Below are 56652 nucleotides of genomic sequence, written 5' to 3'. Positions count from 1 at the left end.
TAGGTTTGCTTTCAAGCACAGCGGGTGGGGTAAGCGCAGCCAAGGTGATGGCGGCAACAACAATGCTCATGACAAGCGATCCTCCGATTTTCCAGGCGAAGCGCATCCCCGCCTTCGGTGCGCCGCTTGCTGAATGATTCGGCGTGGCTTCGGCTCTCCCCAAATCCTTGGGCACAAAGGAATTGGGGCAGGCGCGCTCATGCTCCCGCAACTGGCGCGCGGCTTCCTTGCTACTGGTCACCTCCAGTTTGCGCCGGGCGCCGCGCAAATGATCGTTTATGGTGTGAACCGATAGGCCGAGCGCCTGTGCCATCGATTTTGCATCATGCCCCTGCAGGATCAGACGCAAAGTCTGCTTTTCCCGCTCCGTCAGCGAAGGGCAATTTTTCGTCATACACCCGTCTAGATCGCCGCCTCGAATCGAGGCCACCCCAAAAAAATCGTGGGTTGTTCACGCCAGCGGGTTAAATGAGGGCGATCATGGCCACACCATATCACCCGCCAGTCAAACATTCGGTCGAGATTGCAGGTCACAAGACCTCGATCAGTCTTGAACCGCTCTTCTGGGAAATGCTGGAGGAGGCGGCCCGGGCCGAGGGCGTTCCGATCAATAGTATTGTTGCGCGCATCGATGCGGAGCGTATCGCGGCTGAAACGCCCCCGGGGCTGGCGGGCGCCATTCGCCTGTGGCTGGTGGCGCGCCGGGCCGGGCTTGCACCGGATCAGTAAGTGGCCGGCGGGTCGCTTGCGGGGAAGCTTTCGTCGCTGGCTTCGTCGGTTTCGCTCCATTTTCGCGCTGGCTTGTCGGCCATCGCTTCGGGGCCTGCGTCGCGAACCGTACCCGACTGCCCTTCAGCAAAGGCAGCATGACGTTCAGACTTCGATTTCTCGTAATATTTGTACCCGACAAATGCGAGTGTTCCGATTGCGGCGAGTTTCAACAGTGCCATTCAGCAACCTTCCTTTCTCGTTTCGTCGACTCAATGCTTGGCACGGCGGTTTGTTCTCACGTACCGCAACGGAACAGGGGCTTTTCCGCGCTTCGAGCCATGTTGACGCTGAAGCGCCGCAATTTCTAAGGCTGACTTCATGAGCACGAACCGCAAACCGATCCGCAAGGCAGTCTTCCCCGTGGCGGGGCTGGGCACACGCTTTCTTCCCGCCACCAAGGCCATCCCCAAGGAGCTGCTGCCCGTGGTGGACCGGCCGCTGATCCAATATGCGGTCGATGAAGCACGCGAAGCGGGGATCGAACAGATGATCTTCGTCACCGGACGCGGCAAGACGGCGATCGTCGAACATTTCGATATCGCCTTTGAACTCGAAACCACGATGAAGGAACGCGGCAAGGATCTGTCCGTGCTGGATCCTACCCGCGCGACGCCGGGCGACATCATCACCGTGCGCCAACAGGTGCCGATGGGCCTTGGCCATGCGATCTGGTGCGCCCGTGCAATCGTGGGGGACGAACCCTTCGCCATTCTCCTGCCGGACGAACTGATGGTCGGCCAGCCGGGCTGCATGGCACAGATGGTTGAAGCCTATAATGAAGTCGGCGGAAATCTGGTTTCCGTGCTCGAAGTCCCGCATGAAGAAGTATCGAGCTATGGAGTGATCGATCCAGGCGCGGTCGATGGTGCGCTGACCGAAGTGAAAGGCCTGGTCGAAAAGCCGCCGGTGGACAAGGCGCCGTCCAACAAGATCGTTTCGGGCCGCTATATCCTGCAACCGGAAGTGATGCGCACTCTCGAAACTCAGGAAAAGGGGGCGGGCGGCGAAATCCAGCTGACCGACGCCATGGCGAAGATGATTGGCGACCAGCCTTTCCACGCCGTGACCTTCGAAGGCCGACGCTTCGATTGCGGCAGCAAGACCGGCTTTGTGGAAGCGACCCTGGCCCTGGCGCTGGAGCGGGAAGATATGGGCGCCGAAGTGCGCGAAATCGCCCGGCGCCTGCTCGGCTGATCAAACCCCAAGGATTGAACACGGCGCCCGCCGGCAGTCAGCCTGCCGCGCGGGCGCTTTCTTTTGGAGCGCCATCCATTCGGACAATGCGGGCTGTATGTGCCCCAGACGCAATTCGGGCGCCGGATCGCTCCGGCGCCCGATAATCTCCCGTCCAGGGGAAACTGGTGCTTATTCGTCGCCGCCGCCTTTGCCGCCGGCACTTTCGTCCAGCGCGAGCTGCGTAACCATGTAGGGGCGCGGATCGACCGGTTCGCCCGCCAGGCGGACTTCGTAATGCAGATGCGGCCCGGTGGAACGGCCGGTGGAGCCGACATAACCGATCAACTGGCCCTTATGGACGCGGTCGCCGGCAGAAACTTCATAGCCTGACAGATGGGCATAGCGGGTTTCCAGTTCGCCACCATGTTCGATCTGGATGTAATTGCCATAGGAACCGAAGCGCGAAGCGCGCGAAACCATGCCATCAGCGGTTGCATAGACCGGCGTGCCGGAAGGCCCTGCCAGGTCGACACCGTTATGCTGGCGGCGCTTGCGCAGGATCGGGTGGTTGCGCATCCCGTAATCGCTGGTCAGCGCCACGCCCTGCACCGGCATACCGGCGGGAACCATGATACGTGCCCGTGGAGTGGCCGCGAGCTGGCCGTTCGTGTCCATGTCCTTCCAGCTGGCGAACAATTCCTGGAATTCGGCATCGCCAGTGGCGCCGCCTGCTGCGTCAGGATTGATTGCACCGGTGATCTGGGTGGCGGTCGTCGTCTCGTTGGCCTGGGCCGGCACTGCCGTAATCGAAAGAGCGGCGCTGGCGAAGGAGCCAAGTGCGAGTTTTGCGATCATGCGACACGTATCCCGTCTTCTTTATGGGCGACCCGACCGCCCATTTTTGCTTCATGCGGTTGGCGCAAAGGGCACCTGCGGCAAAAAGCCGCCCGCTTCGGCTGTTTAATTCTGAGATCGTCGGAACCCCCCGCGGTCTCGTTGATTGTTACGTAAGCGGGTGAAGGTTAATTAGACAACCGGGCTGTAGTAATCCCGCGATAGACCGGCAGCGAGGCGCGCCGAGTCGTTGAATGGTGGTTTGAGAGCCCCCCGAAAGTGTTCCTGAACCAGCATTTTCCAGTGATTCTTCGGTTCCAAACCGGCTTTTGCGCAAAATCTCGCGAAATGGCTTGCGCCCGTGCGGACGTGCCGGATCTCGTCGTCAAGGATTCGTTCGAGAATTTTCGCCCCGTTTTCATCGCCCTGCGCGCGTATGCGTTCGAGCGTTCCCGGCGTCACATCCAGCCCGCGCGCTTCCAGAACCATCGGCACAACGGCCAGCCGGGCGGCAACGTCATGGCGCGTTTCCATTGCCGCTTCCCACAGCCCGTCATGCGCCGGCAAGGCTGCATAATGTGATCCGAGCTGCCGCAATTTGCGGTCGATCAGCGCGAAATGCATCGCTTCATCGGCTGCCACGGCCAGGAAATCACCGACGAATTCCTCACCCATTTCCGCGCCGAACCGGCCCGCCATGTCCAGGGCCAGGTCAATCGCGACGAATTCGATATGGGCCAGCGAATGCCACAGGGCGATCTGGCCGCGCAGAGATCCGCCGCGCCCGCGCTTGGGCATCCGGTTGGGCGGCAGCAGTTCCAGTTCTGCCGGCCAGGCCGGACGGTCGGGCATTTCGGCATTGGGGGCGAAACCCAGATCACCCTTGCGCCACTGGCGCACCAGTCTGCGCGTCGCCATGACCTTGTCGCGCGGATCGCCCGTCAGCAGGGCGCCGCGAATCGCTTCGAATACCGAGATCACGCCCTTGTTCTCAGAGCGCTTTTGCCGCGTCGAGAACTTCGGCGGCGTGGCCCTTCACCTTAACCTTGCGCCAGACACGGGCGATCTTCCCTTCGGCGTCGACCAGATAGGTCGTCCGTTCCATGCCCATATAGGTCCGGCCATACATGTTCTTTTCGACCCAGATGCCCAGCGCATCGGCCAGCCCGTTTTCCACCGGATCGGATGCGAGCGGTGCCGCCAGTCCGTGCTTGGCGATGAATTTGCCGTGCTTTGCCGGCGGATCCTTGCTGACGCCCAGCAGCGCAATGCCGGCGGCGTCGAATTCCGCCTTCAGTTCGGTGAAATCCTTGTTCTCCGTGGTGCAGCCCGGCGTGTCATCCTTGGGGTAGAAGAACAGGACCAGCGGCTTGCCCCTGAATTCCGACAGGCGGAGTTCCTTTTCATCCGGTGTTTCCAGCGCGATGTCGGGTAAAGTGTCGCCAATATCGGGGCGGTCGCTCATCAGTCGATCTCCAGTTTTTCGCCGAACAGCGTGTTCCATGTCGCGGCGACGCCATGCCGCGCTTCGGAAAAGTCTTTCAAGAGGCTGTCGAAATCATCGCAATGGCACGCACGGGCCAGCGCCGCGCAGGATGGCGGCGGCGGTTCGGTGCATTCGGGCGCGAACAACCGCGCCGAAATCAGCATCCGGGCAATCAGCGAGAAATGCCCGGCGAAGCTTTCCGGCAGGAAGCCCGCCCCGGTCAGTTCGTCGATCGCCTTTTCCAGTGCCGGCTGAAAGGCCATCCGTTCCCGCAATTGCAGATAGTGGATGATGAATTCGCAATCGACGAGGCCGCCCCGCAGCAATTTTGCATCCAGCAACCCCTTGGGCGGTTTGTGGGTGGCGATATCGCCGCGCATTTTCAGCACATCGGCCCGCAATTTCTCTGCATCGCGCGGCTCTGCCAGAACATTGCGGATGATGGCGGCGAGATCCGCCTTCCCCTGTTCCGGCCCGAACACGGGCCGTGCGCGGCACAGGGCCATATGTTCCCAGGTCCAGGCATCTTCCGCCTGATACCGGGCGAAGCTGTCCAGGCTGACGGCGATTGGCCCTTGCGCGCCCTGTGGGCGGAGCCGCGTATCCACCTCGTACAGGGCACCTTCGGCGGTCGGAACACTCAACGCCGCCGTCACGCGCTGGGCAAGGCGATTGAAATAGAGCGATGCGGTGAGCGGACGCGGCCCGTCCGATTCCACGCCGATCTGTCCGGTGAAGAGATATACGAGATCGAGATCGGAGGCATGGGTCAACGCGCCGCCGCCCAGCCTGCCGAGGCCGAGGACCAGCAATTCGCTGCCTTCCACCCGGCCATGGGCCTTTTCGAATTCGGCACAGGCGGCGCGGGCGGCCGTGTCCAGCGCGGCCTCCGCCACGCGGGCCAGGCCGGATCCGATATCCAGCGGATCGTGCCGCCCTTCGGTGAGCTGCACGCCCAGGGCGAAGCGTTCTTCCCCCACCACCTGCCGCACCCGGTCCAGCTTGCGTTCGTAATCGTCATCCGGTTCGTGGCGCTGCATCCGGGCGGCCAGTTCTTCCACCGATCCGGGCAGGTCCAGCGCGCTGTAATCGATCATCCGGTCCAGCAATTCGGGGCGCCGCGCCAGTTCATCGGCCAGCGGCTGCGCCAGGGTGAGCACGCGCAACACCTGCTGTAACAATCCCGGACGCTGTTCGAACAGGCGGAACAGATTGACGGCCGTGGGCAGCCTGGCGAGGAATGTTTCCCATCTCGCCATGGCCCGTTCCGGTTCCGATGCTTCGGCCAGATCGTCGATCAGGGTCGGCAGGATCGCATCGAAGGCCTTGCGCGCTTCGGCGCTGCGCAGGCTGCGGATAGTATCCTTCCACTTGTCCGACCTGTCGGCAAAGCGCTGGCGCTGTTCCGGGCTTATGCCGCTGTGCCTTTCCGGTTCATCCTTCCCCAGAAGGTCGGAATAGAGATCCGCCACTTTTGCGGAAATGGCGCGCAATTCTTCCAGCAGGGTTTCGCCATCCGCCAGCCCGTCCAGCCGGGCGACATTGTCCAGCGCGGCCGCATTGGCAGGCAGGCTGTGGGTCTGCCGGTCCTCCACCATCTGCAGCCGATGTTCGATCACGCGCAGCCGGTCATAGGATTTGCCGAGCAGTTGGGCATCTTCGGCCGCGATGATCCCTTCCGCCGCCAATGCGTCCAACGCGGCGCGCGTGCCGCGCAGGCGCAGCGCGGGGTTGCGCCCGCCATGAACCAGCTGATGCGTCTGGGCGAAGAATTCGATCTCCCGAATGCCGCCACGCCCGCGCTTGATATCGAAGCCGGGGCCGGGTTCGCGCAGCCCGTCATAGGTCTGGCGGATGCGCGCGGTCAGCCGGCGAATATCCTCGATCGCGGTGAAATCCAGGCTGCGGCGCCACACGAAGGGGCGGATTGCAGCCAGGAAGTCTTCCCCCTTGCCGATATCGCCGGAACATGCGCGTGCGCGGATGAAGGCGGCGCGTTCCCATGCCAGGGCGGAACTTTCATAATGGGTCAGCGCGGCATCCACCGGAATGGCGAGCGGGGTTATTTCCGATGCCGGGCGCAATCGCAGATCGACCCGGAAGACATAGCCTTCCGCCGTCTGGTGGGACATCAGTTCCATGATCGTGCGGGCATATCTCTGCGCCGCTTCGCCCGGTTCGTCCCTTTCGCGCCGGGGCAGCGTTTGCGGGTCGAACAACAGGATCGGATCGATATCGGAACTGTAATTGAGTTCCTGCGCGCCATGTTTTCCCAGTGCCAGCGCAAAGAAACCGGCGGGTTCTTCATCCGGGACACGGCGCAGAATCGCTTCCCGGATCGCAGCATCCAGCGCGCGATCGGCAAAAGCGCTGAGTTCGGACATGACCCGTTCGAGCGGGAATGCCCCGGCCAGATCCCCGATGGCCAGTGTCAGCGCGAGAGAGAGCCTTTCCCGCCGCAGGGCCACATCCACGCTTTCCGCATCGTCCCCCGCATGGCGGGAGGCGGCCAGCGCCGCTTCCCCTTCGCCGCGGGCGAGCATTTCGGCAAGTTCGGGCCGGCGTTGCAACGCCAGCGCAAGAAAGGGCGCATGTGCCTGCGCGCGTTCGATCGCTCCCTGCCAATCAGCCGACATGGGATGCAGCCCTGCATGGTCGGAGAGGGAAGGGCAAGACCCCGCAATCGGGCCGAGCTTGCGGTGCGGGCCGTGCTTTGCCAAACGGCGATCAAACCAGAGCCTTGAAGGTGGTTTCCAGATGATCCGCAATTCTTTGACCATCGCGGCCGCGGCCGCCATTGCCGCTGTCGGTGCACGGGCGGAAACGCCTGTTTTCGCCGATGTGGAACCGGGCGCGATTTCCGAAGCGACGATGAAGGAGGTGACGAAAACCCTCTCTTCCGATGAATTCGAAGGGCGCGAACCGGGCACTGCCGGTGAAGAAAAGACGCTGGATTATCTGGTGGAGAAACTGCGCGATGCGGGCCTGCAGCCGGGCAATGACGGCAGTTGGTTCCAGGACGTGCCGCTGGTGGAAATCACCGCCGACAATTTCGAGGAATTGCGGATTGGCGGCCCGGCGGCGGATCTGCGTTACCGGCCGAGGGCGGACTGGGTCGGCGTAACCTATCGCGAAGACCGGCGGATCGATCTGGACGATAGCGAGATCGTCTTTGTCGGCTTTGGCATCAATGCCCCCGAAAAAGGCTGGAACGATTATGCCGGCGTGGACATGCGCGGCAAGACGGCGCTGATCCTGGTGAACGATCCGGATTATGACAGTGAAGAGCTGCAGGGCACGTTCAACGGCAAGGCGATGACCTATTACGGCCGCTGGACCTATAAATATGAAGAGGCGGCCCGGCAGGGCGCCGCAGCCGCGCTGATCGTGCATGAGGATTACCCGGCCGCCTATGGCTGGAACGTGGTCGAAAGCAGCTGGACCGGGCCGCAAGCCTATGCCGAACGCGGCAATGGCGGGGCGGATCAGACCATGGTCAATGGCTGGGTGCAGAAGGAAGTGGCAGAAGCGATATTGCAGGCCGCCGGTCAGGATTTTCTCGCCCTGTCGGCAGCGGCGAAACGGCCGGGCTTCAAGCCTGTTGCCTTGGGGCTGACGGCTTCGACCGGGTTCGATAATTCGGTCCGCAAATTCGCTTCGAAGAATGTGATCGGCATTCTGCCGGGCAGCGAACGGCCTGATGAATATGTCCTCCATTCCGCCCATTGGGACCATCTCGGCCATTGCACGCCGAATGCGGAAGGGGACGATATCTGCAATGGTGCGATCGACAATGCGACCGGAACCGCCGCGCTGGTCGCCCTGGGCGAAGCGCATGTGAAAGCCGGCCCCACCGCAAGAACGCAAGTGTTCCTTGCCGTGACGGCGGAGGAATCGGGCCTGCTCGGTTCTGAATATTACGGGGCCACCCCTGTCTTCCCGCTGGACCGCACGGTTGGCGGGCTGAACATGGATGCCTTGTTCCTGGCCGGGCCGGCGCATGACGTGACAGTGGTCGGCGGCGGGAAAAGCACGCTGGATGCCTATCTCGATCATGCCCTGTCCGATCTCGGCCGCGTTGCCACGCCCGACAGTGCACCGCAGGCCGGCTATTATTACCGTTCCGACCATTTCAGCTTCGCCAAGCGCGGCGTGCCGATGTTCTATATCGATGGCGGGGAAGACCTGCTGGATGGTGGCCGCGCAGCGGGGGAGGCATATTCCGCCGCTTATCGCGAAAACGCCTATCACGGGCCGGATGACGAATATGATCCCGCCTGGGACTGGAGCGGGGTGATGCAGGACCTGCAGCTATATTACCGGCTTGGCCGGATGCTGGGCGAAACGACGGATTGGCCCAATTGGTACGAGGGTGATGAATTCCGCGCCATTCGGGATGAAAGCTGTGCGGCGGAAGGAGGGTGCTGATCCCATGACATTGCATATGCCGGCGGAATTCGCCCCGCAGGACTGGATCTGGATCGGCTTCCCGCATGACGAGCGGGAATGGCCGGGCGTGCTGCACCGCGCGCAGGAACAGATTGCCGCTTTTGCCAATGCCGTCGCCGAAACCGGGCAGGAAGTGCGGCTGGTTGTTCGCGATGCCGCAAACGAGATGCGCGCGCGCGATCTGGTCAGCGGCGCGGTGACATGTGAACGCCACGTCTATGGCGATATCTGGTTGCGCGATACCGGGCCGCTGGTCCTGCCCGATGGCAAGGGCGGGCGCATTGCCCGTCGTTTCGGCTTCAACGGCTGGGGCGGCAAGTTCGAGATGGAGGGCGATCACACGGTTGGCGCCGCGCTGGCAGCATCTGCCGGTCTGCCATGCGACAGCACCGACTGGGTGCTGGAAGGCGGCGCGATTGACACGGACGGCACCGGCCTTGCCGTCACCACCGAACAATGCCTGCTCAACCCGAACCGCAATCCCGGCCTCAGCAAGGACGAGATTGCCGCCAACCTGGCGCGGGATCTGGGGTTCGAACGGATATTGTGGCTGGGCGATGGATTGCTGAACGATCACACGGATGGCCATGTCGATAATCTGGCGCGTTTCGTGGCGCCCGGCCGGCTCGCCCTGCCGCTGCCCAGCGGGCCGGATGATCCCAATGCCGCGATCTATGCCGATGCGCGGGCCCGCGCCCTGGATTTCGGCCTGGATGTTGCGGATGTCCCCTCTCCCGGCATGATGGGTGAAGGCGATCATGTGGAACCGGCCAGTTACATGAATTTCGCCATCTGCAGCGATATCGTGATCGTGCCGATCTACGGTTCGGTTCATGACGAGGATGGCGTGGCTGCCGTGCGCGAACTGTTTCCGCACCGGGCGGTAATCGGCCTTATGGCCGATGCCGTGCTGGCCGGCGGGGGCAGTTTCCATTGCGCCAGCCAGCATGTCCCCTCTCTCGCCTAGGCGGGCGGTAATATTTCGTTAGGGATTGCGCGCGAAAATGCCCGCATGGGCACTGCAATCGCAATCCGGGCCGGACTTGCCGCACGCGGCATGGAATTCCTGCGTCTTGCGACCGTGCTGGCATGTGCCTGCGTGTTGATCGCCGCCGGCCGCGCACTGCCTTTCTGATCCCTCTGCCTCGCGGCGTCATCCCGACATCTTGATGCGACGAGCGGGCCGGTTGTGCCCGCCCTGAGTCTTGTCTTGCGACGGCATGACCTACTAGAAGGCGCCAAAATCCAATTCTTCCGGAGATGGAACGCCTGATGTCTACTCAGCCCACAGCAACCGACCTGTCACAGGAAATCGCCCGTGTCTTCGCCCTGCAGCAGGCGCACCAGTGGGACGTCAAAGCCTCCGGCGCGGAAGAGCGGAAGGCGAAGCTGCAGCGACTGAAGGATTCGGTTGAAGCCCATGCGGACGATATCGTCGCCGCCGTGCTGGAAGATACACGCAAGCCGGAAGGCGAAATCCGCGTGACCGAGGTGATGAACATTGTCGGCAATATCCAGCGCAATATCGACAATCTCGATGAATGGATGAAGCCTACCGAAGTCACGCCGTCCAACAATCCGGATGACCGGGCGCAGATCATCTATGAAGCGCGCGGCGTGTGCCTGGTGCTGGGTCCCTGGAACTTCCCGCTGGGCCTGACGCTGGGGCCGGTGGCCGCGGCGATTGCAGCGGGCAATTGCTGCATGATCAAGCTGACCGATCTGTGCCCGGCCACGGCGCGTATCGCCAAGGTCATCATCGAGGAATGTTTCGAAGAGAATGAAATCGCCCTGTTTGAAGGCGATGTCAGCGTGGCGGAGGCCCTGCTGGACCTGCCCTTCAACCACATCTTCTTCACCGGCAGCACGCGCGTGGGCAAGATCGTGATGGCCGCCGCGGCCAAACACCTTGCCACCGTCACGCTGGAACTGGGCGGCAAGAGCCCGGTCATCATCGACGATGGCGCGAATATCGAAGGTATCGGTGCCGCGCTGGCTGCCGCCAAGCAGTTCAATGGCGGCCAGGCCTGTATTTCGCCCGATTATGTCTTCGTGAAGGAAGACAAGCAGGCGCAACTGGTCGAATCCTTCAAGGCCAATGTGCAGAAGAACCTCTATAACGAGGACGGATCGCTCAAGAAGGAAAGTATCGCGCAGATCGTCAACAAGGCCAATTTCGACCGCGTGAAGGGCATGTTCGACGATGCGGTGGAAAAGGGTGCGACCGTGGCCGCCGGTGGCACGTTCGAGGAAGAAGACCTCACCATCCACCCGACCATGCTGACCAATGTCACCCCGCAGATGAAGATCCTGCAGGATGAAATCTTCGCGCCGGTCATCCCGGTGATGACTTATGACAGCCTGGATCAGGCAATCGATTATATCGATGCGCGCGACAAGCCGCTGGCTCTGTATATGTTCAGCCCGAATGAGGATAATGTCGCCCGGGTGCTCAACCGCACGTCATCCGGCGGCACGACGATCAATGGCGTGTTCTCCCACTATCTGGAAAACAACCTGCCCTTTGGCGGCGTGAATGCCAGCGGCATGGGCAGCTATCACGGCTATTTCGGCTTCAAGGCGTTCAGCCACGAACGCGCCGTGTACCGCCACACGGCCTGACCGGCGCTTTTGCCTTGGGCTCAGCGCTTGTTCCGCGCGGAGCCCAGGGCGAACAGCATGATTGCGGGAACCGCGCAGCCCAGCGCAAGCCCACCGATCCCGCCCCACAATGTTCCCGTATTACCGCCCAGCATCGCGCCGATCATGGCGCCGCCAATGGCCAGCAGGACGGGGAACAGGCAACCTAAAGCAAGCATGATATTTGCGGGCCGGGGCCTGCGCCACAACGGCGCGCCCCGGCATCCCGGTCAGCGAAGGTCCGGCGCGGTGGCGCCTTCCTTCAGCAGGGCAATCGCTTCATCAAGGGAGAGGAATTTCTGTTCCTTTTCGCCCAGCGTGCGCATGGCGACCGTGCCTTCCTCGGCCTCTCTCTTCCCGACCACCAGCAGATGCGGGACCTTTTTCACCGAGTGTTCGCGGACCTTGTAATTGATCTTTTCATTGCGAAGATCGCTTTCCACGCGAATGCCCGCGGCCTGCAGTTTGGCGACGGCTTCCTTCGCATAATCATCCGCGTCTGAAACGATCGTGGCCACCACGGCCTGAACCGGCGCCAGCCACAGCGGCAGCTTGCCGGCGAAATGTTCGATCAGGATGCCGATGAAGCGTTCATAGGAACCGAAGATCGCGCGGTGCAGCATGATCGGGCGGTGGCGTTCGCCATCCTCCGCCACATAGGTCGCATCCAGCCGTTCGGGCAGCACGCGGTCGGACTGGATCGTGCCGACCTGCCAGGTGCGGCCGATCGCGTCGGTCAGGTGCCATTCCAGCTTTGGCGCATAAAAGGCGCCTTCGCCGGGCAGTTCTTCCCAGCCATATTCTTCCGTCGCCAATCCGGCGCGGACCACCGCATCGCGCAATTCCGCCTCTGCCTGGTCCCACATTTCGTCCGTGCCGAAACGGCGTTCGGGCCGCAGGGCCAGCTTGATCGAATAGGAAAAGCCGAAATCGCGATAGACCCGGTCCGCCAGTTCGCAGAACTTGCGCACTTCTTCCACGATCTGGTCTTCGCGGCAGAAGATATGCGCATCGTCCTGGGTGAACTGGCGCACGCGCATCAGCCCATGCAGCGCGCCATGCGGTTCGTTACGGTGGCAGCAGCCATTTTCGTAGATGCGCAGGGGCAGGTCGCGATAGGACTTGATGCCCTGTTTGAAGATCAGGACATGCGCCGGGCAGTTCATCGGCTTCAGCGCCATCCAGTCGGCCTCGCCGCTGATTATGTCGCCTTCATCTTCGGTATTCGGCACCTCGTCGGGGATGACGAACATGTTTTCCCGATATTTGCCCCAATGGCCGGACTGTTCCCACTGGTGGGCGTCCATCACCTGCGGCGTCTTCACTTCGCGATAGCCCGCACCGTCAATCGCGCGGCGCATATATGCTTCCAGCTCGCGCCAGATGACAAAACCCTGCGGATGCCAGAAGACGCTGCCATGCGCCTCCTGCTGCAGGTGGAACAGGTCCATTTCGGAACCCAGCTTGCGGTGATCGCGCTTGGCCGCTTCTTCCAGCCGAACCAGATGCGCGTTCAGCTGCTTCTTGTTGAGCCAGCCCGTGCCATAAATGCGCGTCAGCTGCGCATTGCGCTGATCGCCCCGCCAATAGGCGCCGGCCACGCGCATCAGCTTGAAAGCCTGCGGATCGAGCTTGCCCGTGCTGGGAAGATGCGGCCCGCGGCACATGTCCAGCCACGAACCTTCCTCGTTCGGGGTGCCGGACCAATAGACGGACAGCTCCTCGCCTTCGGGCAGTTCCTTCGCCCATTCGGCCTTGAAGGTTTCGCCTTCCCTTTCCCACTTGTCGATCAGCTGCTGGCGGCTCCAGACCTCGCGGTGCAAGGGTTTGTCGGCCTTGATGATCTCGCGCATCTTTTCCTCGATGGCGGGCAAGTCATCCATGGAAAAGGGATCGCGGCTGTCGGGCGCCTTTACGTCGTAATAGAACCCGTCCTCGGTCGCCGGGCCGAAAGTGATCTGTGTGCCGGGCCACAGGGCCTGCACCGCTTCCGCCAGCACATGGGCATAATCGTGCCGGGCGAGTTCCAGCGCCTCTTCCTCGTCCCGGCTGGTGATCAGTGCCAGTTCCGTGTCGCCTTCCAGCGGGCGGTTGATGTCCCGCATTTCGCCATTCACGCGCGCGGCAATCGCCGCCTTGGCGAGGCCGGGGCCGATTGCCGCCGCCACATCGGCAGGGGTGGTTCCGGCCGGCATCTCGCGAACCGAACCGTCGGGCAGGCTGATTTTCAACATTTCGCTCATCGTATGCCGTCTTTCTGTTTGCGGCGCGATGGCACAAAGCCGCGCTCGCTGAAAGTCCCGGCGCCGGTCTTGCAGAAATCGGGATGCGGGAGGTGACGCCGAACCGCCCGATCCCGGGCGGCGACGGCTGCGGTCAGGACGCGGCCGAACGCCCCCGGATCGCCGGGGTGGTGGTAGTGTTCGTGGTGGTCATGCCGTTCATCACGAGTGGTAGATAGGATGGGAATCCCAAAAAGTCACTAAAGCGGTCACTCGTCCTCGGGAACGGAGAAGGTGCCGGTAACGCGGCCCCCCGCGCTTTCGCCCGAAGGCGTGCTGCCCCGGCCATCCACGCTGGCCACCCCGCTGCGCAGGTCGATCACCAGTCGGCCCCCGTTCAACGTATCGCCATCGCGCTTCAGCGTGACACCGCCGGAAAGGATGATCACCCGCCGGTTGAAATCATAAATGCCCGCCGCGCCGCTTGCCTGTTCCCCGCCGCGCGTCACCGTGACGCCGCCAGTGGCATCTATCCGCTGGATCTGCAGCCGTTCCTCGTTGGAATAGGAAACGGTGGTGCGCCCTGCCGTCAGCCGCAGATTTCCCTGCGTGAAAACCACATCGCCAGACAGGACGACGCGATCCTGCCGGTCCTGCAATTCGATCCGGTCCGCGGCAAAATCGATCGGCTGGTTGGCGTTGAACCCGGCAAAGCCCTGCGCCCCGGCAAGGGACTGGAACCCCAGACCGGCAATCGCCGCCGCCGCGAATCCGCCCAGCAGCGAACGCATGGCGATCCGCTTCAGCGAATGCGGGCGAGGATTGGGCGCGATGTCCATTGCTGCGCTCCTTACTTCTGCGCGGGGGCCATGGGAAGTCATCGTGTACGCATCTTCGACGGGGTCATGCGCAGCCTTGCATTCCCGATCAGCGTTACCGTGTGTTCGGACAGGTCGGCACGCATCCGGTCGGCCGAGAAAGTGCCAGCCGGGGTTTGCCCTTCCACGCGGCCATCGCCGGTTACAACCCGTTCCGGCAGGTCGGCTGAAACATTGCTGGCCGACATGGTATAGCCATCGGCGGCCCGGAACTGGACCACACCGTCGATCCTCACGGTTTCCTGGTCGATATCGTATTCGCCCGATGCGGCACTTAGCACTGCCGGGCCTTCGGACAGCAGCAGCCGGGCGGTAAGATCGTTCAGTTCGACCACGGGCACGCTGGCGCTGCGCTGCACCGCCTGGCCGGCCGAAAGCGAGAACGGACGCCCCCGCCGGTCATCCCCGCGATAAATGGCGTGGTCGACCCGCAGCCTGTCTTCAGCGATCGCGACCTTGTTGCGATCAAGCAGGAAGCTGACCTCCCCCCGCGGGCTGAGCGGGGCGATCAGCATGGTTGCCGCCACCGCCCCCACCAGTGCAGGCAGGCCGATGGCCAGCCAGCGCACGATCCGGTCCAGCGGGCTGCCGGGCGCGGCGAAGGTGCGGCGCCTGTCGCGGAGGTGGTCAGCCTGCTTGGTCATGGCGTGCCGTCAAAAGTCCTGCCTCAAGCCTCGTGGCTGAAGATGTCCTTGTCCGCCCAGCCGGCAATATCCAGCCTGGCGCGTGTGGGTAGGAAATCGAAACAGGCCTGTGCCAGTTCCCGCCGCCCTTCACGGGCCAGACGTTCCTCGAATACTTCCACCAGTCGGTGGAGATAGCGCACATCGGATGCGGCATATTCGCGCTGCGCATCGTTGATGACCGGCGCACCCCAATCGCTCGACTGCTGCTGCTTGGAAATCTCCTCGCCCAGCAATTCGCTGACGATATTCTTCAGTCCGTGCCGATCGGTGAAGGTGCGGGTCAGCTTGCTGGCGATCTTGGTGCAGAATACCGGTGCGGCGGTGACGCCCAGATAATATTCGATCGCCGCCAGGTCGAACCGCGCGAAGTGATAGAGCTTGGTCCGCGCCGGATCGGCCAGCACAGCCTTGAGATTGGGCGCGTCGAAACTGCTGTCCTTCGCGAAGCGCACGAGATGTTCATCCCCCCGGCCATCGCTGATCTGCAACAGACACAGCCGGTCACGGGGCGTGATCAGGCCCATGGTTTCAGTGTCAACCGCGACTGCGCCGGGCGCCAGTGCGTCTGCGGGAAGGTCTTCTTCGTGGAAATAGATTGCCATGGGCCGGGGCCTTAGGACCATCGGGGAAAGAGGGAAAGAGGCGGCTGGCAGTTCGCCTGTGCCCGGGATAGGTAACAGGGATGAGCGAAAGCGTGCCTGAAAGCTGGCGGAAGCCGCTTGAACCCGTGCTGACCAACCGTGAAGCGCGCCAGTTGGGCGGCTGGCTGCGGGCAGAAGAAGATGCCGGCAAGCAGGTATTCCCGCCGCGTGGACAGCGCCTGCGCGCATTGGAACTGACCCCGCTGGATTCGGTGAAAGTGGTGATCCTGGGGCAGGATCCCTATCACGGGCCAGGGCAGGCGCATGGCTTGTCCTTTTCCGTGCCGGAAGGCGTGAAGCAGCCACCGTCCCTGGTGAATATTTTCAAGGAATTGCGCAGCGATCTGGGCGTGACGCCGCCGGCCGATGGCAATCTGGAACGGTGGGCGAAACAGGGCGTCCTGCTGCTCAACAATTCGCTGACCGTGGAAAGCGGCAAGGCCGGCAGCCATGCCGGGCGCGGCTGGGAAGCGGTTACCGATGCCGCGGTGGCGGCCGTGGCGCAGCGGGCTGAACCATGCGTTTTCATCCTGTGGGGCAGCCACGCCCAGTCCAAGGCGGCGCGGATACCGGAATTGGCGAGCAGTGACCGGCATCTGATAATCCGGTCCCCGCATCCCAGCCCGCTTTCCGCCCATCGCGGCTTTTTCGGATCGCGCCCTTTCAGCAGGGCGAACGCATTCCTGGAAGAACAAGGGTGCGGCGCGATAGACTGGTAGGGATGGGCAAGCGGGAAGCCTGCTTCATCCCTCTTCGGCCAGGCCCATCCATTCGAAGGCGGAGATTTCCGGCCCGCTCTCATTGATGGTCGTCCTGCGCATGTCGCGGCGATATTCGTTGGAAAGCAATGGCGTTGCCGCATGCATGGTGCAGCGATTGTCCCAGATCACGAGATCGTGCTGTCGCCACTGATGGCGATAGATGAAACGGTCCTGCGTGGCGTGGGCGTAGAGATGTTCCACCAGTTCGCGGCCCTCTTCCTCGTCCATTCCCACCACACCTGTGCAATGGCCACCGATGAACAGTGATTTGCGCCCATCGTCCAGTGTGCGGACCAGATCGTGCTGCACCGCGGGGAAGGGGATCATGCGCCGCATTTCCGGCGTGATTTCCCCTTTCAGCCCGGCACGGCGGCGGCCTTCCCAGAAATCGTGCAGACCGACCAGCCGATCGATTCGCTCCTTCAGCTCTTCCGGCAATGCGTCATAGGCGGCGCGTGTATCGGCAAACCATGTATCGCCTCCGGCTTCGGGCGGCGGCGTTTCATGGCCGCGCAGCAATGACCATTTCGTCGGCATGGAATGGAATGAACTGTCCGTATGGAACCGTTCCGCCCCGCGTGACAATTTCCCCTCTTCCGCGCCGTATGAGATGATCCGTCCGTCCCGGTCCAGATTGCCGGCATAGAACATTGTGGGGTCGAACACTCGCTCCCCGCAGGGCATCGGTTGCGCGTCATTCCTGCGGCTGGGCAGTTCCAGCGGGCCAAACGCACGGCTGAAGATCTTCTGCTGTTCATCGGTAATATCGGCGCCGCGAATGACGAGCACGCCGAAACGTGCCATGGCGCGCTCGACAGATTCGATCAGCTGGACTGTTGGGTGCCCGGTGAAGTCGGCACCGTGCATTTCGGCCGCGAATAGCGGGTGCAAGGGCCTGATTCCCACCTATTAATCCTTTACCAACTGGCATCGCCCGGCCCAATGCCTATCTTGTCGCAAAAACCGTCAGGAATCGAGGCTCTTAAATGACAAAGTCCGGCGAGATCGCGCGTGAGCAGATGGATTGGGGTATCCTGTCCGGCTCCGTGGGTCCGCGTATCCGCTTGCTCCGTAACGCCATGCAAATGCGGTCTATTTCCGCGTCGGCCCCCTATGGCTTGCCAACCGGCTCTCTGACCGTTCTGGCCCTGGTTGCGGCCAATCCCGGTTCTTCGCAAATTGCGCTTGCCCGGCAGGCGGGCATCAACAAGTCCGGCCTGGTGGGCATTGTGGATGAATTGGAACGTCGCGGGCTGGCTGCGCGCGACCGTTCCCAGTCCGACCGCCGGCGCAACACATTGCGCGTCACGCCGGAAGGCGAGGAAATGATGAACACGCTGTTCGCTCTGGTGACCGAACAGGAAGCGCCGATCCGTGATGCGCTGGGCGCGAAGGATATGGCGTTGCTGATTTCGCTGGTCGACCGCGCGATTACCGCGCTGGAAGAAAGCGAAGAAGCCTAGCTCGCGGCGATATCCGCATATTGGGCGTGGAACCGCTCGATATCTTCAGGGAAGCAGAGATCGGTGCCGGCGGTGATCGCAGCCGCCGCGCCGGCCGCCATGCCGTAACGGAATGCGTCTGGCGGATCGTCCCCCACCGCAAGGCGATAAAGCATGGCTGCCAGAAAGCTGTCGCCTGCGCCCGTGGCGCTTTTTACTTCCACTTTCAGGGAAGGCAGGAACAGGCTGCCGGTATTGGAAACCAGCATTGCCCCATTCGCGCCCAGAGTGACGGCGACCATTTCCGCCTGCCCGGATTCCACCACCTGCAGGGCGGCGGATTCGATTTCCTCTACCGTGTCCAGGTCGCGGCCGACCAGGCCGGCCAGCTCGCTTTCGCTGGGCTTGACCAGATAGACATTGCCCGCGCTCAGCCCGGCACGCAGCGCATCGCCTGAACTGTCCAGCACCATCCGGATACCGCGCTTGCGGGCGATTTCCCCGACTTTGGCATAGAAATCCACCGGCACGCCGGGCGGCAGGGATCCACTGGCGACCAGGAACTGCCCTTCAGCTTCGGCCAGGGCGGACAGGCAGGCATCGGCTTCCGCGGCGGTAACTTCCGGCCCCGGCGGGACGAAGCGGAATTCATGGCCGGTCGAGCGTTCGAAAATATTGGTCGCGATACGGGTATTACCCGCGATCTGGATCGGCTTGCGCACGAAGCAGCGCTGGTTCAGCAATACGTCCAGCATGGCACCCGCGGCGCCGCCGGACAGGTAATAGCAATTGGCATTGCCTTGCAGCCGGCCGAAGACGCGGGCGACATTGATGCCGCCCCCGCCGGGATCGTAATTCGCCTTCCGCCCGCGCATCTTGTGCGTATGACGAACCTGATTGACCTCATAGGCGACGTCGATCGTCGGGTTCATGGTCAGCGTTGCGATCGTCGGCATTGGCCGCGCCCCTCCTCGTTCCTGGTGCCTGCGTCCGGCTATTGCCGGTCCGGGTCAGCGTGGAAGTTCGCTAGCGCCCATCAGCGCTTCGTCAACCGCCCGCGCAGCCTGGCGTCCTTCGCGGATTGCCCAGACGATCAGGCTCTGGCCGCGCCGCATGTCGCCACAGGCAAAGATCATGTCTTCGCTGGTGTGGTAATCCTGCGTATCGGCATCGACATTGCCGCGATCGGTCAGCTTCACGCCTGCCTGGTCCAGCATCCCGGTCTTTTTCGGGCCGAGAAAACCCATGGCGAGCAGGATCAGGTCCGCCGGCAGCACGAATTCGCTGCCCGGAACTTCCTTCATCTCACGGCCTTCCCATTCGATGCGGGTGCATTTCAGGCCGGTGACGACGCCATTTTCGCCGACAACTTCCTTGGTCAGCACGGACCAGTCACGGTCCACGCCTTCTTCGTGGCTGCTGGAGGTGCGCAGCTTCATCGGCCAGTCCGGCCAGGTCAGCATCTTGTTCTCATGCTCCGGCGGCTTGGGCATGATTTCGATCTGGGTGACCGATTTCGCGCCCTGTCGGTTGGATGTGCCCACGCAGTCCGAACCCGTATCGCCGCCGCCGATCACGATCACGTGCTTGCCGGTGGCGGACAATGTGCCGCGCGGGGCCGCGCGTTCTTCGCTGTCGCCGGCATTGCGCTTGTTCTGCTGGGTCAGGAATTCCATCGCCAGCCGCACGCCGGGCATTTCCGCGCCGGGGATCTGCAGCGGCCGGGCTTTTTCCGCGCCGCCTGCCAGGACGATCGCGTCAAAATTTTCCTTCAGCGATTTGACCGAGACATCCACGCCGACTTCGGCCGATGTCTTGAAGGTCACGCCTTCGGCTTCCATCTGCACCAGCCGCCGGTTGATCAGGTGCTTTTCCATCTTGAAGTCGGGAATGCCATAGCGGAGCAGGCCGCCGCAGCGATCGTTCTTTTCGAACACGGTCACCGAATGGCCGGCGCGGGCAAGCTGTTGCGCACAGGCCAGCCCGGCCGGGCCGGACCCGACCACGGCCACGCTCTTGCCGGTCTTTTCTTCCGGGATCTGCGGTTCGATCCAGCCTTCCTTCCATCCGCGATCGACGATTGCGCATTCGATCGACTTGATGGTCACCGGCTTGTCGATGATGTTCAGCGTGCAGCTCGCCTCGCACGGGGCGGGGCAGACGCGGCCGGTGAATTCCGGGAAGTTGTTGGTCGAATGGAGATTGTCCAGCGCTTCGCGCCAGTCGCCTTCGTAGACCAGATGGTTCCAGTCCGGGATGATGTTGTTCACCGGACAACCGTTGTGACAATAGGGGATGCCGCAATTCATGCAGCGGGCGGCCTGGTTCTTCAGTGCCTCCTCGCTGTGCGGGATCACGAATTCGCGATAATGTCCGATCCGTTCCTTGGGATCCGCATAGGTGCGATCCTGCCGGTCGATCTCGAGGAAGCCGGTTTCCTTGCCCATTTTCGTTACCCTTACTCGGCCGCGACGGAGGCGGCTTCTTCACGCTCAGCTTCAAGCTGGCGCAGCGCCCGCGCATAGTCGGTCGGCATGACCTTGATGAATTTTTTCAACGCATTGTCCCAATCGGCCAGCAATTGCGTGGCGCGGGCGGAGCCCGTGTGCAGCTTGTGGCGTTCGACCAGGATCCTGAGCCGTTCGGCGTCGTGGCGCAGCATGTCACCCATGCCGTAATCGCCCGCATGGGCCGGCCGCTGCTGCGGACGTCCGGTGCCTTCGTCTTCCGACGGGTTCGGGTCGATTTCTTCCAGTTCGACCTGCGCCAAATTGCAACGGTCGCGGAAGCTGCCGTCCTCGTCATAGACATAGGCCAGGCCGCCGGACATGCCCGCCGCGAAGTTGCGCCCGGTCTTGCCCAGCACGCAGACAACGCCGCCGGTCATGTATTCGCAGCCATGATCGCCCGTGCCTTCGACCACCGCGATGGCACCGGAATTGCGGACGGCAAAGCGTTCGCCCGCCACGCCGTTGAAGAAGGCTTCGCCCGCAATCGCGCCGTACAGCACGGTATTGCCGATGATGATGTTTTCCGTCGGATCACGGTCCACGCCCTCGGGCGGGCGCACGATCACGCGGCCGCCGGACAGGCCCTTGCCGACATAGTCATTGGCATCGCCAACCAGGTCCAGCGTGACGCCGTGGGCCAGCCATGCGCCGAAGCTCTGGCCCGCAACACCGCGGAAATTGATCCGCAGCTGTTCGGGCTTCAGCCCCGCATGGCCGTGACGGCGGGCGATTTCGCCCGACAGCATGGCGCCCACGGTGCGGTTCACATTGCGGATCTCGCGGTCGAGCACGATCGTCTCGCCCTGTTCGATCGCCGGCATGGAGGCTTCGATCAATTCGTTGTCGAGCGCTGCGGCAAGACCGTGATCCTGGACCGAAATCTGGCGCAGGGCGGTGCCTTCCGGCAGTTCCACCTGGTGCAGCAGGCGGCCGAGATCGACGCCCTGCGCCTTCCAGTGGCGAAGCGCGCGGCGCATGTCGAGCCGGTCCACGCGGCCGATCATCTCGTCCATCGTGCGGAAGCCCAGCTCCGCCATGATCTGGCGCAGTTCTTCGGCCACGAAGAAGAAATAGTTGATCACATGTTCCGGCTGGCCGGTGAAGCGCTTGCGCAGTTCCGGATTCTGCGTCGCCACGCCCACCGGGCAGGTGTTGAGGTGGCACTTGCGCATCATGATGCAGCCGGCCGCGATCAACGGAGCGGTGGCGAAGCCGAATTCATCCGCGCCCAGCAAGGCGCCGATGGCCACGTCGCGGCCCGTGCGCAGGCCGCCATCGACCTGCACCGAAATACGGCTGCGCAGATCGTTCAGCAGCAGGGTCTGCTGGGTTTCGGCCAGACCGATTTCCCACGGCGAGCCGGCATGGGTCAGGCTGGTCAGCGGGCTGGCGCCCGTGCCGCCTTCATAGCCGGAAATGGTGACATGGTCCGCGCGCGCCTTGGAAACGCCCGCGGCAACCGTGCCCACGCCCACTTCGGAAACCAGTTTCACCGAAACGCGGGAGGTCGGGTTCACATTCTTCAGGTCGTGGATCAGCTGGGCCAGATCCTCGATCGAATAGATGTCGTGATGCGGAGGAGGGCTGATCAGGCCGACGCCCGGCGTCGAATGGCGGGTGGCGCCGATTGTCTTGTCCACCTTGTGGCCCGGCAGCTGCCCGCCTTCGCCCGGCTTCGCGCCCTGCGCCATCTTGATCTGGATGTCATCGGCATTGACCAGATATTCGGTCGTCACGCCGAAGCGGCCCGATGCCACCTGCTTGATGGCGGATCGCATCGTGTCGCCGTTTTCCAGCGGCTTGAAGCGCCGCGGGTCCTCGCCGCCTTCACCCGTGTTGGACTTGCCGCCGATACGGTTCATGGCCAGCGCCAGCGTGGTATGCGCTTCCCAACTGATGGAGCCATAGCTCATCGCGCCGGTGGCGAAACGCTTCACGATCTCTTCGGCCGGTTCGACCTCGGAAATATCGATCGGCTTGTCCGCCTTGCGGAATTCCATCAGCCCGCGGATGGTGAGCAGACGTTCCGCCTGATCATTGACCGATTTGGCGAATTGTTCGTAATTTTCGTAGCTCTTGCCGCGCACTGCATGTTGCAGATTGGCGATATTTGCCGGGGTCCAGGCATGGTCTTCGCCCCGGATGCGGTACTGATAGATGCCGCCGACATCGAGCATCTTCTTGTAGATCGGATTGTCGCCATAAGCGGTGGCGTGACGGCGCACCGATTCCTGGGCGACTTCCAGCAGGCCGACGCCTTCGATCGTGGTGGCCGTGCCAGTGAAATATTTCTCGATGAAGGCGGAGGACAGGCCGACCGCATCGAAGATCTGCGCGCCGCAATAGGACTGGTAGGTCGAAATGCCCATCTTGGACATGACCTTCTGGATGCCCTTGCCGACAGCCTTGATATAGTTCTTCTCGACTTCGGCCGTGGTCAGTTTCGGCACCTTGTCAGCCCGGATTTCCTCCAGCGTTTCGAAGGCGAGATAGGGGTTCACGGCTTCCGCGCCATAGCCGGCCAGCACGCAGAAATGATGCACTTCGCGCGCTTCGCCGGTTTCCACGACCAGCCCGGTCTGCATTCGCAGGCCCTGGCGGACGAGGTGCTGATGAACGGCGGCTGTGGCCAGCAATGCCGGCATCGGGATGCGGTCCGGGCCCTGCGCGCGGTCGGACAGGATCAGGATGTTCTTGTCCTGCAGCACCGCTTCGGTCGCGGCCCAGCACATTTCCTTGATCGCCATTTCGAGGCCTTCGGCCCCGCTTTCGGCGTCCCAGGTGATGTCGATCGTCTCGGTGCGGAAGGCGCCGTCCAGCGACGCTTCGACCGAACGGATCTTTTCCAGGTCCTTGTTGGTCAGGATCGGCTGATCGACTTCCAGGCGCTTGTGCGTGCCGGCATCGCGGCCCAGCAGGTTCGGGCGCGGGCCGATCATGGACAGCAGGCTCATCACCAGTTCTTCGCGGATCGGGTCGATCGGCGGGTTGGTGACCTGGGCGAAGTTCTGCTTGAAATAATCGTAGAGCAGGCGGCTGCGGGCCGAAAGCACGGCAATCGGCGTGTCGGTGCCCATGGAACCGATCGGATCGTCCCCCTTCACCGCCATCGGCTCGAGGAACTTGCTGACATCTTCCTGCGTGTAGCCGAAGGCCTGCTGGCGCTGCAGCAGGCTGCTTTCGGTTTCGCGCACAGCCTCGCGGTCGGTCTCGATCGCTTCGAGATCCTTCAGCTTGTACTGCGCCTTTTCCAGCCATTCGGAATAAGGTTCCGCATTGGCGAGTTCGGCCTTCAGCTCCTCGTCTTCGACGATACGGCCTTCTTCAAGGTCGATCAGCAACATGCGGCCCGGCTGAAGGCGCCATTTGCGGGTGATCTCTTGTTCCTTGAACGGCAGAACGCCGCTTTCGGAAGCGAGGCAGACGACGTCGTCTTTGGTGACGCAGAAACGCGCCGGGCGCAGGCCGTTGCGGTCCAGCGTGGCGGCGATCTGGCGGCCATCGGTAAAGGCCACGGCCGCCGGGCCGTCCCAGGGTTCCATCAGGGCAGCGTGATATTCGTAGAAAGCCTTGCGCGCCGGATCGATCAACGGATCGCGGGCCCAGGCTTCCGGGATCAGCATCATCATTGCGTGGGCGAGCGAATATCCGCCGAGCAGCAGCAGTTCGAGCGCATTGTCGAGACAGGCGGTGTCGGACTGGCCATGCGGCACGATGGGCCACAATTTGTCCAGATCCGCGCCCAGCAGCGCGCTTTCCATCGTGCGGCGGCGTGCATTCATCCAGTTGACGTTGCCGCGCACCGTATTGATCTCGCCATTATGCGCGATCAGCCGGAAGGGCTGGGCCAGCCGCCAGCTGGGGAAGGTGTTGGTGGAGAAACGCTGATGCACCAGGCCAATGGCCGACACGCAATCGGGATCGCGCAGATCATCATAGAAACTGCCGACCTGGTTTGCCAGCAGCAGCCCCTTGTAAACCACCGTCCGGCTGGAAAAGCTGGGCATGTACAGCTTGGTCAGCTGCGGCATGCCATGCTTTTCCGCGAGTTCTTTCAGCGGGTTCTGGGTCTGCTTGCGGATAACGATCAGCTTCCGCTCGAACGCGTCCTGGTCCGCGCAATTCTCGCCCTTGGCGATGAAGCACTGGCGGATCACCGGCATGCTTTCCAGAACGGCCTTGCCCAGCCCGTCATTGGTCGTCGGCACGTCGCGCCAGCCGATCAGGCGCTGGCCTTCCTTGGCAATGAATTTTTCGAATTGGGCGACAATGAAATCGCGCGCTTCCTCATGCTGCGGCAGGAAGCACATGGCCACGGCGTAATCGCCCGGCGCCGGCAGGTTGAGCCCTTCGCTGTCCGCCCATTTGCGGTAGAGCGGATCCGGGATCTGCATCAGGATGCCCGCGCCGTCGCCCAGCAACGGGTCGGCGCCCACTGCGCCGCGGTGGTCGATATTGGCCAGAATCTCCAGCGCCTGGCTTACGATCGCGTGGGATTTTTCATTTTTGATATGGGCAACAAAGCCCACACCGCATGAATCATGCTCGTTGCGCGAATCGTACAGGCCCTGGGGCGCGGGGTACTCAGTCAAATTCATATTCCTGTTTCAGGCCCGGAAATAGCGCGCTCCGGCGCCCATCCGCTTGGGCAACGAAGCGCGACTGTCCCGGCATGGGTTGCCTTATAAAATGTCGCGAAAGCCCCCCATGAAGACAGGAAGCAATTTTGGCAAGGTGTGCCAGGATGGGGAACGCGATTTTTGCAGTCGCGAAATTCTATCGCAACCCCGGGCAAACCCCCTGGCGTTCAGCCCATCCGGCGCAATGTTGCCAGGGCTGCTCGCAATGCCTCTTCCGAATCCCTGCCGGGCCGGGTGGCTGGCTTATCCTGCATGTTTTCCGGCTTTTTGAAAGGGTGCGCCACATTGTCGGCCATCGCCTGATCCGCGGCGAATGTGCCTTGCGGAGATCTGGCAGCGGCGAAATAGGCAGCCATGGCTTGTTCGGCATCTTCCGCCGGAGCGACTTCCAGATGGGGGTGCCCCGTCTGCAAGGTGGATTGACCTGCGGATCTGCGCGCGATCCATTCGCGCCGGCGCTGCAAGGAATTGCCCAGCCGGTCCACCAGCTGCACCAGTTCCAGCTCTTCGAGGTCACTCTCACCCGCAGCGGGATTTGCGGCGGTGCCGCGATCCAGCTGCTTGTCCTCCCCTGCCGCGGGGAGCGGGTCTTGCTGCGAAGGAGCGGTAAAAGGAAGCGCTTCTTCTTCGCCTTGTGCCACCAGAGAGTAGAGGCGGGGTGACGGCAGGGACTGAAAATCCGAATCGCCATATTCATCCATTTCGACGAATTCGGCGGTTTCGGCCTGAACCTCTTTCGGCTCTCGCTCGGCCGGTCGGTCTTCCTGTTCGACTACACCATAAAAGGGTTCCGCTGCGGCATCGAAACCTTCTTCGCCCAGTTCTTGATGGGCGTTGATCGGGCGCGGTCCATCTTTCTGGCGGGCGGCTGCCGCCAGCGCGGTGTATGAAGGGCGGAATGCAGCGGCAATCCGGCGAGCGATGACGAAGCCGATTGCAGCGCCGAACACGCTCGCCGCCAGGGCCATCAGCGCGCGCGCCGTGCCGCCCAGCGGGGCTGCGGCGGCGGGAAGGATGGAAGGCAGGCCGATGGCCGATACCGCGCGTTCCAGCAGGGAAGCGGGTACGACGATGATGCTGAGGCCAAGCAGGGCAGCGCACCACAGGATGATGATGCCGGCAAAGGCCGGGTGCTGGCTCAACGAAGGGCGGGCCGCCTTGGGCTCTGCCTGATCGGCCCGGCCTTCGGTGTCAGAAAAGTTCGCCATGCTCAGTCCTTATCCAAACCGGCCCTGTCCAAACTGGCCATCGCCGGGCGATGCCATTGGCTGGCGGAGAATATTTTCAGGCTGCGGCCCGAATCCGGCCCTTGGCCCCTGAGGTTAGAAGTGCCTGGTAAACGTCCCGATAACGGCGAACATTGCGGGCCCAGTCGTGCCGGCTGGCCACTGCCTCCCGCGCCGCATCGCGGATCGTGTCCCATTCGCCGCGCCTTGCGAGCAGGCCGGCCAGAGCCCGGGCGCAATCTGCCGGATCGTCCGGGGCGAACAAGGTGCCGGTTATGCCGTCGTCGATCAGTTCGCGGTGGCCGCCGACATCGGATGCCGCGACCAGCCGGCCCTGCGCCATGGCCTCCAGCGGCTTGAGCGGGGTGACCAGTTCGGTCAGCCGGCTGGCCTTGCGCGGATAGGCCATCACGTCGCACAGCGAATAATAGCGTTCCACCTCTTCATGCGGAACACGGCCGACAAAATGGATCGCATCGGCTGCGGGGGAGGCTTCCGCCTGCCTGCGCAGATTATCCGCCATCGGCCCGCCGCCGACCATCAGCAGGCGTGCATCGGGCCGGGATGCAATCAGGCCGGGCATGGCCGCGATCAGATCGTCCAGCCCTTCATAATCGTAGAAGCTGCCGATGAAGCCGATCACCGGACCTTCGCCCAGCCCCAGTTCCCGCGCCAGCGCATCGTCGCGTGGTGGCGGATTGCCGAACAGCGAAAGGTCGACGCCATTGGGCATGATGCCGATCTTGCCTTCGGGAAAGCCGCGCCGGATCAGGTCTTCGCGTAGTCCGCGGCAGATGGTCATCACCGCATCGGCCCCTTCGACCACGCGGTTTTCCAGGCTGCGGGTCAGCCGGTATTTCAGCGATCCTTCGCGTCCGGTCAGATTGCCCACGGCCGCATCTTCCCAGAAGGCGCGGATTTCATAGACCAGCGGCAGTTGGTGGCGCCGCGCGATACGCAGCGCAGCCAGCCCGCACAGGGCGGGCGAATGGGCATGGAGTATATCGGGCCGCCATTCGTCCAGCAGGCGTTCGATCCTGTCCGCAAGGGCGGAGATTTCTCGCCATTCGCGCATCCCAGTCGGGCCGGAGATAGTGCCCGCCGTGCGGTGGAACAGCAGGCCTTCCGCCAGTTGCGGATCGGGTTCTGCCGGCGCTTCAGCCGTATGGCGCAAGCCGGTGACGCCGCGCACTTCCAGCCCGTCGGCCAGTTGCGCCTTCATTATCGCGCGCGTGCGGAAAGCATAGCCGCTGTGGAGGGGCAGCGAATGGTCGAGGATGTGGAGCACCCGGGTCATCGCGGCGATTCCTGCCATGACAACCTTAACGGCGCGTCAACCGGCGGCGTTTAAGGCAGGGCCGTCACAGCCAGTTGCCATGCCGCATGAGAGGGCGCGTCTTCTTCCGATGATCGACTATTTCGCGCTTGGCCTCTCGCATCTGCTGCTGGCGATCGCCGCGATCCGGCTGTCGATGAATCCCCGGCTCGACGACGACGATGGTGAAGGCGGCGATGCCGAAACCAGGGCCGTGCCCCGCTGGCGGCGGCAGGCCGGTTCCGGGGATGGCACCGATGCTTGATCTGGCGTTGTTCGGCTTTTTCGCGATCCTGATGTTGCTGGGATTGCGGCGCCCCTTCATCTGGGTGCTGGCCTATCTCTATGTCGATATCGTCGCGCCGCAGAAGATCGGCTGGTCGATCTTGCCCAGCCTGCCGGTTTCGCTGATCGCCTTTCTCGCGGCATTTGGCGGCTGGCTGCTGCTGGATAACAAGAAGGGCGGGTGCTTCACTTTCCGCCAGGCGCTGATCCTCGTCCTGCTGCTTTATTGCGGGATGACCACGATCATGGCCGATTTCCCGGAGGCTGCGCAGACCAAATGGTCCTGGGTGTGGAAGGCATTGCTGTTCGCGATCTTCCTGCCGCTGACGCTGCGGACCAGATTGCGGCTGGAGGCTGCGGCATTGTTCATGGTGCTGTCCGCGGGTTCGATCATCATTTCGGGCGGCATCAAGACGCTGTTGTCCGGTGGCGGATACGGCACGCTGGCGGCGCTGGTGCAGGAAAATTCCGGCCTTTACGAAGGCAGCACATTGTCCACCGTGGCAATTGCAATCATCCCGCTGACCATATGGGTCGCGCGCAACGGCACGATCTTTCCGGCCAGCCGCTGGACCATGGGTTTCGCGCTGGCCCTGTGCTTTGCCGCGCTGCTGATCCCCATCGGCACTCAGACGCGCACCGGGCTGTTGTGCATCGGCCTGCTGGCGGCGCTGACCCTGCGCAGCGTCAAATACAAATTCGTCTATATGGGGCTGGGCGCACTGGCCCTTCTGGCGGCGATCCCTTTCCTGCCTGCCAGCTATACCGAACGCATGTCCACCATCAGCAACCACCAGGCGGACCAGTCGGCCTCAACCCGGCTGGCCGTGTGGCAGTGGACGGTGGACTATGCGAAGGAAAATCCGCTTGGCGGCGGGTTTGACGCCTTTCTCGGCAACAGCTTCACCTATTCCACCCGTGTCGTGGTGGATGAAGGCGGATCGCGGGAAGTGCGGACGGAACAGATCACCGAAGAAGCGCGCGCCTATCATTCCGCCTATTTCGAAATGTTGGGTGAACAGGGCTGGCCCGGCCTGTTCCTGTGGCTGTGGCTGCAGGGGCTGGGCCTGTGGCAGATGGAACGTATCCGCCGGCGCTATCGCACCAGTGACGATCCGCAGGAGAAGTCCTGGCGCGGGCTGGCAACCGCCTTGCAGCACGGCCAGCTGATCTATCTTCTGGGCGCCTTGTTCATCGGTATTGCCTACCAGCCTTTCGTCTTCATGCTGATAGGCCTGCAGATCGGGCTGATGACGCTGGTATCCCGCCGCATAACGGCCCGGAAGGAGGAAGATCGCAAGGAACGCCTCGCCAGCCGTCGGGCGGCGAATGCTGGGATGTCCGGCGATCCAGACAGTGCGCCGGCATGAGCGCGCGCCTGGAAACCGGCGGAATTCCGCAGCTTCATGCGCTGACGGGCATTCGCGGCATCGCCGCCTGGCTTGTCGTGCTTTATCATATGCGCCTGAACCTTGCGGACCTGCTGCCGGCGGATGCCATCACCCTGCTGGGCAAGGGCTATCTGGCAGTCGACCTGTTCTTCATGCTCTCCGGCTTCGTCATGTGGCTGAATTATGCCGGGCGGCTGCGTGGTGGCGGTTTCGGTCAATTGCCGCATTTCTGGTGGAAGCGTTTTGCCCGGGTCTGGCCGCTCCACATATCGATACTGGCCGTGCTGGTGGCGTTCGCGCTCGCCCTGCAGATGACTGGCCGGGACGCATCGGCCTATCCTTTTGCGGAATTGCCGCTGCATGTGCTGCTGGTGCAGAATTGGGGTTTCACGGATGATTTGTCGTGGAACCACCCGGCCTGGTCCATCAGCACCGAACTGGCAGCCTATTTGCTGTTTCCCTTCTTCGTGCTGGCCCTGCGATGGGAAAAACTGCCTAGCGCGGCACTGATCGCCACGGCGTTGCTGCTCGCAGCTGCGCTATATCTGACCTTCGCCTTTGCCGGGGAGGCAAGCCTGGGCGATGCGATTACCCGCCTCGGCGTGTGGCGCTGTCTCGCTGAATTCCTGATCGGCACGATGATCTGCAATCTCTGGCTGCGCTGGCGGGATGTGCAAGGCGCGGCGCCGATCTGCCTGGCGGTGGGCACGGGCCTGCTCGTTCTCGGCATGGTCATCGGCCTGGCCGAAACAGCTTTCCTCCCGCTGGTTTTCGCCCTGATGCTGCTGGCCCTTGCGCTCGACCGCGGGCCGGTTGCGCGTTTGCTTGGCGCCCCGACGCTCCGCTGGCTGGGGGATGTCAGCTATGCGACCTATCTGGCGCATGTGCCGCTGCTGATTGCGTTCAAGATCGCCTTTGTCGGTGACGATCTGCAACTGAGCTGGCCCGAGGTCGCACTATATGCCGCGCTTCTGCTCGTCCTTTCGGGCGTGCTTTATCACTGGCTGGAAAAGCCGGCGCAAGCATGGCTGAACGCCCATGCGCCGCGTATTGCCACTCGGCCCCGGCTGCGGGCCTGAACGGCCCGCATTCCTGGTGGCTAGCGCGCGTGGGCGCGCATCCATTCCTCCACCACAGGGGCGATACGGGTCCGCCATTTGCTGCCGTTGAAGATGCCGTAATGGCCGACATCGCGGGCAAGATGGTATTTCTTCATCTTCAGCGGCAGGTGTTTCGCCAGGTCGAGCGCGGCGCGGGTCTGGCCGATGCCGGAAATATCGTCCCGCTCGCCCTCGATCGCCAGCAGCGCCGTGTCGCGGATCGCATCCGGGTCGATCGGCTTGCCGCGATGGATGAATTCCCCCTTGGGCAGGGAATGGCGCTGGAACACATGTTCTATCGTTTCGAGATAGAATTCCGCCGTCATGTCGCAGACCGAAAGATATTCGTCATAGAACTTCTTGGTCGCGTCGGCGCTATCCTGATCGCCAAGGGTCAGATGTTTGAACATCTCGTAATGGCTCATCATGTGATTTTCGAGATTCATCGAAATGAATCCGGCCAGTTGCAGGAAGCCCGGATAGACCTGCCGCCCGGCGCCCGGATAATTCATCGGCACGCTGGCGATCACATGGTTGCGAAACCATGATAGCGGGCGGTCCATCGCCACGTCATTGACCGAGGTCGGGCTGGCGCGCGTATCGATCGGACCGCCCATCATCGCCAGCGTGGCGGGGCGGCACGGATCCTTGTCCGCTCCCATGATCGCCGCCGCCGCAAAGGCCGGGACGGATGGCTGGCACACGGCCAGCATATGCGCGCCTTCACCGATGAAGCGCAGGAATTCGATCAGATAATCGATATAATCGTCGAGGTCGAAATGGCCTTCGGACAATGGGACCAACTTCGCATCCGCCCAGTCGGTGATCCACACTTCCTGGTTTTCCACCATCCGCGCCACCGTGCCGCGCAGCAGCGTGGCGTAGTGCCCGCTCATCGGGGCGACCAGCAGCAGTTTGGGCGCATCCTTGGGCAGACCCTTGCGCTTGAAATGACGCAGCGAACCGAACGGTTTTTCGAACACGACCTGTTCGGTGACCGGATATTCCTTCCCGTCCACGATAGCGCTGTCGATGTTGAATTTGGGCTTGCCGCGATGTTCGTAAATATGGGCGAAGACCTGCAGGGCGCTCGCCACGGTCGGCCCCATCCCGAAATAACCGAGCGGCAGAGCAGGATTGTTCAGCAGTTCCGCACCTATCTCGGCCCAGCGGCTGGCGCTTGTCAGCAGCGAACGCTGCAATTCATAGGCGTGATAAAGCACGGTTATCCCTTCATTTCCGCTGCGATAGACTCGTGGATGGTCGCCACGGCCCCGCTCATCTTCCCTGTCATATAGGGGTTATGTTGCAATGCGGCAAAGATTGTTGCCTCTTCGCGCACTTCAATCCCCGCCGCTTATCCGCTAACGCCGCGCGCGATGGCGCGTACCCCTTCCAAGCAAGATGTCGAACCGGCCGAAAATCTCGGCCCCCTTTCGATGATAATCCGCGCCGCCGGGCGTTATCCCGCCCTTGTGGCGCTGGCGCTGCTGGCGCTGGTGGTAACGGCGGGCGCGACTCTGGCCATTCCCGCCGGTTTCCGCATGATTATCGACCGCGGTTTTGCCGAAGGATCCGATCCGGGCGAAATCGGGCGCTGGTTCCGTTACCTTTTCATCATCGTGGTCGTGCTCGCGGCGGGGACGGCGTGCCGGTATTATTTCGTGACCCTTCTGGGCGAACGTGTCGTGGCCGATATCCGGCTGGCCGTGCAGACAAACCTCCTGCGCCTGTCACCGGGATTTTTCGAGGAAAACAGCCCCAAGGAAATATCCTCGCGCATGACGGCGGATACGGCGCAGATCGAACATGTGGTGGGCAGCACGGTTTCGGTGGCCCTGCGCAATGCGATCATGGCGATCGGCGGCACGGCTTATCTGATCTATCTCGCGCCGCATCTGACCCTGCTGATGGTGGTTGCCGTTCCGCTGGTGCTGCTGCCGATCATCTTTTTCGGGCGGCGCGTGCGCGCAATCTCGCGCGAAACGCAGGACCGGATTGCCGATATCGGCGGACAGGTCACCGAAGTGCTGGGGGCGATGAAGATCGTTCAGGGCTTCAACCAGGAACAGCGAGAGAGCGCCCGGTTTGCCAATGCGGTGGAGCAGGCCTTCACCACTGCGCGCCGCCGGATCCTGATCCGCGCAATCATGACGGGCGTGGCCATCTGCTGCATTTTCGGATCGATCACCGCCGTTATGTGGCGCGGTGCGGTGCAGGTGTCCGAAGGCGCGCTGACGGGCGGAACTATCGCGGCTTTCGTGCTGACGGGCGTGCTGGTGGCAGGCGCCTTCGGCTCGCTGACGGAAGTGTATGGCGATTTGCTGCGCGGCGCCGGTTCCGCCAGCCGACTGGGCGAATTGCTGCAGGAAAAGCCGGCCATCGCCGCGCCGGAACGTCCGCAGGCCCTGCCATCCCCGCCGCGCGGCGCCTTGTCTTTCCAGAACGTGACCTTCCGCTATCCCACGCGCCCCGATACGCCGGCCATTTCCGATTTCAGCCTGACCATCGAACCGGGGGAAACGGTGGCGATTGTCGGCCCGTCAGGCGCGGGCAAATCCACCATCTTCCAGCTGGCGGAACGGTTCTACGATCCGCAGGTCGGCACTGTGCGCATGGATGGTGTGCCACTGGTGCAGGCGGATCCTGCCGATATCCGCCGCCGCATGGCGCTGGTCCCGCAGGAAGGCACTTTGTTCGCCGCCAGTGCGCGCGACAATCTGCGTTACGGCGCATGGGATGCGAGCGAGGAAGCCATCTGGGAAGCCGCCCGCGCCGCCAATGCGGAAAGCTTCCTGTCGGACCTGCCGCAGGGGCTGGACACTTTCCTGGGCGAAGGCGGGGCGCGCCTTTCCGGCGGGCAAAGGCAGCGCGTGGCGATTGCCCGTGCCCTGCTGCGCGATGCGCCGATCCTGCTGCTGGATGAAGCGACCAGCGCGCTCGATGCCGAAAGCGAACGGCTGGTGCAGCAGGCGCTGGAACGGCTGATGCAAGGGCGCACGACGCTGGTCATCGCCCACCGGCTTGCCACGGTGCGGGCGGCGGATCGGATCATCGTGATGGAAGGCGGGCGGATCGTCGAACAGGGCAATCATGCCCAGCTGATCGGCGATGGCGGACTGTATGCAAGGCTGGCGGCCTTGCAGTTCGACGATATCGCCGCCGCCTGACCAGCTCCGACAAGGGGGCTTGAGGCAGCCGGCCATTGTCGGTTAATCGACAAAGTCTCAAATGAAACCGACCAACAGCTCCGGGCGGAGGCAAAGGGCTGTTATCAGGTCGCTTTCCAATTGCGTCCGGTCCTCGGGCGCCTGCGAATTCTCGACGAAAGGTTCCCGCATGATCCGCAAAATGCTTGCTGCAGGCGTTTCCGCCGCCGCTCTTGCCATTGCCATTCCCGCTTATGCGCAGGAAGAGGAGCGCATTCCCACCCCGACCATGGATTTCGGCACCTGGGGATTCGACCCGGCCGAGATTGATCAGCAGGTGGATCCGGGCGACGATTTCTTCGCCTATGCCAATGGCAAATGGGTTCGCGAAAATCCGATCCCTGCCGAATTCACGCGGTTCGGGGCCTTCAACATATTGCGCGAGAAATCGACTGCCGATGTCGAGGCGCTGGTGTCCGATCTGGTGAAGCAGGACCCGGCGCCCGGCACTGCGGGCCGCCGTATCGTCGATGCCTATCAGTCCTATCTGGATACGGATGCGATTGACGCGGCGGGCCTTGCCCCGGCGCAGCCCTATCTGGCGGAAATCTTCGCGGCGCAGGATCTGAACGCGCTGGTCCGCATATTCCCCAAAGCGGGCCTGCCTTCGCTGATTTCTGCTGGGGTCACGGTCGATTCCAAGGATCCCGACAGCTATATTGTCAGCATCGGCTTTGACGGCATGGGCTTGCCCGATCGCGATTATTACCTGGTGGATAATGAGCGGAACCTTGAAATCCGTCAGCGCTACAAGGAATATCTGACGTTCCTGCTGGGCAAGGCCGGGTATCAGGACCCGGCTGCCGCCGCGGAATCGGTTTATGCCTTCGAACACAAGGTGGCGCAGCTGGAATGGGACCGCACGGCCCTGCGCAACCGGGACATCACCTATAACAAGCTGACCCGGGATGATCTCCTGGCGCTGGCTCCGGAATTCCCGACCGCGCTTCTGCTGGATGCGGCGGGCTTTTCCGATCAGGGGCAGTTCCTCGCCCCGCAGATTCCGCCCGGCGAGGAGGAAGCGGCCGAGCTGGAACTGTCGCGTGAAACCCTGGAAGGGATCGGCGGCGGGACGCCAGCGATGATGAAGCTGGTCAGCGCAACCCCGCTGGCGACGCTGAAAGCCTATATGGCCGCGCAATTCCTCAGCGCCCATGCTTCCGTCCTGCCCAGTGAATTCGACGATGCGAATTTCGCATTCTACGGCAAGTTCCTGAACGGGCAGGAAGAACAGCGCCCGCGCTGGAAGCGCGCGATTGCCGCCGCCGAAAGCCAGCTGGGTGAACAGCTCGGCGCGCTGTATGTGGAGCGGTATTTCCCGCCGGAGAGCAAGGCGGCGATGGATGCGCTGGTGAAGAACCTGCGCAAGGCCTTGGCCGTCAGCATCGAAGAAAACGACTGGATGACGCCGGAAACGAAAGAGCAGGCCATCGCCAAGCTCGATTCGTTCAACCCCAAGATCGGCTATCCCGACGAGTTTGAAACCTATGACGGGCTGGAGATCAAGGCGGGGGACGCGCTGGGCAACCGTATCCGCGCAACCGAATGGGCCATCGAGGACAACCGCTCCAAGCTGGGTCAGCCGGTCGATCGCAGCGAATGGGGCATGTTGCCGCAGACGGTGAACGCCTATTACAACCCGGTCTTCAACGAAATCGTGTTCCCGGCCGCGATCCTGCAACCGCCCTTCTTCAACCCGGACGCCGATCCGGCGGTGAATTACGGCGGTATCGGTGCGGTGATCGGCCACGAAATGGGCCACGGTTTCGACGATCAGGGCGCCAAGAGCGATGCCACGGGCACGCTGCGCAATTGGTGGCAGCCTGCCGATCTCGCGCAGTTTACCGAACTGGGCGACAAGCTGGCGGCACAATATGATGCCTATTGCCCTTATGATAATGGCGATACCTGTGTGAATGGCCGCTTCACCCTGGGCGAAAATATCGGCGACAATGGCGGGCTCAGCCTTGCCTATCGCGCTTACCGCATGTCGCTGGACGGGAAGGAAGCCCCGGTGATTGACGGGCTGACCGGCGATCAGCGCTTCTTCCTGGCATGGGCGCAGGTATGGCGTTCCGCACAGCGCGAAGCGGCGGGCCGCCAGCGCCTGATGACCGATCCGCACAGCCCGGAAGAATTCCGCACCAATGGCGCAGTACGCAACCAGGATGCCTGGTACGAAGCGTTCAAGGTGGAACCGGGTGACGATCTGTATCTGGCGCCGGAAGATCGCGTCCGTATCTGGTGATTTGCCATGTGCCGGGCAGCGTGGCTTGACTTGGCTGCGGCCCGGCATGTCCGGCAGCGTCCGAAAATGTGGCGAATGGTGTAACGAGCCACTTGATCTGTTTGCCCAGTTCGGTTCTGCTGCTATTTACACTTCACCTGTTGCGTTGCACGAGCAGCGGTGATGGGGGGGTAGGGCCGCTTTTTTTGAGCGTTCAACCGGGGTGGGACTGCAAGTAAACCGCCCCAAATTCACGAAGGGGAAGTACCAATGAAGAAGCTTATCGCGTTCGCCTCGGCAACCGTTCTTGGTCTGGGTCTGGCCGCTTGCGGCGGTGCGGAAGAAGAAGCCGCTCCGGTCGAAGAAGCCGCCATGGAAGAGCCCATGATGGAAGAACCGGCCATGGAAGAGCCGATGGCTGAAGAAGCCGACGTGGCGACGGAAGAAGCCACCGAAGAACCGGCGGCTGAAGAAACCGAAGCTGCGGCCGAATAAGCTTTTCGCTGAAACGGTTAGGAAAGGCCGGTCCCGGGGATACCCTGGGGCCGGCCTTTCTTTTTTGCCGGTTCAGACGGGCGCCGCCCCCGATCCGCGCCCACCGCGCAGATGATATTCCTGCGTGCCCCGGTGCAGCAGATTGTCGATGTCCAGAACGGCGGCATTGGCATAAGTGAAGCCCGGCCCGAGATTGCGATAGAGCTGGTCGAAATCGCGTTCCACCGTCTGGTGATAGAGATCTTCGAAGCTTTCGATCACGAAATAGGTCGGCTGCAGATCGTCGATCACGTAATCGGTCCGCATCACCCGGTCCACGGCCAGCATGATCCGGTTGGGTGATTCGCCTTCCAGCGCAAACACCGCCTCGCGCGGGCCGGACAATATGCCCGCACCATAAATCCGCAGCCCGTCCGCTTCCCTGATCAGGCCGAATTCCACCGTGTACCAGTAGAGCGCGCCCAGCGCCTTGAGCCGGTTATACCGCATGGCCTTCCACCCGGCCCGGCCATAGGCCTGCATGTAATCGGCGAAGACCGGGTCCGTCAGCATCGGCACATGGCCGAACACGTCGTGGAAAACATCCGGTTCCTGAATGTAATCGAATGTTTCACGGGTGCGGATGAAATTGCCCGCCGGAAAACGGCGATTGGCCAGATGCCAGAAGAATACGTGATCGGGGATCAGCATCGGCACGGGCACGACGCTCCACCCTGTCTGCCTGCCGAGCTCTTCGGACAGGCGGCCGAAATCGGGCACGCCGCCCCGGCCCAGATCCAGCTTGTCCAGCCCCTGCATGAAAGCGGTGCAGGCACGACCGGGCAGAATTTCCATCTGCCGCGCGAACAATTCATCCCAGATCTTGTCGTCTTCGGCGGAATAATCGGTCTGGGCCGGCTCCAGCCAATCCTCGCCCACATGTGCCGGCCGTTTGAGCGGCGCAGTAAACACACCCTCGCCCGGATCGGGCAGGGCGGAAAAATCACTTTCCGGTTCGATGGTGGCAGCCATGGTTACAAGTGAAACTTATACCATGGCCTGATGTTCCGGACAAACCGGGCCTTATTCTGCCTCTTCGGCGGCGGCTTCTGGCGCAGGCGTGGCTTCGTCCGATTCGCCCACAGCCCCTGGGGGCAGCCTTTGTTCGTCCAGCATCTGGGCCGCTTCATCCAGCGCGCGGGCTTCCCCCACGGTAACGCCGCCCGGGCCGGGATCGGTATCGCTTCCACCGCAGGCGGCCAGCATCAGGGCCAGCGCAAATGCGGTGCAGAAAGCGGGCAGGGCCTTTGCCCCGCCCGCCCGGATGGGCTGGTTGCCGCCCATTACTGCATGTTTTCTTCGGCTGCCTGAGTTGCCTGCTCTGCTGCGGCTTCTGCGTCGGCTGCGGCTTCGGAAGCGGCATCGCCCGCGGCATCGATCGCATCGACAGCTTCTTCTGCCGAGGCCGCCGCTTCGTCGGCAGCATCTTCGATGTCTTCATCGGCCACCGGATCGGGAATGTCGGTCATGGCATCGTCCGACGGCATTTCGACAGTGTCCGCTTCCGCGTCGGCGCTGGCGTCGTCAGCGCTGCCGCATGCGGCGAGCGACAGGGCTGCGGCCGAAGCGAAGGCGGTCAGGGCAAACTTCTTCATGGTGGATACCTTTCATAGATTCCGCGCGAGACAGTGAACCCCGTCTCGCGCCGCGGACGCTAGACGAGGGGCGCGGGCAAGAAAATCGCTAAAAACTCCATCCGTTCCGGTTTCGGCGCCGCGCTGCTTCTGCCACAGCCGGTTCATGGCAAGTGTCGCGGAGCAGAACGGGGATGCACAGGCGGCATTGCGCCGCGTCTTCGGCTTCGATCATTTCCGCGGTGTCCAGGAAGATGTGATCGCCCGTGTGCTGGCCGGGCAATCCGCGCTGGCCGTCATGCCCACCGGCGCGGGCAAATCGCTGACTTACCAATTGCCGGCAACCATGCTGGAAGGCACCTGCGTGGTCGTGTCCCCCCTGATCGCGCTGATGCATGACCAGCTGCGTTCCGCCCGGGCCAATGGCATCCGCGCCGCCACGCTGACCAGTGTGGACGACAACCGGATGGAAACGATCGCGGCGTTCCGGGCCGGTGAACTGGACCTGCTCTATATCGCCCCGGAACGCGCCAGCCAGCCGCATTTCCGGGAATTGCTGGGCAGCGCGAAACTATCCCTCTTTGCCGTGGACGAAGCGCATTGCGTTTCCGAATGGGGCCATGATTTCCGGCCCGATTATCGGCAGCTGCGGCCATTGATGGATGCCTTCCCCGATGTGCCGCGCCTGGCGCTGACGGCCACGGCAGATGCGCATACCAGGGCGGACATCCTCGCCCAGCTCGGCATCCCGGAAGAGGGGCTGATCGTCGCCGGATTCGACCGGCCGAATATCCGATACGCCATCCGCCACCGCGAAAGCGGAACCCGCCAACTGGCGCAATTGCTGGCAGAACATTCGGGGCCGGGCATTATCTATGCGCCGACGCGCCGCAAGGTGGAGGATCTGGCGGAAAAACTGGCGGCCACCGGGCAAAGGCCGGTCCTGCCCTATCATGCCGGTCTGCCGCCGGAACAACGGGCGGCCAACCAGGCGGCCTTCGTTGCCAGTGAAGACATGGTGATCGTGGCCACCATCGCTTTCGGCATGGGTATCGACAAGCCCGATGTCCGTTTCGTCGCCCATGCCGGTATCCCGAAATCGATCGAGGCCTATTACCAGGAAACGGGCCGGGCGGGCCGCGATGGAGACCCTGCGCAAGCGGTGATGCTGTGGTCTGCCGGAGATTTCGCCCAGGCGCGGCAAAGGCTGGAGGAAGTGGGCGAAGCGCGCCAGCAGGGGGAACGCGCCCGGCTCGATGCGCTCGCCTCTCTGGTCGAAACAGCCGGGTGCCGCCGCGCCGTTCTCTTGCGCCATTTCGGGGAGAATCCGCCGGAACGCTGCGGCAATTGCGATAATTGCCTGGAGCCGCCCGACGTGATCGACGCGACGGAACTGGCGCGCAAACTGCTGAGCGCCGTCTATCGCACGGGCCAGACATATGGCTTCGGCCATCTGCAGAAAGTGCTTACCGGATCGTCGGACGAACGCGTCAGTCAGCGCGGGCATGACCGGCTGAGCGTGTTCGGCATCGTCGAAGGAGAGGATGCGCGCCTGCTGCAGCCGGTCAGCCGGGCCTTGCAGGCAAGGGGAAGCCTCGTCGCGACGGAACATGGCGGATTGCGGCTGGGCGGAGATGCCCGTGCCATTCTGAAGGGCGAGGCGGAGCTGGCCATCATCCGCCCGCCATCCGGCCGCAAGGCGCGCCGGGGCCGTAACGATGCGCCGAACCCGGTGGGTGATCCGCTGTTCGATGCCTTGCGCACCCTGCGCCGCGAACTGGCGGAAGAGGCGCAAGTGCCCCCCTATGTCGTGTTCCATGATGCGACCTTGCGTGAAATGGCCGCCGCCCGCCCGGCCACGCTGGCCGAAATGGGCGCCATTGCCGGCGTCGGGGCACGCAAGCTCGAAGCCTATGGCGCGGCCTTCCTCGCCGTGATCCGTCAGCACTGATGCGCTGAAAATCCGGTTTTGCTTGCCGGAACCTGTCCTATGATATAAATATGATATCATAATTATATTACGGGAGATCCGAAATGACGCAGGGGAATGAAGGGGCGATGTTCCGCAGCCGGGAAGGCGCGGCCCATACTTTCAATGGTTACATCATGCTGGTGGTGGTGCTGGCCATCGCCGTGGTCGGGGCGCTTACGGTGTTTTCCGGCTTGCCGCCTTACGAGGCGGACAGGCTTGAAAAGCTGGCCTTTGTCGGCACGCTGATCGGTTCGTTCCTGGCGGTCCTGTTCGTGCTGCTAGGTTTCTACATGATCCAGCCCAACCAGGGCGCGGTGATCACCCTGTTCGGCGAATATCGCGGCACGGACCGGAAACAGGGGCTGCGCTGGATCTGGCCGTGGATGCTGCGCAAGAAAATCTCCGTGCGGGCGCATAATGTTCATTCGGAACGGGTGAAGATCAACGATCTGCGCGGCAATCCGATCGAGATCGCCTGCAATGTCGTGTGGCGCGTGCGCGATACGGCGCAGGCCAGTTTCGACGTCGACGATTATCGCGAATTCGTGGACATCCAGATCGAGGCAGGCCTGCGCACCGTCGGCGCGCGCCATCCCTATGACGATATGAGCGAGGATGATCAGACAACGCTGCGCGGCAGTGCCGATGTGATCAACAGCGAGTTGCAGGCCGAGCTGAACGAACGCCTGGTCGTTGCCGGGATCGTGGTGGATGAAGCGGGCCTGACCCATCTGGCCTATGCACCGGAAATTGCCGGGGCGATGCTTCGCCGGCAGCAGGCAGAGGCGGTGATCGCTGCGCGGGCCAAGCTGGTGATGGGCGCGGTCAGCATGGTGGAGATGGCGCTCGACAAATTGAGCAGCGACCAGATTATCGAGCTGGATGACGAAAGGCGGGCAGCGATGGTTTCCAACCTCATGGTCGTGCTGTGCGGGGAGCGGGAAGTGAACCCGATCGTCAATACCGGTTCGCTCTACCAGTAAACCCTACCGGGTCAGGCCATGTCTCAAGCGAAGAAAAAGGCTTTCGCCCTGCGGGTCGATCCGGGGCTCCACGCGGCGGTGGAAAGGCTTGCCGCGCAGGAGCTCCGCTCGGTCAATGCGGAACTGGAAGTGCTGTTGCGGGAGGCGCTGGCGCGGCGCGGCGTGAAGGTGGAACCGGCCGGCGCGCCGCGGCGGGGCAGGCCGCCAAAGGCTGGAAAGGAATGATGGCAAGGTGGCCGCTGCCAACCCGCCTTGGCTGCCCGTGCGCCCCTGCGACGTGTTTGACCGGACTTTAACCCCTTCCTTCTATGGCAGGTGGCATGGAAAGTTCTGCCCTCATGACGCGCAAAAACCTGGTTCGTTCGACCTTCGCCCTGTTCGGCGCGGTTGCAATGGCGCCCGCCACGCTCGGCGCGCAGGACCGGGCAACGCCTTATGTGGTGGTGGAAACGGGGCAGGGTTTCGATCATCTGCAGCAGGCAGTGGATGCTATTGGTGATGCGCGCGGTTCCATCGCGATCGCGCCGGGCCGCCATGCAGAATGCGCGGTGCAGGGGGCGGGATATATTTCCTATCTTTCGGCCGAACCGGGCGCCGCCATATTCGACGGGGCGACCTGTGAAGGAAAAGCGGCGCTGGTCCTGCGCGGGCGCGGGGCGGAAGTGTCCGGCCTGGTATTCCAGAACATGCGTGTGCCCGATTACAACGGCGCCGGCATTCGCCTGGAACAGGGCGATCTCACCGTGGCGCAAAGCTGGTTCCGCGACAGTCAGCAGGGTATCCTCACGGGGCAGGATCCGAACGGCACCATTGTGATCGATCGGTCCAGCTTTACCCGTCTCGGCACGTGCGAGGGGGCCGGTGGCTGCGCCCATTCCATTTATACCGGCGATTACGGCCAGTTGCGCATAACGCGCAGCCGGTTCGAGGAAGGGCGGGGTGGCCATTACGTGAAATCGCGTGCCGGGCGCGTTGAAATTGCCGGTTCCAGTTTCGACGATGCCCATGGCAGGGCGACCAATTACATGATCGACCTGCCTGGCGGCGCCAATGGCCAGATCACCAATAACTGGTTCGTGCAGGGGCTCGACAAGGAAAACTACTCCGCCTTCATCGCGGTGGCGGCGGAAGGGAAGGCCCATTCCAGCAACGGCCTGACGATCGGCGCGAATGATGCACGGCTGGCAAGCGGGGTGGACCGCAATACGGTTTTCGTTGCCGACTGGTCGGGCGATACGCTCGATCTTCGGGACAATGTGCTGGGGCGCGGGCTGAAACCCTATGAACGCCGCTGAGCGTCAGCCGAGTTCGTAGAAGGCCGGGGCCAGCTGCACCGTTCCTTTTGGCGGGGGCCCTTCCAGCGTCAGCCGCAGCAGATATTCCTGATCCTGATCGGGCAATATCGGCAGCGTCAGCGCCGGATCATGCGCGAATCCGAAACGGCCATAGAATTCCGGATCGCCAACCACGATGCAGCCGCGCGCGCCCATCTGGCGCAGTCTTTCCAGCCCTTCTTCCAGCAGGTTTGACCCGATGCCGGAATGCTGCCGCAGGGGGATGACCGATATCGGCCCCAGCGCGAACCAGCCCGGCGTTTCATCGCTGAAGCTCACGGGAGAAAAGGCGCAATGCCCGATAATGGCCAGATCCATGTTCACGGCCACCAGCGACAGCGCGAGATCGCCGGATATGCGCAGCTGCTCCACCAGTTGTTTCTCGCCATTATGGCCATGGCGGGATGCGCTGAAGGCCGCTTCCGTCAAGGCCCCGATTGGCGCTTCGTCGCCAGGCTGTTCAGATCTGACCAGGCAGCATCTCATTCGAACAAATGTCCTGACTTGTCGCGTTTGGTGGCCAGATAACGCGCATTATGCGGGTTTGGCGCCAGGTGGTGGGGCACACGCTCTGCCACGGTAATGCCGCATTGCTGCAAGGCGGCCACCTTGGCCGGATTATTGGTCAGCAACCGGATCGACCACAGGCCGAGCAGATCCATCATGCGCGCGGCCACCGGGAAATCCCGTGCTTCCTCGGGCAGGCCCAGTCGGCGATTGGCCTCCAGCGTGTCAAACCCCTGATCCTGCAGGCGATAGGCGCGCAATTTGTTGATCAGGCCGATCCCGCGCCCTTCCTGGCGCAGATAGAGCAGCACCCCCCATCCGCCCTGCGCAACTTCCACTGCCATGGCTGAAAGGGCGGTATCAAGCTGCGGCCCGCAATCGCATTTGAGACTGCCGAGAATATCCCCTGTCAGGCATTCGGAATGAAGCCGCACCAGCGGAATCCGGTCTGCATTCTGCGTACCGATGACAAGCGCGACATGTTCACGCAGATCATTGGCGCTGCGAAATGCGACTATTTCCGTCTCTTCGCACGCCGCCACGGGCAGGCGTGCGCGGGTCGCAATGGTCAGCGCCTGTGTATCGGCAAAGGTTTCCAGATCACCCGGTTCCACTGCCACGGGTTCATCCGCCGGTTCGGCTCCGACCAGGAAGGCGGGCAATATGCCGGCCAGCCGGGCCAGTTCCAGCGCGGCGGTTGCGGCGCGGTTCCATTGCAGGGGTTCCGCCCGAAACGGCCCTTTGAGCGGGGCGGCGAGATCCAGCGAAGGATCGGCGATGGCCTGGGCCGCCCCAAGGTCCAGCTGCTCCGCCGCGCGGATCAGCACAGGGGCATGGGGCCGGGCTGCTTCACGCTGATTGGCAAGTTGCAAAGTCGCAGCGCGGGCTGCCGAAATCAGCATTCTCGCCGTGCTCGCTTCCCGCCGTATCGCGGTTTCGGCGGGAAGCAGCAATGGCGCCCCGTCGATCGCCAGCGGCCAGCCATGACGCAAGCCATCGATGGCCTGCGCCACGCGCCGCGATGGCGATGGGGTGAGCGCCGCGCCTTTCAGAGAGAAAACTCCGTAATCAGCGGGACGTGGTCGGAAGGTTTTTCCCATCCGCGCGCATCTTCCAGCACGCGATGGCTGATCGCCTGCGCTGCCAGATCCGGGCTGGCCCACATATGGTCCAGCCTGCGCCCGCGATCGCCCTTGCGCCAGTCCTTGGAGCGATAGCTCCACCAGCTGTAATAGCGTTGCGGCGCGGCAATATGTTCGCGGCCGATATCGCTCCAGCCATGCGCATCCTTGAAACGCTGCAAGGTGTCGATTTCGATCGGCGTGTGGCTGACTACTTCCAGCAATTGCTTGTGGCTCCACACGTCGCATTCCAGCGGTGCGATATTGAAATCGCCAACGATCATGGTCGGCCGGTCAATCCTGTCGGCCCAGCGCGTCATTCGTTCAAGGAAATCCAGTTTCTGGCCGAATTTCGGGTTCACCTCCCGGTCGGGCTCGTCCCCGCCAGCCGGGACATAGACGTTTTCCAGCACCATTCCCTTGCCGGGGCCAAGCAGTTCGACACCGACATGGCGCGCTTCGCCATTATCCTGCCAGTCATGGCGGGAAAATTCCTTCAGCGGGATCCGGCTGACCGTGGCCACGCCGTGATAACCTTTCTGCCCATGCACGGCGAAATGGGAATATCCCAGCTCTTCAAAAGCCTTGTAGGGGAATTGCGGTTCCTGGCATTTGATTTCCTGCAGGCACAGCACGTCGGGTGCCTCCGCCCTGAGGAAATCGGCCACTATGGGCATGCGCAGGCGAACGGAATTGATATTCCAGGAAGCGATTGAAACCATGCGGAGGGGCTTAGGTGCCTTGGCCGGGCGCAGCAAGCAATGCAGGAATATTTGGCACAAACGAAAACCCTCGCCCCGGGGGCATTGGGACGAGGGTTCCGTTCGAGCGTTCGTCACGCTGGTACAAGGCGGCGTTTCGTGCGGAGGTCAGGGCAACAGGGGGGAACCCGCCTCGCAACCGCCTTGTGCAATCATAATAGGCGCATCTGGCTTTCTGCTAAATGAATAGGCGCCCGTCATTGGTCGCAATGAATGAACAATCCGCCGCGCAGGCGTTTATCTGGGGCGGCGCGTCGTCACCCGCGGATCGCGATAGCGGAAGGCGCGGTCCGAAATGGACATGCCGTAGCGCTGATTGCTGAGCCTTACGGTGGTGCGCTTGTTCTGCGCGTCCAGCGCAACCCAGCTGACCAGTTCCAGCCCGCCGGGCGCCTTGGCATCCTTCACGAAGATCAGCGTCATCGTGCCATATTCCGGCTTGTCCGGATCCTTGACCTCGACACTCAGGACATCGGGATTGGCGGTCGGCACCAGCTTGCCGTAACGCTTCAGATCGCGCTTGGGATCGAGCAGGGCGCCAAGCGGCGAATTGCTGATGGGCCAGCGTTCAAGCTGCTGCACATCATAATCGATCAGCGTCAGCGAACTGCCGTTGGAAACCACCAGCATGTTCACATCCTTCGAATATTCGAAACGGATGCGGCCAGGGCTTTTCATCGTCAGCTTGCCGGAAACGGTCTGCCCCGCCCGGTCGGTCTGCGTGAAATCGGCCTGCATCGTGGTGATGGCGCGCAACGCGTTCACCACCCTGTCGAGCTGATTCGAATTTTGCGCGGCAGCAGGCGTGGCCGGCAGAAAAAGTGCGCCAGGCACGGCAAGCGCCATCGCGCCGGCAAGAGCGGCGCGAAGGGGTTTGCGGCCGAGAAATGCAGTCAGAATGGTCATGCTCCCGAACTAGATACGGGGCATTGAACCGTTGGTGAACCCGGCAGTTCCGCCGGCGTCCACTTACTTGATCTTGCCTTCCTTGAACTCGACATGCTTCTTCGCAATCGGGTCATACTTGCGGAAGGTCAGCTTTTCCGTCTGGTTGCGCGGGTTCTTCTTCGTGACGTAGAAAAAGCCGGTGCCAGCGGTCGAGTTCAGCCGGATCTTGACGGTTGCGGGCTTCGCCATGGTTTGATTCCCAAAAAATTCGAAACAGGGGCACCGATCAGCTCGGGAGCCCGAAACAATACGGGCGACGCGCCGGCGCCGCCCATCCGGCGCGCCTGTGCGCGAAAGGGTATGGAAAGTCAAGCATGGCGCAGCCTACCAGTCCACCTTGCCGCGATTGGCCTTTACCTCTCCGCGCACCTTTTTCGCCTTGAGCCGCTGGACCTTGCCGACCCGGTTCACGCGGGTACGGGCCCTTTTCCTCGGTTCCACCAGCGCCTCTTCGATCAAGGCGGCCAGCTTGTCGCGCGCATCCTGCCGATTCGCTTCCTGTGTCCGGAAACGCCGCGCATCGAGCACGATTTCCCCCCTGGTGTTGATTCGCCGCCCCGCCAGCTTCTTCAGCCGGTGGAAGACACGCGGTTCCAGGCCCAGCCGATAGATGTTCAGCCGTAACTGCACCGCGGTGGCCACCTTGTTCACATTCTGCCCGCCAGGCCCCGATGCGGCGATGAAACTTTCCTCCGCCAGCGATTGCGCGCGTTGCACCAGGTCATTCATCGGTGAAGCCCTGATCCACGAAATCGGCCGGCAAGGGCGCGCGGGCGATGATCGGATCCTTGCCGTAACGCGGCATTTCGATTCCGGCGGAATGGAGCATCGTGCGTGGTGCGCTGCCGGCTTTGCCATAAATCGGATCGCCCAGCAGGGGGATGCCGATCCCGCTGGCGGCATGGACGCGGATCTGGTGCGTGCGGCCGGTTTCCGGGCGGAATTCCACCAGCGCGTGATGGCCGATTTCCGCAATCAGCCGCCAATGGGTGACGGATGGCTTGCCCCGGCGCGCCGCGATCATCCGCCAGCCGCCTTTTTCGCTGCTGATCTTGGTCAGGCCCAATTCGATCGTGCCTTCCCTGGTCCCCGGTATTTCGGACAATATCCCGAGATAGCGCTTGCTCACCTGCCGTTCCGCGAAAGCGGAGGCGAAGCGTCGCAATGCGCGGGGGTTGCGGGCCAGCAGCAGGCAGCCTGATGTGTCCGTATCGATCCGGTGCGACGGGGCGGGAAGGCGGTGAAAGCCCAGCTTAAGCTCTTCCCAATGATCGCTGAGCGAAGGCCCCCCGGCGCGCGGTTTCTCTATCGGCAATCCGGCCGGCTTGTCGATCACCAGCGCTTCGGCATCCTCATAGAGGATGGGAATGGTCATGCCAGGGCGGCGGCGATGCGGTGCATCGCCTCTTCCAACACGGTTTCCTCGGCAGCAAAGCTGATGCGGAAGCCGTTACGCCCGCCAAAAGCACTTGCCGCCACCACTGCCACGCCGTGTTCCAGCAGATGCAGGGCCAGCCTGGTATCGTCCCCGCCGAACCTCTCCATCAGGGGGGAAGCGTCGATGAAACAATAGAATGCGCCTTCGGGCACTGGTGTCGACAGACCCGGAATCGCGTTGATCCGCCCCACCACCAGATCGCGCCTTGCGCGGAAGACCTCGCGCCATTCGGCAAGGAATTCCTGCGGCCCTTCGAAGGCGGCGATGGCGGCTGCCTGGCTGATCGATGCGGGATTACCGCTGGAATTGGATTGCAGCCTGCCCATCGCCTCTATCAGCCAGGCCGGGCCGGTTGCCACGCCGATGCGGAACCCGGTCATCGCATGGCTTTTGGACACGCCCGAGATGGTGCAGATCTGGTCTGCCAGATCGGGGCAGACATTTGCCAGTGTGGCATGGCGCGCGCCCGTATAATTGAGCGGGGCGTAGATATCATCCGACAGCACCATGACACGCGGATGGTCGCGCAGCAGTTTCCCGATGCCTTGCAACATCTCCGCCGGATAGGTTGCCCCGGTCGGGTTGCCGGGACTATTCAGCAGCAGCCATTGTGTCTTGGGTGTGATCAGGGCCGCCAGATCCGCGGCGTCGAATCGGAAATTGTCCCGCGCATGGGTGATCAGCGGGACAACACGCCCCCCGGCGAAGCGCACCATCTGCGGATAGCTGACCCACCAAGGGGCGGGGACGATCACCTCGTCCCCTTCGCCCACCGATGCGCAAAGCACTTCGAACAGGGCCTGCTTGCCCCCCGCTGTGACCACGATATTGGCCGGATCTGCCTCTATCCCCAGGTCGCGGCGGAAATGGAGCGCTGCCGCCTGTTTGAGACGGGCCATGCCCGTGACCGGCGTATATCTGGTCAGCCCCTGATCCAGCGCGTCCTTGGCTGCCTGCACGACATGGGGCGGGGTGGCGAAATCGGGTTCCCCGACGGACAGTGAAATTATGTCCCGTCCCGCCTCGCGCAGTTCGGTGGCGCGATCAGTCATGGCCGTTGTGGGCGAAGCGGCAATGCGCCGCAGGGCGGGGCTGAGATGTTCGCGACTCATGCGGAAACCAGCATAGCAGGCATCAGGCCGCGCACGGCATTCCCCAGCATGAAACCATCCCCCAGATCTTCCAGCGTCAATTTCGCTTCCTGCGCGCGGCCTTCTTCCAGCAGGGAACGGCGGAATACGCCGGGCAGCAGGCCCAGCGTGGCGGGCGGTGTCAGCAATATTCCTTCGCGTTCAACGAAGATACTGGTGAAGCTGCCTTCAGTCAGCAATCCGTCATGCCGCACGAACAGCGCCTCCCCCGCGTCATTGGCTTTCGCCACGTCCAGAGCCGCCTGGTAGAAGGACCGGTCCGTGCTCTTGTGCCGCAGGCGCCAGTCACCCGGCACGACCGGCAGAGGCAGCGCGACACAGCGAACCGGGCCATCGGGCGCGGCGGGCATGGACTGCGCTTCCAGCGTCACTTCACCGCTGCGGGCCAGCAGAAGGCGCAGCTTGGCCGGTTTTTCCAGTTCGAAACACAGGGCCTGGATGCGATTGCGCGTTTCGTGGCGATCGAAGGCAAAGCCCAGTTCGGCTGCGCTTTGCTTGATACGTTCCAGGTGCATTTCCAGCAGCGGAATACCGCCGGCCGGATCGAAACGCATGGTTTCCAGCAGATCGTGCCCGCCGGCCTCGCCCCGGACGAAGCCGCCCTTCACCAGGCATTCGCGCCATTCTTCCATGCCGTTGCTATCGGCCACGATCGCCCCGCCCACGCCCAGCACGGCGCGGTGCCGGTCATTCTCTCCGGGTGTCAGGCGGATGGTGCGGATCGCCACGTTGAAGGCGGCATCGCCATTGGGGCCGATCCGGCCGATTGCCCCACAATAGGGGCCGCGCGCATCGCGTTCCACCTGCTGGATCAGTTCCATCGCGCGGATCTTGGGCGCGCCGGTGATCGATCCGCAGGGGAACAGGGCGCGCAGCATGTCCATGGCGCCCTTTTCATCGGCCAGCTGCGCGCGGACCGTGGTGACCATGGTGTGCACCGTGGGATAGGTTTCGACGTGGAAAGGCTGTTCGACGCGGACCGTTCCCGCCCTGGCCACGCGGCTGAGATCGTTACGCATGAGGTCCACGATCATCAGGTTTTCGGCCTTGTCCTTGACCGAGCTGGAAAGTTCCGCCGCCAGCGCGCGGTCTTCTTCCTCTGCCCGGCCGCGGGGGCGGGTGCCCTTCATCGGCTTGCACCTAGCCTGCCCGTCCTTCAGGCTGAAGAACAATTCGGGGCTGAAGCTCAGCAGCCAGTGCGATCCATCGAAGATCACGCCGCCATAGCCCGCATTCGCCGCCGGGCGGATGGCAGCATAGATGGCCAGCGGGTCGCCACGTGCGGCCCCTGCCAGCGGCATGGTCAGATTCGCCTGATAAATGTCCCCGGCGCGGATTGCCTCCTGCAGGGTTTCGAACGCTTCCAGATAGGCGCCGATGGAAATCTGCGGATCGAGCGGGCCGATGCTTGCCGGCCCGGTGCCCGCCTTCGCAGCCAGCCATTGCGGAATTTCCGCCGCCGGTATGGTCTGCGCCTTGTCGAACAATCCGAACCAGACCAGCGGCCCGTCCGCGCCGCAGCGTTCCGCCGCGTGCTGCATCAGCCGGGGTTCAAGCGCCAGCCCGGCTTCATAGGCGAGATATCCGGCCAGCGTGCCGCCGCTTTCGCGCTGCGCCGCATCGGCTGCTTCCAGCACGCTGGCGACCTCTTCCGGCCGCCAGGCGACGAAAATTGCGCTCGGCGCTTCGAACAATTGCGCATCGCTGGCGCCTTCCTCGCGCGCGTCGTCCAGCAGGACGAAAGGTTGGTATTCGGCCATCGGGCTCGCTCTACCGCTTAATCCTCACTTGTCTATTGCTTGACCGTGAAGCGCTCGCTGCGCCAGAGCAAGAACAGTCTGGAAGGGGTGGATAATGGCGGATATTTTTCTGGGCCTTGCCGAAGGTGGAGAGCGGCAGGCGCTGCATCTGGGGCGCGCCAACCGGCACGGTCTGATCGCGGGCGCGACAGGAACCGGCAAGACGGTGACGCTGCAGGGGCTGGCGGAAAGTTTTTCGGCCAATGGCGTGCCGGTTTTCGTGGCCGATGTAAAAGGCGATCTGTCCGGCATTTCCATGGCCGGATCCCCGACCTTCAAAAATGCCGACAAGCTGGAAAGCCGGGCGAAGGAACTGGGCATGGAAGATTATGCCTATTCCGACAATCCGGCGATCTTCTGGGATCTCTATGGTGAACAGGGGCACCCGATCCGGACCACGGTTTCGGAAATGGGGCCATTGCTGCTCGCCCGGCTGCTGGATCTCAACGATACGCAGGAAGGCGTCCTGAACATCGTCTTCCGTTTCGCGGACGAGGAAGGATTGCTGCTGCTGGACCTTGAGGACCTGCAGGCAATGCTGGCCCATACGGCTGAGAATGCGAGCGAACTGACCGCGAAATACGGCAATGTGACAAGGGCCAGCATCGGCGCGATCCAGCGCCAGCTGCTCTCGCTCGACAGCCAGGGCGGCGGCCAGTTCTTTGGCGAACCCGCGCTTGAGATCGAGGATTTCCTGAAATGCGACGACCAGGGCCGTGGTTTCATCAATGTCCTCGCCGCGGACAGATTGATGCGGAGCCCCAAGCTCTATGCCACATTCCTGCTCTGGCTGCTGGCGGAACTGTTCGAGGTTCTGCCTGAAGTCGGCGATCAGGATAAGCCGAAGCTGGTCTTCTTCTTTGACGAGGCGCATCTGCTGTTCGACGATGCGCCAAAGGCATTGCAGGATACGATCGAACAGGTCGTGCGCCTGATCCGGTCCAAGGGTGTGGGCGTGTTCTTCGTCACCCAGAACCCGATCGACATTCCCGAAGAAGTGGCCGGGCAGCTGGGCAACCGCGTGCAACATGCGCTGCGCGCCTTCACCCCGCGCGACCAGCGCGCGATCAAGGCTGCGGCGGAAACATTCCGCATCAATCCCCATCTCGATGTCGAACAGGCGATAACCGAATTGCGCGTGGGTGAAGCGCTGGTTTCCACCCTGCTGGAAGATGGCGCGCCCAGCGTGGTCCAGCGCACGCTGATCAAGCCGCCGCGATCAAGGCTCGGCCCGGTCACGGCAAAGGAACGGGCGATCATCCGGTCCATCAGCCCGCTGGACGGCAAATATGATGAACTGGTTGACCGCGAAAGCGCAGAGGAAGTGCTGGCGCAGAAGATCGCCGATGCTGCGGCCACGGCGGAAGAAGTGGCCGAAAAGGGCGAAGAGGAAGTGCGCAAGCGCGAACGCAAGAGCCCGTCCCTGTGGGATGGGCTGGGCGGCAAAGTGTTCAAGGCGGCGACCAGTGCCGCGGCCGCCAGTGCGGGGTCGATCCTGGCCAGCAAATTGTCCGGCAGGAAAAGCCGCGCCAATCCGACGGCCACGGCATCCAGCGCTGCGGCCGGTACCATCGCCACCGAAATCGGCAAGGCGGTGGGGATCCCCGGCCTCGGCCGGTTCGCCCGCAATCTGGTTGGCGGGTTGATGCGGTAACGGTCGGCCCCGTATCCCGCCGGGCGGGAACGGGGCCGGTTCCGGTTGTTACCGGGCCGCAAGCCACTCCTTCACTTCGGCGCGGCGGCGCGGCTGGCTTTCGAATCGCTGCTTGAGCGAAACGAGAGCGCGGTTGATCGTGATCCGCTCATCCTCCGGCAGGCTGTCGCGCAGCGCTTCCAGCTGACCCAGCATTTCGGGATCGTCCATGCTGGCGGCAATGCGGGCGAAGAAGCGGCCGCGGCCGGACGAATCCAGCATCGCTTCCACCTTTTCACGATTGGCCATCATGAAATCGAAGGCCAGCTTCGGATGTTTGCCCGCGACCGTGGTGATGATCGTGGCGCTGCCCGTGCCGGCTTCACCGGTCAGGGCCAGGTCCAGCGCCTTTTTCGCCAGCGTTTCTTCCTTGGCGGCGCCCAGGCGGGCGTAATAGGTCATCTGTTCGGTCGAACTGGTGGAATTGCGGGCGAGTTCGGCCAGCATGTCCCACTGTTCCGGCGTGATATTGCGCGATGCGATATTCAGCCAGGTGGTCTTGAGCGGCCCGTCCAGCGCGCGCGGATCGTCGGCCAGCGCGCCGAAGCGGGTGCTGGCCTGTTCCAGCACCTGCGCATTGCCCATCGCGCCCAGGGTGGAAATCAGTTCTGCACGCAGATTGCTGGTGGCGACAGGTTCGCCATCGACCGGCTCAAAGCCAAGCTGCTGCAGGCGCGGCAGCCACATGTCTTCCACCAGGGAAGCCAGCTTGCCCTTGGCGTTTTCATCTTCCAGCAGGCCGTAAATGCCGCCCCAACGGCCAATCGTGCCGTCGGCCACTACCGGATTGGCATCGGCGGGGATCGCGGCCAGTAGGTCCAGCGCAAGCCCTTCCTTCTGATAGCCGGCCTGTGCCAGCGCCAGATTATCCGTGGTCAGGCCAAGCTGGTCGATCGGCTTCAGCGTCGGCATCGCCTCGGTGAGCTTGGCGATCATCTCCGGCTGGTAGAGCGTGCGGAAATAGCCGAGCTGGCCGCCATTGACGACCACCGGGCCGCAACCCTCGATTGTCAGCGTCATTTCGCCGTGCAGCACATGGCGATCGGTCGTGCCTTGGGCATTTTCAATGAAGATCGGCACGCGCCAGCTTTGCGGATTGGCGGCCACTTCTTCCTTGCGGTCGCGGCTGAATTCGCTCTGCTTCAGGGTCAGCGTGGTATTGCCGCCCGTGCAACGCGCATTGGCCAGCACCAGCGGCACGCCCGGCTGACGGGTGAAATCATTCGCGATCGCGGTGATGCCGGTTGCGCCAGCCTGCTCCACGGCCTGCCACAGATCATTGCTGACCGTGTTGCCGTATTTGTGAGCCTGCACGTAATTGCGGATGCCGTCGCGCCACACATCTTCGCCGGCATAGGCTTCCAGCATGGAAATGACCGCTTCGCCCTTCTGATAGGCGATGGTGTCGAATGCCTGTTCCGCCTCGGTCGCAGTGCGGATTTCCTGCACGACGGGATGCGTGGTGACGAAGCTGTCCAGCCCCATCGCCGCTTCGCGCCCGCCAACGCGGCCAAGCAGCCAGTGCCAGTCCGGGTTGAAATGATCCGTCGCCTTGGTTTCCAGCCAGCTGGCGAAACCTTCATTCAGCCACAGATCGTCCCACCAGGCCATGGTCACGATATCGCCGAACCACTGATGGGCCGTTTCATGCGCTTGCACGCTGAAAATGTTCTGCCGGGTGGCGGGGCTGGCAATGGCCGGATCTTCCAGCAGGATGCGTTCGAAGGTGAAGATCGCGCCCCAGTTTTCCATCGCGCCGAAGAATTGCGACTGGCCGGGGCCGGCAATGTTGTCCAGTTTCGGCAGCGGGAAGGGCACGCCGAAATAATCCCCGAAATAGCTCATCAGCGGGGCCAGCGATTCCAGGGCATAGCGTGACTGTTCGCCACTGCCGACCGGGCCGACAATGCCCACATCGGTGCCGTCTGTCGCGGCCATGCTCAGCCGTTCGAAATCGCCGAGGCCGAAGAAGAGCAGATAGCTCGACATTTTAGGGCTGGTGAGGAAGGTCACATGCTTGGTGCCGTCGGTCCGCTTCTCCACGCTCTTCACCGGCATGTTGCTCAGCGGCATCAGGTCGGCGGGGACGGTGGCGGAAAGATCGAAGGTCGCCTTGTAGCTCGGCTCGTCGAACATGGGCGCGAAGGCACGCGCATCGGGCGCTTCGAACTGGGTGAACAGGGCGCGGACTTCCTCCCCCGTCCGCTTGTCCGGATAATCCAGCGCGAACAGGCCGCTGGCCTGCGTGCGGATGGTGCCGGAATAACCGAGGGCGAGCTTGTACTTGCCGGGCTTGAAGCGTTTGCCGGCGGTGAGCTTTACCGTCTGGCCGTTTTCGCCCGGTGTGGGCGTCAGCGTGATGGCGCTGCCACCTGAGAGCGGGGTCAGCCGCGCTTCGGAGAGTTCGAGGTCTTCCGCGTTCAGCACCAGCGTATCGGTCGCGGAAAAGACTTCCAGGTCGATCACTTCCGTTCCGGTGAAGGTCAGCGCTTCCATGTCCGGCGTGAAATCGATCGCGTAATGGGTCGGGGCTGCCGTGCGGGGCAGGTCGCTCGGCACGCTTTCGGGAAGCGGAGCGGCGGGGGCGGCCGGGTTATCTGCGGCGAATGCCGCGGGGGCGGTGCTGGCAAGCAGAATGGCGGAAAGGGCAGACGTGGCGAGACGCTTCAACGTGACGACTCCAAGTATGGTTTCGGAAGAAATCGCCTTATCAGCGGGTCCGGCCTTTGGCGATGTTGTTAGTCGAGGGGCAAACGCAGTTCGGCGACCAGCCCGACAATCTGCGCTCCGTCTGCTATACGATTGCGAAGCGTTAGCGATCCGCCATGCTGTTCGGCAATCGCACGGGCAAGCGTCAGGCCAAGTCCCGCCCCGCCGGTCACGCGGTTGCGCGATGCTTCCCCGCGCGAAAACGGTTCCATCATGGCTGCAATCTCGCCTTCGGGAATGCCGGGGCCGTCATCCTCGATCCGGATCACCGCTTCCCCGTTTTCGCGCTGAAGCGATACGCGGGCAGTTTCGCCATAACGCAGGGCATTGCTGATGAGGTTGCGCAAGGCGCGGCGCAGCCAGGTGGCCCGCAGCCGCATGGCCATGCGCCGGGTGGCGCCCAGTTCCACCGGGCTGCCCATGTCTTCATATTCTTCCACCACGGAAGATAGCAGGGCGGAGAGATCGGTGCGTTCCAGCGGATCGCTGGGCCTGCCGACCCGGGCGAGCGACAGGATATCGTCCAGCGAGGAGGTGATATCCTCGATCGTCGCGGCCATTTTTTCCCGTTCGGTGTCATTCTCAACCGATTCAATCCGTACCCGCAGGGCGGCCAGCGGCGTCTTGAGATCGTGCCCGATCGCGCCGAGCATGACGTCCTTTTCGTCCAGCAGGGCGGCGATGCGCCGTTCCATTGCGTTATGCGCGGCAATCAGGCGGCGCGTATCCTCCGGCCCGCTAGGTTCGATCTGGCCGTCTATCGCGCGGGTTGCCGCGAAAGTTTCCACCCTCGTGGTCAGGGCGGCAAGGGGGCGCGTTATGCGGCGCAGCAACAGGGCCAGCCCGCCCACCAGCACGATGTAGAGAACCAGCGTTTGCGCCACCAGCGAGCCCAGCTTGCTGTCTCCCCGGTCGCTATAGGGGAACCGGGCGACAGTATATTCATCCTCGCCCACGCGGCGCAGCCCGGCCACCAGCATATCGTCCTGCGTCCATTCGGGCGCCGTGGTCCAGTTGCCCCGCCTCTGCGCGATGCGCATCACGTAATCGTCATCGGCCACCCTGCGCCGCGTCACTATCAGTTCGGCTGGTTCGATGCCCTGTTCGGACAGGATACGGCGGAGCAATTCCTCGCCCGCGGCATCGCGCTGTTCATTGTCCATCAGCGGGTAATCGCTGGTGCGTTCCACGCGCAGCCTTTGCCAGCGGCGGCGCTTGTCATCGCCCGGAATGCGGCTGTCATCATTGCGCAGGCGGTAATCGAAGCGTGGATCCGCGATCAGCTGAAAGGCCAGCTGGTTCGCGGCATACATTTCGCGCCTCTGTTCCGCGGCGCGGAATTGCAGGATGGCCGACAGGGCCTGCGCCACCAGCAGGGCCAGCGCCACGGCCAGCAGCATCTGCCCCAGCAGGCTGCGAGGAAAGAAACGGCGCATCAGCCCTTGCTCTGCGCCACCCGGCGGACATCGGCGGCCAGGCGATAGCCGCCGCCCCACACCGTCTGGATCAGCTTGGGATCGCGGCTGTCTTCCTCGATCTTGCGGCGCAGGCGGCTGACCTGGTTATCCACCGCCCGGTCGAACAGATGCGCCTCGCGCCCCTGCACCATGTCGAGCAGGCGATCCCGGTCGAGCACTTGCCGCGGATGCGCCAGGAAAGCCATCAGCAGGCGGAATTCGGCGGAGGAGATCGGCACCACCGTGCCTTCCGGATCGACCAGCCGCCGCTTCAGCGGGTCCAGCTTCCAGTTTTCGAACAGATAGAGCGCGTCTTCTTCCGCCACCGGGGCCGACTTGTTCGCGCGGCGCAGGACAGAGCGGATGCGGGCGACAAGTTCGCGCGGTTCAAAGGGTTTGACGACATAATCGTCCGCGCCGATTTCCAGCCCCACGATCCGGTCCGTGGCTTCTCCGCGCGCGGTCAGCAGGATCACCGGAATGTCCTTCGCCTCGGTCAGGTGGCGGCACAGGGAAAGCCCGTCTTCCCCGGGCATCATGATGTCGAGCAGGACGAGATCGGGCGCCTGTTCGAGCAGGCGCGCCCGTGCCTTCGATGCGTCTTCCGCCTGCGACACGTCGAACCCCTGGCGGGTAAGGTAATCCGCCAGGGGTTCACGCAGGCTGGGTTCGTCATCGACCAGCAGCAGCCTTGTGGGCATGGTTTCGGTCACGCCTTGCCCGTCAGTTGCCGGGAGCGGGCTTGCGCGGATCGGGCTTGCGGGGATGCGCAGCGCGGCGTT

Annotated in this window: 53 protein-coding genes (2 of these 53 cut by a window edge); 19 read left to right on the top strand and 34 right to left on the bottom strand. The window is 62.9% G+C overall.

Annotation, left to right across the window (positions count from 1 at the left end):
- On the bottom strand, positions 1 to 394 hold the 5' portion of the coding sequence (locus WYH_RS10450; protein WP_046903788.1) for a helix-turn-helix domain-containing protein. It extends 365 nt beyond the left edge of the window; only the first 394 of its 759 coding nucleotides appear in the window; it begins with the start codon at positions 392 to 394; the stop codon falls past the left edge of the window.
- A gap of 86 nt (positions 395 to 480) precedes the next feature.
- On the opposite strand from WYH_RS10450, the gene WYH_RS10445 reads away from it, so the two are divergent.
- Positions 481 to 729: a ribbon-helix-helix domain-containing protein gene (locus WYH_RS10445; protein ID WP_046905062.1), complete on the top strand. Its 249-nt coding sequence runs from the start codon at positions 481 to 483 to the stop codon at positions 727 to 729.
- On the opposite strand, the gene WYH_RS10440 is transcribed toward WYH_RS10445, so the two are convergent.
- Positions 723 to 950, bottom strand: a complete 228-nt coding sequence (locus WYH_RS10440; protein WP_046903787.1) for a hypothetical protein — start codon at positions 948 to 950, stop codon at positions 723 to 725. The two genes, WYH_RS10445 and WYH_RS10440, sit on opposite strands and share 7 nt — an antisense overlap.
- Before the next feature lie 139 nt (positions 951 to 1089).
- On the opposite strand from WYH_RS10440, the gene galU reads away from it, so the two are divergent.
- Positions 1090 to 1965, top strand: coding sequence for a UTP--glucose-1-phosphate uridylyltransferase GalU (gene galU, locus WYH_RS10435; RefSeq protein ID WP_046903786.1), 876 nt, complete (start codon positions 1090 to 1092; stop codon positions 1963 to 1965).
- A 171-nt stretch (positions 1966 to 2136) separates the two neighbouring features.
- Here the strand turns inward: galU and WYH_RS17300 are convergent, their stop codons facing one another.
- The 4 genes from WYH_RS17300 to WYH_RS10415 all read right to left on the bottom strand — a co-directional run bounded on the left by WYH_RS17300 (position 2137) and on the right by WYH_RS10415 (position 6903).
- The gene (locus WYH_RS17300; RefSeq protein WP_046903785.1) at positions 2137 to 2802 is read right to left on the bottom strand and encodes a M23 family metallopeptidase; all 666 of its coding nucleotides are present in this window, start codon (positions 2800 to 2802) and stop codon (positions 2137 to 2139) included.
- Between the two features lie 171 nt (positions 2803 to 2973).
- Entirely contained in the window at positions 2974 to 3762 is a 789-nt protein-coding gene (locus WYH_RS10425; RefSeq protein WP_046903784.1) for a ferritin-like domain-containing protein, read from the bottom strand.
- 10 nt (positions 3763 to 3772) lie between these two features.
- Positions 3773 to 4246 carry a peroxiredoxin gene (locus WYH_RS10420; RefSeq protein ID WP_046903783.1) on the bottom strand — a complete coding sequence of 158 codons (474 nt, stop codon included), beginning with the start codon at positions 4244 to 4246 and terminating at the stop codon, positions 3773 to 3775.
- Positions 4246 to 6903, bottom strand: a complete 2658-nt coding sequence (locus WYH_RS10415; RefSeq protein WP_046903782.1) for a [protein-PII] uridylyltransferase family protein — start codon at positions 6901 to 6903, stop codon at positions 4246 to 4248. The genes WYH_RS10420 and WYH_RS10415 overlap by 1 nt, the downstream gene beginning before the upstream one ends.
- A 121-nt stretch (positions 6904 to 7024) precedes the next feature.
- Between WYH_RS10415 and WYH_RS10410 the strand changes: the two genes are divergently transcribed.
- The 4 genes from WYH_RS10410 to WYH_RS10400 all read left to right on the top strand — a co-directional run bounded on the left by WYH_RS10410 (position 7025) and on the right by WYH_RS10400 (position 11338).
- Positions 7025 to 8695, top strand: coding sequence for a M28 family peptidase (locus WYH_RS10410; protein ID WP_179945406.1), 1671 nt, complete (start codon positions 7025 to 7027; stop codon positions 8693 to 8695).
- A 4-nt stretch (positions 8696 to 8699) separates the two neighbouring features.
- On the top strand, positions 8700 to 9683 hold the full coding sequence (locus WYH_RS10405) for an agmatine deiminase family protein (protein WP_053833533.1): 984 nt from the start codon (positions 8700 to 8702) through the stop codon (positions 9681 to 9683).
- Positions 9684 to 9728: 45 nt separating this feature from the next.
- Positions 9729 to 9851, top strand: a complete 123-nt coding sequence (locus WYH_RS17295) for a hypothetical protein (protein ID WP_268908392.1) — start codon at positions 9729 to 9731, stop codon at positions 9849 to 9851.
- Positions 9852 to 9988: 137 nt separating this feature from the next.
- Positions 9989 to 11338 (top strand): aldehyde dehydrogenase family protein, encoded by a 1350-nt coding sequence (locus tag WYH_RS10400; RefSeq protein WP_046905060.1) that lies wholly within the window; start codon positions 9989 to 9991, stop codon positions 11336 to 11338.
- Between the two features lie 20 nt (positions 11339 to 11358).
- Here the strand turns inward: WYH_RS10400 and WYH_RS16865 are convergent, their stop codons facing one another.
- The 5 genes from WYH_RS16865 to WYH_RS10380 form a co-directional block, all read right to left on the bottom strand.
- The gene (locus WYH_RS16865; protein ID WP_156320126.1) at positions 11359 to 11535 is read right to left on the bottom strand and encodes a hypothetical protein; all 177 of its coding nucleotides are present in this window, start codon (positions 11533 to 11535) and stop codon (positions 11359 to 11361) included.
- Between the two features lie 51 nt (positions 11536 to 11586).
- A complete protein-coding gene (thrS, locus tag WYH_RS10395; protein ID WP_046903780.1) occupies positions 11587 to 13599 on the bottom strand; it encodes a threonine--tRNA ligase in 2013 nt (670 codons plus the stop codon).
- 248 nt (positions 13600 to 13847) lie between these two features.
- Positions 13848 to 14417 carry an LptA/OstA family protein gene (locus WYH_RS10390; RefSeq protein ID WP_046903779.1) on the bottom strand — a complete coding sequence of 190 codons (570 nt, stop codon included), beginning with the start codon at positions 14415 to 14417 and terminating at the stop codon, positions 13848 to 13850.
- A gap of 38 nt (positions 14418 to 14455) precedes the next feature.
- Complete coding sequence (gene lptC, locus WYH_RS10385) at positions 14456 to 15100, bottom strand: LPS export ABC transporter periplasmic protein LptC (RefSeq protein ID WP_046903778.1); 645 nt, start codon at positions 15098 to 15100, stop codon at positions 14456 to 14458.
- Between the two features lie 23 nt (positions 15101 to 15123).
- Positions 15124 to 15744, bottom strand: coding sequence for a ribonuclease D (locus WYH_RS10380; RefSeq protein ID WP_046903777.1), 621 nt, complete (start codon positions 15742 to 15744; stop codon positions 15124 to 15126).
- A gap of 80 nt (positions 15745 to 15824) precedes the next feature.
- On the opposite strand from WYH_RS10380, the gene WYH_RS10375 reads away from it, so the two are divergent.
- Positions 15825 to 16502, top strand: coding sequence for a uracil-DNA glycosylase (locus WYH_RS10375; RefSeq protein WP_046903776.1), 678 nt, complete (start codon positions 15825 to 15827; stop codon positions 16500 to 16502).
- Positions 16503 to 16526: 24 nt separating this feature from the next.
- Here WYH_RS10375 and WYH_RS10370 read toward each other — a convergent pair whose 3' ends face one another.
- Complete coding sequence (locus WYH_RS10370) at positions 16527 to 17450, bottom strand: TauD/TfdA dioxygenase family protein (RefSeq protein WP_156320125.1); 924 nt, start codon at positions 17448 to 17450, stop codon at positions 16527 to 16529.
- An 80-nt stretch (positions 17451 to 17530) separates the two neighbouring features.
- Here WYH_RS10370 and WYH_RS10365 point away from each other — a divergent pair, with 80 nt between their 5' ends.
- Positions 17531 to 18007 carry a MarR family winged helix-turn-helix transcriptional regulator gene (locus tag WYH_RS10365; protein WP_053833531.1) on the top strand — a complete coding sequence of 159 codons (477 nt, stop codon included), beginning with the start codon at positions 17531 to 17533 and terminating at the stop codon, positions 18005 to 18007.
- Here WYH_RS10365 and WYH_RS10360 read toward each other — a convergent pair.
- The 5 genes from WYH_RS10360 to WYH_RS10340 all read right to left on the bottom strand — a co-directional run bounded on the left by WYH_RS10360 (position 18004) and on the right by WYH_RS10340 (position 27659).
- Positions 18004 to 18942 carry a 1-phosphofructokinase family hexose kinase gene (locus WYH_RS10360; protein WP_046903775.1) on the bottom strand — a complete coding sequence of 313 codons (939 nt, stop codon included), beginning with the start codon at positions 18940 to 18942 and terminating at the stop codon, positions 18004 to 18006. The genes WYH_RS10365 and WYH_RS10360 overlap by 4 nt on opposite strands.
- Positions 18943 to 18996: 54 nt before the next feature.
- Complete coding sequence (locus WYH_RS10355) at positions 18997 to 20433, bottom strand: glutamate synthase subunit beta (protein ID WP_046903774.1); 1437 nt, start codon at positions 20431 to 20433, stop codon at positions 18997 to 18999.
- Between the two features lie 11 nt (positions 20434 to 20444).
- Entirely contained in the window at positions 20445 to 25088 is a 4644-nt protein-coding gene (gene gltB / locus WYH_RS10350; protein WP_235979341.1) for a glutamate synthase large subunit, read from the bottom strand.
- A gap of 215 nt (positions 25089 to 25303) precedes the next feature.
- Positions 25304 to 26344, bottom strand: coding sequence for a hypothetical protein (locus WYH_RS10345; protein ID WP_046903772.1), 1041 nt, complete (start codon positions 26342 to 26344; stop codon positions 25304 to 25306).
- A gap of 76 nt (positions 26345 to 26420) precedes the next feature.
- Positions 26421 to 27659 (bottom strand): TIGR04063 family PEP-CTERM/XrtA system glycosyltransferase, encoded by a 1239-nt coding sequence (locus tag WYH_RS10340; protein ID WP_046905057.1) that lies wholly within the window; start codon positions 27657 to 27659, stop codon positions 26421 to 26423.
- A 109-nt stretch (positions 27660 to 27768) separates the two neighbouring features.
- On the opposite strand from WYH_RS10340, the gene WYH_RS16860 reads away from it, so the two are divergent.
- The 3 genes from WYH_RS16860 to WYH_RS10330 are packed head-to-tail and all read left to right on the top strand — an operon-like array spanning position 27769 to position 30432.
- The gene (locus WYH_RS16860) at positions 27769 to 27942 is read left to right on the top strand and encodes a hypothetical protein (RefSeq protein WP_156320124.1); all 174 of its coding nucleotides are present in this window, start codon (positions 27769 to 27771) and stop codon (positions 27940 to 27942) included.
- On the top strand, positions 27935 to 29332 hold the full coding sequence (locus tag WYH_RS10335) for a DUF5935 domain-containing protein (RefSeq protein ID WP_046903771.1): 1398 nt from the start codon (positions 27935 to 27937) through the stop codon (positions 29330 to 29332). The genes WYH_RS16860 and WYH_RS10335 overlap by 8 nt, the downstream gene beginning before the upstream one ends.
- On the top strand, positions 29329 to 30432 hold the full coding sequence (locus tag WYH_RS10330) for an acyltransferase family protein (protein ID WP_046903770.1): 1104 nt from the start codon (positions 29329 to 29331) through the stop codon (positions 30430 to 30432). The genes WYH_RS10335 and WYH_RS10330 overlap by 4 nt, the downstream gene beginning before the upstream one ends.
- Before the next feature lie 20 nt (positions 30433 to 30452).
- Here WYH_RS10330 and WYH_RS10325 read toward each other — a convergent pair whose 3' ends face one another.
- Positions 30453 to 31676: a polyhydroxyalkanoate depolymerase gene (locus WYH_RS10325; RefSeq protein WP_046903769.1), complete on the bottom strand. Its 1224-nt coding sequence runs from the start codon at positions 31674 to 31676 to the stop codon at positions 30453 to 30455.
- Between the two features lie 156 nt (positions 31677 to 31832).
- On the opposite strand from WYH_RS10325, the gene WYH_RS10320 reads away from it, so the two are divergent.
- The 3 genes from WYH_RS10320 to WYH_RS10310 all read left to right on the top strand — a co-directional run bounded on the left by WYH_RS10320 (position 31833) and on the right by WYH_RS10310 (position 36384).
- The gene (locus tag WYH_RS10320; protein ID WP_082347947.1) at positions 31833 to 33623 is read left to right on the top strand and encodes an ABC transporter transmembrane domain-containing protein; all 1791 of its coding nucleotides are present in this window, start codon (positions 31833 to 31835) and stop codon (positions 33621 to 33623) included.
- Between the two features lie 169 nt (positions 33624 to 33792).
- The gene (locus tag WYH_RS10315) at positions 33793 to 35910 is read left to right on the top strand and encodes a M13 family metallopeptidase (protein WP_046903767.1); all 2118 of its coding nucleotides are present in this window, start codon (positions 33793 to 33795) and stop codon (positions 35908 to 35910) included.
- Positions 35911 to 36159: 249 nt separating this feature from the next.
- The gene (locus WYH_RS10310) at positions 36160 to 36384 is read left to right on the top strand and encodes a hypothetical protein (RefSeq protein ID WP_046905056.1); all 225 of its coding nucleotides are present in this window, start codon (positions 36160 to 36162) and stop codon (positions 36382 to 36384) included.
- A gap of 72 nt (positions 36385 to 36456) precedes the next feature.
- On the opposite strand, the gene phhA is transcribed toward WYH_RS10310, so the two are convergent.
- The 3 genes from phhA to WYH_RS10295 are packed head-to-tail and all read right to left on the bottom strand — an operon-like array spanning position 36457 to position 38018.
- Complete coding sequence (gene phhA, locus WYH_RS10305; RefSeq protein WP_046903766.1) at positions 36457 to 37395, bottom strand: phenylalanine 4-monooxygenase; 939 nt, start codon at positions 37393 to 37395, stop codon at positions 36457 to 36459.
- Positions 37396 to 37446: 51 nt separating this feature from the next.
- Positions 37447 to 37707 (bottom strand): hypothetical protein, encoded by a 261-nt coding sequence (locus WYH_RS10300; RefSeq protein WP_235979345.1) that lies wholly within the window; start codon positions 37705 to 37707, stop codon positions 37447 to 37449.
- A complete protein-coding gene (locus WYH_RS10295) occupies positions 37707 to 38018 on the bottom strand; it encodes a hypothetical protein (protein ID WP_046903765.1) in 312 nt (103 codons plus the stop codon). Before WYH_RS10295 ends, WYH_RS10300 begins: the two co-directional genes overlap by 1 nt.
- Positions 38019 to 38163: 145 nt before the next feature.
- Here WYH_RS10295 and recQ point away from each other — a divergent pair, with 145 nt between their 5' ends.
- From recQ to WYH_RS10275, 4 genes are all read left to right on the top strand, one after another.
- Positions 38164 to 39948 carry a DNA helicase RecQ gene (gene recQ, locus WYH_RS10290; protein ID WP_046903764.1) on the top strand — a complete coding sequence of 595 codons (1785 nt, stop codon included), beginning with the start codon at positions 38164 to 38166 and terminating at the stop codon, positions 39946 to 39948.
- Between the two features lie 83 nt (positions 39949 to 40031).
- Positions 40032 to 40952: an SPFH domain-containing protein gene (locus tag WYH_RS10285; protein WP_046903763.1), complete on the top strand. Its 921-nt coding sequence runs from the start codon at positions 40032 to 40034 to the stop codon at positions 40950 to 40952.
- Positions 40953 to 40970: 18 nt separating this feature from the next.
- A complete protein-coding gene (locus WYH_RS10280; RefSeq protein ID WP_046903762.1) occupies positions 40971 to 41177 on the top strand; it encodes a type II toxin-antitoxin system antitoxin in 207 nt (68 codons plus the stop codon).
- 113 nt (positions 41178 to 41290) lie between these two features.
- A complete protein-coding gene (locus WYH_RS10275; protein ID WP_046905054.1) occupies positions 41291 to 42247 on the top strand; it encodes a hypothetical protein in 957 nt (318 codons plus the stop codon).
- Positions 42248 to 42250: 3 nt separating this feature from the next.
- Here WYH_RS10275 and WYH_RS10270 read toward each other — a convergent pair whose 3' ends face one another.
- The 9 genes from WYH_RS10270 to pabB form a co-directional block, all read right to left on the bottom strand.
- Positions 42251 to 42772 carry a GNAT family N-acetyltransferase gene (locus WYH_RS10270; RefSeq protein WP_046903761.1) on the bottom strand — a complete coding sequence of 174 codons (522 nt, stop codon included), beginning with the start codon at positions 42770 to 42772 and terminating at the stop codon, positions 42251 to 42253.
- Positions 42769 to 43806 (bottom strand): GTP cyclohydrolase II, encoded by a 1038-nt coding sequence (gene ribA / locus WYH_RS10265; RefSeq protein ID WP_046903760.1) that lies wholly within the window; start codon positions 43804 to 43806, stop codon positions 42769 to 42771. Before ribA ends, WYH_RS10270 begins: the two co-directional genes overlap by 4 nt.
- Positions 43807 to 43841: 35 nt before the next feature.
- The gene (locus WYH_RS10260; protein ID WP_046903759.1) at positions 43842 to 44636 is read right to left on the bottom strand and encodes an exodeoxyribonuclease III; all 795 of its coding nucleotides are present in this window, start codon (positions 44634 to 44636) and stop codon (positions 43842 to 43844) included.
- A gap of 276 nt (positions 44637 to 44912) precedes the next feature.
- A complete protein-coding gene (locus WYH_RS10255; protein ID WP_046903758.1) occupies positions 44913 to 45581 on the bottom strand; it encodes a LolA family protein in 669 nt (222 codons plus the stop codon).
- Positions 45582 to 45644: 63 nt separating this feature from the next.
- Complete coding sequence (gene rpmG, locus WYH_RS10250; RefSeq protein WP_046903757.1) at positions 45645 to 45812, bottom strand: 50S ribosomal protein L33; 168 nt, start codon at positions 45810 to 45812, stop codon at positions 45645 to 45647.
- Positions 45813 to 45947: 135 nt separating this feature from the next.
- Positions 45948 to 46352 carry an alternative ribosome rescue aminoacyl-tRNA hydrolase ArfB gene (gene arfB, locus WYH_RS10245; protein ID WP_046903756.1) on the bottom strand — a complete coding sequence of 135 codons (405 nt, stop codon included), beginning with the start codon at positions 46350 to 46352 and terminating at the stop codon, positions 45948 to 45950.
- A complete protein-coding gene (locus WYH_RS10240) occupies positions 46345 to 46998 on the bottom strand; it encodes an RluA family pseudouridine synthase (RefSeq protein ID WP_046903755.1) in 654 nt (217 codons plus the stop codon). The genes arfB and WYH_RS10240 overlap by 8 nt, the downstream gene beginning before the upstream one ends.
- Positions 46995 to 48173, bottom strand: a complete 1179-nt coding sequence (locus WYH_RS10235) for a pyridoxal phosphate-dependent aminotransferase (protein ID WP_046903754.1) — start codon at positions 48171 to 48173, stop codon at positions 46995 to 46997. Before WYH_RS10235 ends, WYH_RS10240 begins: the two co-directional genes overlap by 4 nt.
- Positions 48170 to 49972, bottom strand: coding sequence for an aminodeoxychorismate synthase component I (gene pabB, locus WYH_RS10230; protein WP_046903753.1), 1803 nt, complete (start codon positions 49970 to 49972; stop codon positions 48170 to 48172). Before pabB ends, WYH_RS10235 begins: the two co-directional genes overlap by 4 nt.
- A 94-nt stretch (positions 49973 to 50066) precedes the next feature.
- Between pabB and WYH_RS10225 the strand changes: the two genes are divergently transcribed.
- The gene (locus WYH_RS10225) at positions 50067 to 51665 is read left to right on the top strand and encodes a helicase HerA-like domain-containing protein (protein WP_046903752.1); all 1599 of its coding nucleotides are present in this window, start codon (positions 50067 to 50069) and stop codon (positions 51663 to 51665) included.
- 48 nt (positions 51666 to 51713) lie between these two features.
- Here WYH_RS10225 and WYH_RS10220 read toward each other — a convergent pair whose 3' ends face one another.
- The 4 genes from WYH_RS10220 to WYH_RS10205 all read right to left on the bottom strand — a co-directional run.
- A complete protein-coding gene (locus WYH_RS10220; protein WP_156320123.1) occupies positions 51714 to 54374 on the bottom strand; it encodes a M1 family metallopeptidase in 2661 nt (886 codons plus the stop codon).
- Between the two features lie 68 nt (positions 54375 to 54442).
- Positions 54443 to 55849 carry a sensor histidine kinase gene (locus WYH_RS10215; protein WP_046903750.1) on the bottom strand — a complete coding sequence of 469 codons (1407 nt, stop codon included), beginning with the start codon at positions 55847 to 55849 and terminating at the stop codon, positions 54443 to 54445.
- A complete protein-coding gene (locus WYH_RS10210; protein ID WP_046905053.1) occupies positions 55849 to 56571 on the bottom strand; it encodes a response regulator in 723 nt (240 codons plus the stop codon). Before WYH_RS10210 ends, WYH_RS10215 begins: the two co-directional genes overlap by 1 nt.
- 22 nt (positions 56572 to 56593) lie before the next feature.
- Positions 56594 to 56652, bottom strand: partial view of an EF-hand domain-containing protein gene (locus WYH_RS10205; RefSeq protein ID WP_046903749.1) — the end only. The gene runs 541 nt beyond the window's last position; the window shows 59 of its 600 coding nt (coding positions 542–600); the start codon falls outside the window, past its right edge — the gene reads right to left on this strand; it ends in the stop codon at positions 56594 to 56596.

The sequence above is a fragment of the Croceibacterium atlanticum genome (assembly GCF_001008165.2).
In the GTDB taxonomy this organism is placed as follows: domain Bacteria; phylum Pseudomonadota; class Alphaproteobacteria; order Sphingomonadales; family Sphingomonadaceae; genus Croceibacterium_C; species Croceibacterium_C atlanticum.
The sequence above is the reverse complement of the archived record's forward strand: the minus strand, read 5'-3'. Positions and strand labels throughout refer to the sequence as shown.

Coding starts and splice junctions, on each gene's coding strand:
- WYH_RS10330 (WP_046903770.1), top strand. CDS start 29,329: ATGAGCGCGCGCCTGGAAACCGGCGGAATTCCGCAGCTTCATGCGCTG.
- WYH_RS10445 (WP_046905062.1), top strand. CDS start 481: ATGGCCACACCATATCACCCGCCAGTCAAACATTCGGTCGAGATTGCA.
- WYH_RS10380 (WP_046903777.1), bottom strand. CDS start 15,744: ATGGCAATCTATTTCCACGAAGAAGACCTTCCCGCAGACGCACTGGCG.
- WYH_RS10315 (WP_046903767.1), top strand. CDS start 33,793: ATGATCCGCAAAATGCTTGCTGCAGGCGTTTCCGCCGCCGCTCTTGCC.
- WYH_RS10355 (WP_046903774.1), bottom strand. CDS start 20,433: ATGGGCAAGGAAACCGGCTTCCTCGAGATCGACCGGCAGGATCGCACC.
- WYH_RS10300 (WP_235979345.1), bottom strand. CDS start 37,707: ATGGGCGGCAACCAGCCCATCCGGGCGGGCGGGGCAAAGGCCCTGCCC.
- WYH_RS10260 (WP_046903759.1), bottom strand. CDS start 44,636: ATGGTTTCAATCGCTTCCTGGAATATCAATTCCGTTCGCCTGCGCATG.
- WYH_RS16860 (WP_156320124.1), top strand. CDS start 27,769: ATGATCGACTATTTCGCGCTTGGCCTCTCGCATCTGCTGCTGGCGATC.
- rpmG (WP_046903757.1), bottom strand. CDS start 45,812: ATGGCGAAGCCCGCAACCGTCAAGATCCGGCTGAACTCGACCGCTGGC.
- WYH_RS10415 (WP_046903782.1), bottom strand. CDS start 6,903: ATGTCGGCTGATTGGCAGGGAGCGATCGAACGCGCGCAGGCACATGCG.
- WYH_RS10270 (WP_046903761.1), bottom strand. CDS start 42,772: ATGAGATGCTGCCTGGTCAGATCTGAACAGCCTGGCGACGAAGCGCCA.
- WYH_RS10405 (WP_053833533.1), top strand. CDS start 8,700: ATGACATTGCATATGCCGGCGGAATTCGCCCCGCAGGACTGGATCTGG.
- WYH_RS10285 (WP_046903763.1), top strand. CDS start 40,032: ATGACGCAGGGGAATGAAGGGGCGATGTTCCGCAGCCGGGAAGGCGCG.
- pabB (WP_046903753.1), bottom strand. CDS start 49,972: ATGGCCGAATACCAACCTTTCGTCCTGCTGGACGACGCGCGCGAGGAA.
- WYH_RS10375 (WP_046903776.1), top strand. CDS start 15,825: ATGAGCGAAAGCGTGCCTGAAAGCTGGCGGAAGCCGCTTGAACCCGTG.
- WYH_RS10295 (WP_046903765.1), bottom strand. CDS start 38,018: ATGAAGAAGTTTGCCCTGACCGCCTTCGCTTCGGCCGCAGCCCTGTCG.
- WYH_RS10235 (WP_046903754.1), bottom strand. CDS start 48,173: ATGAGTCGCGAACATCTCAGCCCCGCCCTGCGGCGCATTGCCGCTTCG.
- WYH_RS10400 (WP_046905060.1), top strand. CDS start 9,989: ATGTCTACTCAGCCCACAGCAACCGACCTGTCACAGGAAATCGCCCGT.
- WYH_RS10275 (WP_046905054.1), top strand. CDS start 41,291: ATGACGCGCAAAAACCTGGTTCGTTCGACCTTCGCCCTGTTCGGCGCG.
- galU (WP_046903786.1), top strand. CDS start 1,090: ATGAGCACGAACCGCAAACCGATCCGCAAGGCAGTCTTCCCCGTGGCG.
- phhA (WP_046903766.1), bottom strand. CDS start 37,395: ATGGCTGCCACCATCGAACCGGAAAGTGATTTTTCCGCCCTGCCCGAT.
- WYH_RS17300 (WP_046903785.1), bottom strand. CDS start 2,802: ATGATCGCAAAACTCGCACTTGGCTCCTTCGCCAGCGCCGCTCTTTCG.
- lptC (WP_046903778.1), bottom strand. CDS start 15,100: ATGACCAAGCAGGCTGACCACCTCCGCGACAGGCGCCGCACCTTCGCC.
- WYH_RS10320 (WP_082347947.1), top strand. CDS start 31,833: ATGGCGCGTACCCCTTCCAAGCAAGATGTCGAACCGGCCGAAAATCTC.
- recQ (WP_046903764.1), top strand. CDS start 38,164: ATGGCAAGTGTCGCGGAGCAGAACGGGGATGCACAGGCGGCATTGCGC.
- WYH_RS10360 (WP_046903775.1), bottom strand. CDS start 18,942: ATGCCGACGATCGCAACGCTGACCATGAACCCGACGATCGACGTCGCC.
- WYH_RS10255 (WP_046903758.1), bottom strand. CDS start 45,581: ATGACCATTCTGACTGCATTTCTCGGCCGCAAACCCCTTCGCGCCGCT.
- WYH_RS17295 (WP_268908392.1), top strand. CDS start 9,729: ATGGGCACTGCAATCGCAATCCGGGCCGGACTTGCCGCACGCGGCATG.
- thrS (WP_046903780.1), bottom strand. CDS start 13,599: ATGAGCGAAATGTTGAAAATCAGCCTGCCCGACGGTTCGGTTCGCGAG.
- WYH_RS10225 (WP_046903752.1), top strand. CDS start 50,067: ATGGCGGATATTTTTCTGGGCCTTGCCGAAGGTGGAGAGCGGCAGGCG.
- WYH_RS10280 (WP_046903762.1), top strand. CDS start 40,971: ATGTCTCAAGCGAAGAAAAAGGCTTTCGCCCTGCGGGTCGATCCGGGG.
- WYH_RS10340 (WP_046905057.1), bottom strand. CDS start 27,659: ATGACCCGGGTGCTCCACATCCTCGACCATTCGCTGCCCCTCCACAGC.
- WYH_RS10215 (WP_046903750.1), bottom strand. CDS start 55,849: ATGCGCCGTTTCTTTCCTCGCAGCCTGCTGGGGCAGATGCTGCTGGCC.
- WYH_RS10310 (WP_046905056.1), top strand. CDS start 36,160: ATGAAGAAGCTTATCGCGTTCGCCTCGGCAACCGTTCTTGGTCTGGGT.
- WYH_RS10420 (WP_046903783.1), bottom strand. CDS start 4,246: ATGAGCGACCGCCCCGATATTGGCGACACTTTACCCGACATCGCGCTG.
- WYH_RS10335 (WP_046903771.1), top strand. CDS start 27,935: ATGCTTGATCTGGCGTTGTTCGGCTTTTTCGCGATCCTGATGTTGCTG.
- WYH_RS10410 (WP_179945406.1), top strand. CDS start 7,025: ATGATCCGCAATTCTTTGACCATCGCGGCCGCGGCCGCCATTGCCGCT.
- WYH_RS10210 (WP_046905053.1), bottom strand. CDS start 56,571: ATGCCCACAAGGCTGCTGCTGGTCGATGACGAACCCAGCCTGCGTGAA.
- WYH_RS10440 (WP_046903787.1), bottom strand. CDS start 950: ATGGCACTGTTGAAACTCGCCGCAATCGGAACACTCGCATTTGTCGGG.
- WYH_RS10365 (WP_053833531.1), top strand. CDS start 17,531: ATGACAAAGTCCGGCGAGATCGCGCGTGAGCAGATGGATTGGGGTATC.
- WYH_RS10345 (WP_046903772.1), bottom strand. CDS start 26,344: ATGGCGAACTTTTCTGACACCGAAGGCCGGGCCGATCAGGCAGAGCCC.
- WYH_RS16865 (WP_156320126.1), bottom strand. CDS start 11,535: ATGCTTGCTTTAGGTTGCCTGTTCCCCGTCCTGCTGGCCATTGGCGGC.
- WYH_RS10240 (WP_046903755.1), bottom strand. CDS start 46,998: ATGACCATTCCCATCCTCTATGAGGATGCCGAAGCGCTGGTGATCGAC.
- WYH_RS10390 (WP_046903779.1), bottom strand. CDS start 14,417: ATGGACATCGCGCCCAATCCTCGCCCGCATTCGCTGAAGCGGATCGCC.
- arfB (WP_046903756.1), bottom strand. CDS start 46,352: ATGAATGACCTGGTGCAACGCGCGCAATCGCTGGCGGAGGAAAGTTTC.